Raw genomic sequence first — 57,671 nt, 5'->3', positions numbered from 1 at the left:
TTCTGCTGCATCAATTGTTGTTGTTCCGGACTGAGAATTTGGGCTTCTACACCTTTCTTTAATACAGAACCTAATAATTTTTGTTTTTCCTCATTGCTTAATTCAGAGGCATTAACCTTATCACCTACTGCTATAAGCATTGTCCCTTTATCTTCAGTAGAAAGGTTACTTTTTATTACAGCATCCGTAATACCTTCAATTGCCGTAGCTCTACTTGTATCATCTTTAAGACTTAAACCGACATCTACTGCCTTTTCTAACATTTGCTGTTTTTGCTTCGGTTCAAGATTCTCTGAATTTAAAGCTATAGCTACTGTAGCTTCAAGCATTTTTGATTTTTCTAGGTCTGGAGTATTCTGATCATTTTTTATGGTTTCTAATACCGCATTTACTCCAGCTACTTTTGTATCCGGTGTGAGATCGTTATTATTGACCGTATTTTCAGTTAAAGCAATGATATTAGCCTGCTTTTCAGCAATATCACTTTTCTCATTATTAAGAATTGCCGTGGCTGCTTCGTTAATTAAATCAATTTGTTTATTACCGTCTTTTTCTTTTGTTAAACCTGCATTTACATTATTTAATAAATCTTGCATACTGGTTGATAAAGCTGTATCTGCATTAAGGAGGTTTGGATTCACTTGTTGCGGCTGTGGCATTTGTGAAATCTCAGGTTGCAGTGGTTGATTTGGCGGTACTTGGGTAGTGGTAGGCGTTTCAATAGATGATTTTAATTCTTGATTCGGAGTTATTATTGGTTGCGGTGTTTCCTGAGTTCGACCTTGTACCTTTGTTAAATCTTCAGCTATAGTTTGTGATAAATCAACGCTCTGCCCTTGGTTTAGTTTTACCTCTTGCATCATTTCTTGATATTTACCGCGTGTTACCGCAAGTGTATAAATTTCTCCGCCATGCTCAATATAAGCTAACGCATCCGGTCCGTCTCCGGCAAATTTTAAAGGTTTCGGTGAGCTTATTTCTTTAAGTTGAGGTTTACCGTTTGGTCCCTCTTCATAGTGAGCGGTAAAATATACTGCTTTATCTTTAGAAGGCTTTGTACCATCGGCTTTTAATGCTACCATTGATAGATGCATTGACCCATCGGCTTTATCAAGTTTTATAGGAAAATCTATTTCTCTATATGAATTGATTTGAACCTGAGTACCGTCTTGTTTAGCTACAGTAAAAGACTTAGTTTTAACAGTTGTTTCATTTAAGGTACAGAGTTCATCGCCTTCATCATTTCTAACTACCGTGGCTCTAAGATCGCTTGCACTTATTTGGTTTTCCCACTGTACCGGCTTAAATCCACCCTGATATCCATTAGCGGCACTATATGTTGAGAGAACATTTTTATAGCCAGCTATTTCTATTGATTCTAATTTCTTTTTAAGTTCAGGATTTTCTAAAGCCTTATCAATAAATTCTCTATTAGCCGGATTACCGAAAAAAGCACTTAATGTTTTATCTTTCTCTTTTTCCTCTTCTATTTCTTTTCTTTTTTGTTCAGCTAAATCAAGGTCTGCAAGGGCTGCTAGGTCTTTTAATATTTGCTCTTCTATCTCATCTTTTTGTGGTTGTATAATTGTTTCTCTTACAGCCTTGGTTATTGGGTCTGATGTCTGACCGTCAGGGGAAATACTGCCCGATAAGCTACTGATTGAAGGAGTAGATTGAGTAGAAGATGCAGGAGTAAAGCTAAAACCATCATCAGCTTCTAGTTCTTGGGGTGTAGTTTGAGAAAAATACTCTTTTTGTTCTTGTTCTTCTGTATATTCCTTATTTGCTAAAGGATCAAACTTACTTGTATCGGGGTTACCGTCTTTATTTGCAGTACTACTAATAGGTTGAGCAGGAACAGCTTGCTCTTGTTTTTTTTCTTCGGTGTCTGACTCATATCCACTTTCATATCCAGGATTATCAATATCTTTACTCATAAAACCTCTAATTTAACCAAAAATTAATTAGCACAAATTTTTCGCTGTCACCCCGTGGCTTGACCACGGGGTCCAGCTTAAAATACTAGAATTAATTAGTATTTTAAACTGTTTTCTGGATCCCGTGGTCAAGCCACGGGATGACACATTAATTCACAGTTTGTGTTATACTGTCAAAGATAGTATATAGAGATTTTAGTAATATCAAGAAAAAACTGATATTATTATTGAGAAAATTTAATAGAATTTTTATATTCTTTATTGAGTTCTTTAGTTGCCCAAAGCCAAGTTAAGCAAGTAATTATAAATATAATCATTAAACAGATGGAAATAGATTGATAACTAGCGGAAGGTAATATTATAAATACTAATGATTGTAAAAATGCACTGCCTGATTTACCGAGTTTTGTACCTATCACGTCGGCAGCAGCTTTACCTTTTATTTTTATTTCCGGATCTAAAGGAACATATGCCATTTCTTTTGTTGAATCAAATAAGGTATATTTGCTTGATTTACTAAGCACATTTTGAATAGCACCTATTGTTATAGCAATTAAAGCAGGATCGGTTAGGATAAAGTTTGCCATTATTAAGCCGGCAAATCCTTCAAAGTTATTAACAGCAAAAAATAATATACCGGTAATAAAAACTATTAAAGGTGTTATAACAGCCGCCGTAAACCAGCCAAGTCTTCTAACTATATTTGAACCAAGTACGACAAATAAAATAGTAAATACCCCGGTGTGGCTCAAATAACTTCCTATAAAAGCTGCATATTCGGTTGGAGTTTTATAAATTTTAGTAGCTGCTGCTTTCCAAGGACATTCTACTAAATTAATGGCAATGCCATAGCAGATAAGCAAAGTTGCAATTAATCTAATATGTCTTGACGATAGAATCATTTGAAAACTTTCGGCAATAGTCATAGATTTTTTCTTTGCTTTAAATTTGAGTAACGCTATATGCTCTTTATCTAGTACTTTATGATTAAGCAGCCAAAAAGTTTTAATAGCTATTATGCCTAAAATTAGTACTATAGTTAGAATAATTTGTATAGAAAGTGTATGAAAAGACGATTGCAATGCAAATTTATTAGTTACGTAATCATTAATATTACTTAGATTTTCTAAAAACTGCCCTGCTAAATAAATACCTGTTTGACTAAGTAGACCGAATAACGGATAAAATCTTTTAGATTCTTCCACTGTAGTAATGTTATTAACAAACTGCCAAAAAAGTAATGCAAAAACTACGTTTGGCCATAATTCAGCAATTATATAAAATAGCGAAAAACTCCATTTTGATAAAAGCAATATAAACCATTTTAAATTAGGTAAATTTGCAGTTAAATTTTGAACGGTTACAGGGCTTAAATGCAGTATTTCATGATTTGGAAAAATAACATAAGCAAATAGTGCAAAGAATGCCAAAAAAATTGATATAATAAGATAAAATATATTCTCTGCTTTCATCCTATTAACAAGTTTTACATAGATAGCAGTCATTAAGAAAGCCGACGGCATCACTCCCCAAAACTTCAAAAATGAGATAGTCTCAGCACCTATCATAGTAGTAACAATACTATCTTTTAAAGCTCTGATTAGATTTTGGATAAATAAAATACAGAACATTAATAAAGTGATGAATAAAAATTTAGAAACTTCGTGGCGTTTTATAGGCCAGATATAATCTGTAAGTTTGGAAAAACGGCTATTGATTTTAGAAGGAGGATTTTCTATATTACTGGAGTTAATCGTCATTATTTGGTCTAACCTATATCTTGCTATTGGCTAGAATTATATATTAAAGATTTTCTAAACTTAAGTCAAGGATATACTCGTTTAATTTGAGGTATTAACTAAAAAGAGTTGATATCGTCATTGCGAGCGAACTTTAGTTCATGTGACAATCCAGAAAAATTAATAAAAAATGCTAAAATTAGCATTTTTTTACTGGATTGCTTCGTCAATTACTTCGTAATTCTTCTCGCAAGGCATTGTTGCATGGACTAGTAAAACCCACTGTGTCACCACGTGGCTTGACCACGGGATCCATAAAAATAATAAACAAATACTAATAATTTTAGTATTTTAACTGGATCCTGCGGTCAAGCCACGGGATGACAGAGGTGAAATTGATCCACGCGACAATGTCTTCTCGCAATGACGAAAAAGTTTCAACTTATCAACCCTTCATTTTATGGGAATATATTAATGAATAGTTATTGGTTAAATATTTATAAACCAATAGGTATAAGTTCTGCTAAACTGGTTAGCATGGTAAAAAAAATACTCGGTAAAGAAGTTAAGGTAGGACATGCCGGTACTTTAGATGTTGAAGCGGAAGGGATACTACCCCTTGCCGTAGGTGAAGCTACAAAGCTGATACAGCTGCTAATTGATGCTAGAAAAACCTATATTTTTACCGTAAAATTCGGAACGAAAACCGATAGCGGCGATTATGCCGGCACCGTAATAGCAACGAAAGATTATATCCCTTCTCAAGAAGAGGCTTATACCGTATGTTCTAAATTTATCGGTAACGTAACACAAATACCGCCGGCTTTTTCTGCTCTTAAAGTTAACGGTGTAAGAGCTTATAAATTGGCTAGAGAGGGGAAAGAAGTAGAATTAAAGCCAAGAAATATAACTATTTTTAATCTAAAATGTTTAAATTTTGATGAGAAAAATGCTACCGCTACATACTATACGAAATGCTCAAAAGGTACTTATATAAGGACTTTAGCAGAAGATTTGGCATTGTCCTTGCAAAGTTTAGGATTTGTGATAGAATTACGCCGTACTCAGGTTGGAATATTTAAAGAAGAAAATGCTATCCGAATTAAATCACCTGACGAAATTACCAAAAATTTCCTAGAGGAAAAAAGCATAAAGATAGAAGCAATACTGGACGACATCCTGGTTCTTGATGCAACTGACAGCCAAGCACAAAAAATCAGATATGGGCAGAAATGCCAATTTGATTATGAAGAAGACTTTAGACGTCTTTCCAAATTCGCTTATAGAGAGGAATTTGAAGGAAACACGGAACGCAGCACCGCAGCGTACACTTTAGTACGTGAGGATGCGAGTACCGGATTGACGTACAAATTACCTCTAGAAGTAGAGTTTGGGAAGATGTCTGTTAGTCTTTTATGGGTTCGCTATAAAGGCACTCTGCTTGCAATAGGTAGCTTAAACAAGAGTTGCTTTAATTCTTTACGAGTATTTAATTTATTATAACAATTTAAGGAGAAATTATCGATGTCGATTACTACAGAACGTAAACAACAATTAATTAAAGAATATGCTATAACGGAAAATGATACTGGTTCAAGTGCGGTGCAATGTGCTATCTTAACTGAAAGAATCAACAATTTAACCGAGCATTTTAAATCTAACCATAAAGATCATACTTCAAGACGTGGATTATTAATTTTAGTCGGACGCCGTCGTAGATTAATTAACTATATTAAAAAGAATAATGTTAGCGAATATTTAGATTTAATAAGTAAGCTAGGAATTAGAAAGATTAAGTAGCTAAATAACCGTCATAGCCATAGGCTGCGTGGCAATCTCGTCAAATATTCCTGAGATTGCTTCGCCTTTATTACTACGTAATTCTTCTCGCAATGACGGGATAGAATACAAAAAATATAAATTATGAAATGAGATAAATAGATGTTTAACGAAATAACTAAGAGTGTTACATGGAACGGGAAAGTTCTTGAGCTTAGTACAGGTAAGATAGCAAGGCAAGCTGACGGAGCAGTTACGGTAAAAATGGGTAATTCCGTTTTATTATGTACAGCAGTAGTAGCTAAAAAAGCAAAAGAAGGTATCGGCTTTTTTCCTTTAACGATTAATTATAGAGAAATGGCGTATGCTGCCGGTAAAATCCCCGGAGGATTTTTTAAACGTGAGGGAAAAGCATCAGATAGAGAAGTTTTAGTATCTCGTTTAATAGATAGACCTATTAGACCGTTATTTCATCCGGCTTTTGTGAATGAAACGCATGTAACTTGCAGTGTTCTTTCATATGATCCTGAAACTCCGGTAGATATACTTGCAGTTATTGGTGCATCGGCTGCCCTTAGCCTATCCCCTGCTCCTTATCTAGAAATAGTTGCTGCAAGTAAAGTCGGTTTAATCAATGGTGAATTTGTTTTAAATCCGACACTTGAATTATTAAAAACAAGTCAGCTTGATTTAGTAGTTGCAGGAACATCAGATTCAGTAATGATGGTTGAATCGGAAGCTCATTTACTCGCTGAAGAACAAATGTTAGAAGCCGTAAAATTTGGATTTGAAAGCTTCCAGCCGGTAATAAAGATAATTAAAGAACTAGCAGAAGAAGCTAAAAAACCAAAGCTTGAAATGCAAGATTTATATCCTGCCTCATTAAAGAAAGAAATTGAGAAGTTATTTGTAAAAGAAATTGAACAAGCTTTTGCGATTAAATCTAAACAGGAACGTAGTACTAATTTAGATTTAATACCTGAAAAAGTTTTTACACATTTTGTAAGCGATATAGAAAATAAAAAATATAGTAATTATCAAATCGAATCGGCTTTAAAATCTATTGAATCAGATATATTACGTAACGAGATTTTAGAAAAAAATAGACGTATAGATGGAAGAAGTACCACGGATATAAGACAAATTGCTTGTGAAATAGGTTTATTACCTTCCGCACACGGTTCAGCTTTATTTACTAGAGGCGAAACGCAAAGCTTAGTTAGCACTACATTCGGTACTAGTTTAGATGAGCAGATAGTTGACAGTTTAGAGGGTGAGTATAAAGAGCGTTTTATGCTTAATTATATCTTTCCGCCCTACTCTGTAAATGAAGCAATGCCGATGAAAGCACCTAGTCGTCGTGAAGTCGGACACGGTAAACTCGCATGGCGTGCTATTAATCCAATATTACCTAATAAAGTACAATTTCCTTATTCTATTAGAGTAGTTGCTGAAACTACAGAGTCTAACGGTTCTTCTTCAATGGCAACCGTATGCGGTAATTCTCTTGCTTTAATGTATGCCGGCGTACCGATAAAAGCACCGGTTGCAGGTATTGCTATGGGCCTTGTTAAGGAAGGCAAGAAATTTGCAGTATTATCCGACATTCTTGGAGATGAAGATTATTTCGGTGATATGGACTTTAAGGTTGCAGGAACTAGTGAAGGGATTACTGCATTACAAATGGATATCAAAATATCCGGAGTAGATTTTAAAATAATGACAGTAGCTTTAGAGCAAGCACGACTCGGTCGTTTGCATATACTTGAGCAAATGAATAAAGTTATTAGTAAACCAAATAGCGAACTAAGTAAAAATGCTCCTTCTACTACTACTATAAAAATAGATAAGGATAAAATTAGAGATATTATAGGACCGGGCGGTAAAGTAATAAAGGAAATTTGTGAAACTAGCGGTGCTAAAATAGATATAAGCGATGACGGCAGCGTTTCTGTTTATGCTTCAGATAGAGATAAGCTAAAAGTCGCTTTAGATAAAATTAAAGCTATTGCCGTTGAACCTGAAATCGGTGAAATATTTAACGGTACAGTAATGAAAGTCTTAGATTCCGGTGCTTTTATTAATTATTTAGGTAATAAAGACGGCTTTGTTCATATTAGTGAAATTTCAGAAGAAAGAATAGAAACGGTTAGCAGTGTTTTAAAACAAGGCGATATAGTAAAAGTTAAGCTGATAGGCTTTGATAATAAAGGCAAAGCAAAACTAACTATTAAAAATGCCGATAAGGATAAATCTTCAAATAATCCAAAGCCAAAAAATAATGTTAATAATGCTAAGGAAAATTCAGAACCTGAGCGACGTGATTCTAGTAAAAAACGAGCTTGGAATGAAGATTCTAACAATGATAAAGAAGAAGCAATTACGGAACGTAAGTATTTTAATTGATGTTGTCATAGTATATCCGGTGTCATACCGCGACTTGATCGCGGTATCTAATAATATTTAAATGGATACCGCGATCAAGTCGCGGTATGACAGTAAATAAATGAACCACACAAATAATTACCAAATCATCGCAAAGAGGGTTATTTCTAGTGAAGCAAGTGCTTTAGAAAAATTATCTGAAAATATCCCTGAAGACTTTAACAGAATTATAGAATTTTTACTATCTTTCAAAGGACGGATAATCCTAACCGGCATAGGCAAAAGCGGTTATATTGCAAGAAAAATAGCTGCTAGCTTTTCTTCAACCGGTATGCCTGCTTTTTATTTACATCCGGCAGAGGCAAGTCACGGCGATTTAGGTATGGTGACGAGAAATGATCTAGTAATTATGCTATCTAATTCCGGTGAAACTAAAGAGCTATTTAATATAATTGAATATTGTAAGAACTCTTCCATAAAAATTGCTGCAATGACAATGAATAAAAATTCCACTTTAGCTAAAAGAAGCGATTTTTTATTAATAGTACCTGAATATCCGGAAGCTTCTGTAATTGGAGCTCCTACTATATCATCTTTAATAATGTTATCACTCGGTGATGCTTTAATGACTGTTATACATGAAAAACGAGGCTTTACTAAAGATGATTTTAAAATTTATCATCCGGGAGGTACAATCGGTGCTAATTAACAAAAATTAAAAACCTAATGCGTGAGGGGAATGAAATACCTTTAGTATATGAAGATACTTCCTTTGCCGAAACTATAATTATTATGAATAAAAAACGTTTAGGTTGTACACTTGTCACGGATAAAAACCAAAATTTGATAGGGATTATAACTGATGGGGATTTACGTCGTCATATTAACGATCAAATTCACTTAAAAACAGCCTCAAGCATTATGACCAAAAATCCTATTCATATCTCATCGGAAATATTTGCAAAAGAGGCTTTAAATTTAATGAAAGCCAAGAATATCACTAATATACCGATTGTCGACGATAATGTTATTACGGGTATTATTCATATTCATGATTTACTACGCATCGGAGTTAGCTGAAATCTATGCCCTCTTCTTATAAACGGCGAAAAAAAATTTGGAAATCTGTATATCTTTTAATAATAGTTGGAATTTTGTATATAGGATATATATTAATTAAAAGCGGTTATATTAATGAAGAAAATGATATTAACGTTACAAAAAAAAGTTTAAAAGATACTAAAAATTTTGATTTAAAATATAATATTATATTGAAAGATTCAATTTTTGAAGGAGTAAATAAAAATTTAAATGCGTATAAAATTAAAACTGAGCGAACTATAAAAGAGTCGGATAAAAAATATAAACTAGATATAATAAATGCTATTTATAACGTAAATCAAGACCAAACTCTTATTATCAATGCGAAAGAAGGCTTTTTAGATGAAGAATCAAACATATTAGATTTAAAAAACGATGTAAAACTTTTTTTTGATGAGATCATATTTAACACTAACGATGCAAGGATTGATTTAGTAAATAAGAATATAACCGGCAACTCCTCTGCTAAATTACTTTATAAAAACTCTTCAATTACTTCAGATAGTTTTAATACGAAAGATAAAAATAATATTATAATTTTTAAAGGCAATGTCTCTACAATCATCGATTTATCGGATTATTAAACTTGTAGTATTTCTTACTGTTAGTATATCTATATATGCTAATGATAAAAATATTTCAAATTTACATATAACATCTGATACTTTAATTATTGATAGAATCAAACAAAAAGCAGAATATCTTGGAAATGTTGTTGTTTACTTCGATAATGCAATACTTAGAACAAAAGAATTATATATTTTTTATAAAACAATAGATGATAAACAAACTATTGATTATATAGTTATTCCGACCAAATTGACTGTAGAAAGAAAAATAAATAATGAATTATTACTTGCAGATAGTGCTAAATATTTTTTTGATGATAAACAACTTATTCTACTCGATAATGTAATATTACAGCGTGATGATAATGTCTTAAAAACTAATAAACTAATCTATTATGTAGATATTATTAAGAAATAGAGTTCTTTAGTACGTCATTGCGAGAAGAAACTGAAAGTTTCGACGAAGCAATCTCAGGATATTTGACGAAATTGCCACGCAGCCTACGGCTGCTCGCAATGACGTTGAGAATTAATCCACACAAAAAAACGCAAATAAAAAAGATGGACAGCTTACAAGTTAAAAATATATCAAAATCCTACAAAAAAAGGAATATATTAACTGATATATCTCTGAATATAAAACAAGGAGAGATAGTTGGTTTATTCGGTCCGAACGGAGCCGGTAAAACAACTTGTTTTAACATTATTATCGGTTTAATGAAACCGGACTCAGGGCAATTACTTTTAAACGATATAAATATTACTAACCTACCTATTTATTTACGAGCAAGGCTTGGAATCGGCTATCTTCTTCAAGAACCTTCAATTTTTCGAGGATTATCGGTTGAGGATAATATTAAGACTGTAGTTGAGATATCTGAAAATGATAAGGAAGTAATTGAACAAAAAACCCATAATTTACTAGAGAAATTTTCGATAGTTCATTTAAAAGATTTATCCGCTGCTAGCTTATCAGGCGGTGAAAGGCGTAGGCTTGAGATTGCACGTTCACTTGCAATAGAGCCTAAATTTATCATGCTTGATGAACCGCTTGCCGGTATTGACCCGCTTGCTATTTCCGATATTAAAAATCTAATTACTTATTTACGTGAATTTAATATAGGTATATTAATTACTGACCATAACGTGCGTGATACTCTAGATATAGTCGACCGTGCTTATGTTATTTTTGAAGGTAAAGTATTGCTAGAAGGAAAACCTAAGGAAATAGCAAGTAGCAAGAAAGTTAAGGAAGTGTATTTGGGAGAGAGCTTTAGTTTTTAGACTATGTATCATCCCGTGCTAGGTTGTCACCCTGTGGCTTGACCACGGGGTCCATAAAAACAGCTTATGATATTAATATTTTTAACTGGATCCCGCGATCAAGTCGCGGGATGACAAAGCAACGTACTAGATTCCCGCTTTTAGCTAGGAATGACATAAAGGGTTTTTTATGCAAATTAACAAAGAAATTTTTAGAGCTTATGACATACGAGGCAATAGCCTTAAGGATTTAACAGAAGAAGTAGCTTATAAAATCGGCTTTTGTTTTGCCAAGATGACTATAACAAAAGATAATAGCAAAATCTGTGTTGGTTTAGACGGTCGGCTCAGCTCCCCTACCCTTTGTAAAGCCTTAGAATTAGGATTAACTGAGGCAGGGGCTGAAATCATAAATATTGGTGTAGTTCCGACTCCCGCTCTATATTTTGCCGATAAACATTTTATGCCTGCCGGTAGTATTATGGTTACGGGATCGCATAACCCTCGTGACGATAACGGCTTTAAAATACTACAAAACGGTAAATCTTTTTTCGGTGATCAGATACAGGATTTACTAGTAAGGATTTTGGATAATCATGTCATTCCTGCAAAAGCAGGAATCCGGCTTACTACAAATGGAGACATGGATTCCCGCTTTCGCGGGAATGACATAGAGTATGGACATAATATAGAACATAAATACCTAAAAAATATTTTAGACGGAATAAGCATTAATCCTAAATTAAAAGTAGCTTGGGACTGCGGCAATGGAGTAACGGGCAATATTATTGAAGAGTTAAAAAAGCATTTAACTAATCACAACATAATTATAAATAGTAAGATTGACGGGAATTTTCCAAGTCATCATCCTGACCCTACCAACCCTGCTAATTTACAAGAACTAATTAAATTAGTTAAAGAACAAAATTATGACCTTGGTATAGCTTTTGACGGTGACGGTGATAGAATCGGTATTGTAAGCGGGAACGGTAAAATATTATTTGGTGATCAAATTTTATGTATATTTGCTGAGGATATTTTAAAAGAAAATCCAAACGCAACTATAATAGTTGATGTAAAAGCCAGTCAGTTAATAGTTGATAGAATTAGGTCATTTGGCGGGAATCCTATAATATGGCGAACAGGTCATCCTTTTATTAAAAGCAAAATGCTTGAGACAAAAGCTTTACTTGCCGGTGAAATGAGTGGGCATATATTCTTTGCCGATAAATATTTTGGCTTTGATGATGCAATTTATGCAGCCCTTAGATTTTTAGATTTACTGAGCAAATCGGATAAAACTCTAGATGAGATAATAGACGAGCTACCTAAAAGCTATAGTACACCGGAAATTAAAATTTCCGTTCCTTCACAACTAAAGCTAAAAATTATAGAAGAAATAAAGCAAAAATTACTTGATGATAAAATAGAATTTAATGATATTGACGGTGTGCGGGTAAATACTGAGCATGGCTGGTGGTTATTACGTAGCTCTAATACCGAATCTATTATAGTTGCAAGAGCTGAATCAGCAAGTAAAGAAGATTTAGAGGAAATAATGACTATAATTAATAAATATCTTGAGAAATACAGGTTATTAATTAATTTTTAAAAAATTATTGCTTTCTAAAATATTATTTTATATATTTTTCGTACCTTATTAATATAAGGAAAAATAATATGTCCAAACAAGCTCTTAACATTGGGTTTCCTATTGACATTAAACAACTTCAAATAAATTTAGCAACTGAACAAATGGCATTAGATAGATTACGTGCTATAGTTAGCAAGCATTCGGTAGGAACAGACGGAAATGGGAATCATATTATTAATGATAATTCTCAGTTTGAAGAAATTAAAAAGCTTACTGCTTTAGCTTTTAGTGTCGGTATATCAATACATAGTGAGACAAATATTATTTTTGACTCCGGTTTTAACCCAGGTGTAATAACATTTAGTGGACCAGTGGATGAGGCTCAGGCTTTAGGTGATGCCTAAGGCTGATGAAACTGAAAACGTTTAATTCCTGCGAGGTGTTGTCGCGTGGGGCGGTTTTTTTCGTCATTGCGAGAAGACGCCATAGGCGTCGACGAAGCAATCTCAGACAAAATTCCTGAGATTGCCACGCCAGCATAAATGCTGGCTCGCAATGACGATTTTGTGGGTAATGCTTTCTCGCAATGACGGAAAACCGCACCATGCAACACCCCAATAATTATAGGCTAAACTATATATCAGTGATAAAAAAAGAAATAGTAATATTATGTGGGCCGACTGCTAGCGGAAAGTCTTATTTAGGGCATGAATTTGCCAAAGCTTATAATGGAGAGATAGTAAACATTGATTCAATGCAGGTTTATAAAGAAATCTCTATTATTACCGCATCCCCTCCGAAAAGCTATACAGCTGAAGTTACTTACCATTTATATAATTTTCTATCAATTACAGAAGATTTTTCGGTAGTAAAATATCTAAAACTTGCTACGGAAAAAATAAAAGAAATAACTGCGAGAGGCAAGCTACCTATATTAATAGGTGGAACCGGATTATATATTAACTCGTTAGTTTTTGGCTATAATAATATCCCTGATATATCAGAAGATTTACGAGAACAAGTAAGAAACTTACATACTGAAATAGGTAATATAGAGCTATGGAGTAAATTAGAGGAGCTTGACCCGTTTGCTGCTTCTAAAATAAACCAAAATGATACTCAGCGTTTAATTAGAGCTTATGAAGTATTCTTGCAAACCGGTAAATCTATTTTTTCCTTTCAAACTTTACCAAAAGAACAAATCTTATCTGATTTTAATTTCAAAATTATTTTCTTAAATCCTGAACGAAAATTTTTGTATAAAACATGCGATGAGCGTTTAGATAAGATATTTAAAGAAGGGGCAATTGACGAAATTGCTTTGATAAAAAAACAATTCATACCACAAGATTATTCAAATTTAAAAGCAGTAGGAGTAAAAGAAATTTTAGCTTATTTAGACGGTAACCTTACTTTAGATGAGGCTTTAAGTGCAGCTCAAATACGAACCCGCCATTATGCTAAAAGACAAGTTACTTGGTTTAAAAATCAGATAGAAGATAAAACTACATTAGAATATTCTAACCAAGAAGAGTTTGCACAAATATTAAGAAACTTTCCTATATACTTCGAGTAAATGAAGAGTTGGTAGACGAAGCTCAATTTGGAAAAGAGCAAGGCGTTTTGAAGCTTTTAATCGCAGTGTACATACGAGTAACGTGAGGATTAAAAGCAAAAAACAACGAAGCCAATTTTTCAAATTCAGCTAGTATAGTTTATCTATTTATTTCTTCTTTCTTTTTATTATTAGAAATAGGAGTAATGGAAAGTGTATTTGTTTTAGATCCTACAATATTAATCTTACTATTTAAATTTGAGACGATGTTTTGTGCTTCTTTTAATACATCAGCCGGAACTTTATTTTCTAATTCTACAGGTACCTTATCAGATTTAAAATAACCAACTCCCGCTTTAACAACATTTGGTATTTGTTTAATAATATTCAGTGTTTGACCTTCTTTCCAAACTAAACTACCTATACTAGTAGCAACATTCATATACTTCTTATTTTCGACATTTTCTATGATTTGTACCAGCTTATCCGGTTGATTGAGCATAGGTGTTAGTATATTATATAATTCTTTCTTATCGAGCTTATTTATACCGGGTACATCTTTTAAAGTTTTATCTAAAATACTTGCAAATATTTCTTTATTATCGTTTAAGTATTTTTTGATTTCGGAATTATCTTTAGTTAACATTACCAATTCTTTAGCTAGTCCCGTATAATCACCTTTAACGAATCCATCAAAAACCTTTTTTAATGATTCAGGATTATCAAGTAATACAGGCATTACATTCGTAAGTTTTGTAACATCTTTTGTTTTTAGCCCATAATTTACAAGCTGTTGTTTTATAGTTTGGCTATTTTTTTCATCTTGTTCTAAAACCACTTTAATTAAATTATCGAATAAACCTTCTTTACTTTGCTCTACTAATATATCTTTTAACTTAAATGAAGGCTCGTTAAAAGCATTAATTACACGGCTTGTTACGTTCATATAATCGCCTTTATTTATATCTGTAATAATAGCATGTGCAATTTCCGGTTTTGACATAACTTCGCCTACTATACTAAGCATTTGTTTATCAAAATTATATTCTTTCGTCATGCTTTGTATATTCGGAGTATTTTCAATAATAGCTAAGGCAATATCTGGTAAGACTGTTTTATTATCAGCAAAAAAACTTTTTAATTTATCGTCGCCTGCTACCATTTCTAAAGATTTCTCAAGAGCTACCATTACTCCTTGATTTGGAGCATTAAGAGTATCAAAAATCTCTTTTGTTTCAGGCATTTTATTTAATAAAGTAGGGATAGTATCTACAATAAGCTTTCAAAATATTCTTTTAAAAAAGGTTTAGCTTGTTCTTTAGTTTCTATTAAGAAACCTTCTATAATTATTTGTTTTTCAGGAGATAATTTATTAAACCTTTTTAGAGCAGTAGGATTGTTTATATTTTCAGCCAACTCTTGTTTAAACTCAGGATGTTCATTAAATATTTTTATAACTTTTGCATATGTATCCTTACCCTGAGGTTTTTGTAATATATCATCAAAAGCTTTTATATAGTCGCTTGGAAGTATTTCTGTTGCTCCGGTACGTATATAATCTGCTATATCTTTTCCGTTTTCATTAAAAAATTTCTTGAAATTTTTATCGGTAGATAACATTTCTAATGTTTTAGAAGTCACTTTATTATAGTCGGGTACATCTTGCTTTAGCTCAATTGCAATTTCTTTAATGCTTTTAAGTACATTATCATTTTTAAAACATTCTTTTAATGTTGTAAGGCCCTTTTGATCTAGAAAACTACCTTCTTGAAATTCTCTAAACCCTGATTTTGCTAAGATTTGCCCTATTTTTGGTAAATCATCTGCATGTTTTTTTAGAAAATCCCATATTTCAGATTTTTCAAGAACGGATTTTTGAAAGTTTGAATCAAGATATATATCAGAGGAGCTTGCAAGTTTAACAAATCCCGTAAATAGTTATAATCTTGTTAAACTTGATTATAACTATTTACGGGATTTGTTAAAGCAAACTTTGCACCTTTTAATAATGCTCCTATGCTAACGGGTAATATTTTTTTCTTTGGAGATGCGAGGTCATAAATAAAGCTTGTAAATGCCTTGTCTGCATCAGGAGAAGATAATGTCCTTTTAACAGTTTTATTAAAATTCTTTAATTTAATATCTTTAATGGAATTTGTAACTGCCATAAAAATAATGAAATGTATTTAATTACATAAACATTAAATTATCTTAAAATTGATTCAAGGAAATAAATTAAGGACTACTTAAATATTTTAATTTTTATTGCATAATATGATAATTAAATCAATTTGATCTAAGATTTATGGAGTTATCTGGGTATTTTTTTTATTTTTTGTAGGTAATGATTCGTAAGTATGTGATTTATCGGGATTATCTACTATATGCACTTTACTATCTAAATTTGAAACTATATTTTTTGCTTCTTTTAAAACATTTAGTTTATTAATATTTTCAAACTCATTCTTAAAATTATCTTTTAACTGTTCATTGAAGATTTCTTTTGGTAAGTAAATTCCACCGGTAATAGTGCATGCCCAAGTATATTTAGATTTAGAATTTAAAGTAGAGGCAATATTACTTGCTAACTTTTCTAGATTTTTCGACTCTAAAAAATTATTTATATTATCAGGATTCTCTTTAGAATATTTAGAAACGATAGGTTTTAGCATCTGATTAATCATATAAAAATCTTCACCTCTATTATCACCTTTATCAAAAAGTTTTTGTGATATTTTCTCGGTTAAAATATTTGCAAATAAATTACTCTTAATATCTTGTTTATTTGCAATATTTTCATATAAAGGGTTCAATATTTGTAATGGAGAATTTACATGATTTGTAATATGTTTATATTGATTTGTTTTAGGAGTAGCTAGGTTAGTAATCATATTCATAGGTAGCGAGTTTAGTTTTTCTATAATATAGTCTTTAACAACTTGATTTTCTTCGCATAATATATTTACCTGTTGAGCAAATTCTTTTTTACTAAGTAAATTTCTTTTTTCTTCGGCTTGTATTTGTAAAAATACTTTATCAATTGCCTTATCAATTAATTTTGCTTGTTGTTCTTTAATTAGTTCAGGTGCTAAAGGAGGAATAGCCTTATCGAGATTGTAAGTATCAGTAAGTAGTATTAAATTATCAGGTAATTTAGTCTCTGCTAAATTAGTATTTTTAAAATTACAATCTTTTAAAGAAGTTACTTTAGTTAAATCTGCATTTTTTAATGATACGCCTGAGAAGTCAATATTAGATAAATTACCTACTAATATAGCTCCCTCTAAGCTGAATTTTCCATTTTGTATTTTATTTAAATTATTTCTAAGAGTAATTTCATCTATAGTTTTATCTTTAAAATCTTGTGATGGACTAAATACGTCTTTTACTTTTTCAGTAGCATAGCTAAAACCTGCTTTTATAATATTCGGCAATTGACCTTCAAAATAATTGGTTTTTTGAGCTAGATTATATATAGCACTAGCGGCCCCACGATAATTACTTTGTTCAACCTCTTCTATAACTTTAACTAATTCATCAGGATGGTTTAACATTGATGGAAGTACATTATATAATTCTTTCTTATCAATGTTATTTATGCCCGGCATATCTTTTAAAGTTTTATCTAAAATACTTGCAAATATTTCTCTATTATCGTTTAAATATCTCTTAATCTCAGGATTATCTTTAGTTAAAGCTATTAACTCTTTTGCCATTCCCGTATAATCACCTTTAATAAAATCTCGAAAAACCTTTTTTAATGACTCAGGTTTATCAAGTAATATAGGCATTATGCTCGTTAGCTTTGTAATATCACTCGCTTCCAGACCGTAATTTATAAGTTGTTGTTTTATAGTTTGGCTATTTTTTTCATCTTGTTCTAAAACTCCTATAATTAAATTATCAAATAGACCTTCTTTACTTTGCTCTACTAATATATCTTTTAATTTAAATGAATGATCATTAAGGGCAGAGATTATATTACCTGTTAAACTCATATAATCGCCTTTATTTAAGTCTGCAATAATCTCATGAGCAATTTCCGGTTTTGACATAACTTCGCCTACTATACTAAGCATTTGTTTATCAAAATTATATTCTTTTGTTATGCTTTGTACGCTAGGAGTATTTTCAATAATACCTAAAGCAATATTTGGTAAGATTGTTTTATTATTAGCAAAAAAACTTTTTAATTTATCATCACCCGCTACCATTTCTAAGGATTTTTCAAGAGATATCATTACACCTTGATTTGGAGCGTTAAGAGTATCAAAAATCTCTTTTGTCTCAGGAATTTTATTTAATAAAGTAGGAATAATATCTAAAATTTTAAGATCGATTTTGTAGCTTTCAAAATGTTCTTTTAAGAAAGGTTTAGCTTGTTCTTTTACTTCTGCTAAGAAATTTTCAATAATTATTTGTTTTTCAGACGATAGTTTTTTAAATCTTTTTAGAGAATGAGTATTATTTGTATTTTCAGCTAGTTCTTGTTTAAACTCAGGATGTTCATTAAATATTTTAATAACTAATGAATATAAATTTTTCTTTTCGGGTTTTTGTAATATATCATCAAAAGTTTTTATATAATCGCTTGGAAGTATTTCAGTTGCTCCGGTGCGTATATAATTCGTAATATCTTCGCTCTTTTCATTAAAGAATTTTTTGAAATTTTTATCGGTAACCAGCATATCTAAAGTTCTAGAAGTCACTTTATTCCAGTCCGGTAGCTCTTGCTTTACTTCAACTGCAATTTCTTGAAGTTTTTTAAGTACTTTTTCATTTTTAAAACATTCTTTTAGTATTTCGAGTCCCTTTTCATCTAAAACACTCTTATCTTGAAATTCTCTAAAGCCCGCATTTGCTAAGATTTGACCTATTTTAGGCAAATCATCTGAATGTTTTTTTAAAAATTCCCATATTGGAGATTTTTCAAGAAGTGATTTTTGAAATTCCGGATCAAGATATATATTAGAGGATTTAGCAAGCTTAACAAGATTATAACTATTTACAGGATTAGTTAAAACAAATTTTGCTCCGAGTAACATCGTTCTTAAACTTATACTCTTTGAAGACGATAAGTCCTTAATTGCACTCTTTAGTGCTTTATTAGCTTTAGAAGAAGATAAAACTTTTTCTACAACTTTTTGATAGTTTTTATTATTTGTAACAGCCATAAAATTACTCGAAATTTTTAAATATTCTAAATCTATTTTAAAAAACTTTTAAAAATAAAAATTAGGTATTTTTAATTTTTTTTATTCTTGTTGTTAATATGTATACTTCGACACAACATGTTCAGCATCCGAGGACTTACGAAGACATGGCTGCCAATTTTTCAAGTTCTACCTGAGTATATTATTTAGCCTCCGCTTTTGGTATCCATCTCAGTGAATACTTCTTCCCATGAACCGGTGGTCGCTGCTTTTGAATATTCAGTCGCTCTATTTTCAAAAAAGTTCGTATGCTCGACTCCGTTTAGCATTTCATCAAGCCAAGGAAGCGGGTTATGATTTACCAAATATACATCTTTGAGTCCTAGCTGCATTAAACGACGATCGGCAATATAACGAATATATTGTCTTACTTCATATGCCGTTAACCCCTCAATACCGCCGACTTCAAAAGCAAGTTCAATAAAGGCATCTTCAAAATGCACAATAGTCGTACAAGCTTCATAAATACGTTTACGTAAAGTTTCCGTCCAAACTTCAGGGTTCTCTCTTACAAAAGTCTTGAACAGAGTAATAATTGAATTAGTATGAAGTGTTTCATCACGCACTGACCAAGCAATAATCTGACCCATACCTTTCATTTTATTAAAACGAGGGAAATTAAGCATAATCGCAAAAGAAGCAAATAGCTGTAATCCTTCGGTAAAAGCTCCAAATACTGCGAGTGTAGTTGCTATATCTTCTTTGGTATCCACTCCAAATTGCTGCATATAATCATACTTGTCTTTCATTTCCTTATATTTAAGAAATGCTGAATATTCTACTTCCGGCATACCTACCGTATCAAGTAAATGTGAGTATGCCGCAATATGCACTGTTTCCATATTAGAAAACGCCGATAGCATCATCAATATTTCAGTCGGTTTAAATACTCGTGAATAATGCTTCATATAGCAATTATTCACTTCAATATCTGCCTGCGTGAAAAAACGAAATATTTGCGTTAATAGATGCTTTTCCCCTGGAGTTAAGTTATATTTCCAATCTTTAACATCGTCGGCAAGCGGTACTTCTTCCGGTAGCCAATGAATTTTCTGTTGAGTGTGCCAAGCTTCATATGCCCATGGATATGAAAACGGTTTATAAATTGGACTTGCATCAAGTAGTGACATAATTTTTTTCTTCTTAATTTTTCTATATTTTTAGCATTTTTTTAATTATTTTCTGGATTGCCACGCTCCTTTTAGTCGCTCGCAATGACGATTTAGTATCAATACAACAACACTTATACTTACTGACAAGCTAAGCATTCTTCGTAATTACCGGCTTCTGCTAACTTATCGTTTTGTTCCTCTAAATCTTTAAAATCTGCTTTTAGTACATCATGCGACACTTTATCGGCTCGCTGTATTGATGTCGATCTACAGTAATATAAACTTTTTACTCCTTTCTTCCAGGCTTTAAAATGAATATTATTTAAATATTTCTTACTAACGTTCCCTGGTAAAAAGATGTTTAAAGATTGTGCTTGCGTAATGTAAGGAGTACGATCGCTTGCCAGTTCAATTAGCCAATTCTGATCAATTTCGTAAGCGGTTTTGAAAACCTGTTTTTCTTCTTCTGATAAAAATGTTAAATGTTGTACTGATCCTTCATGCGTTGCAATCGAAGACCAAACTTGATCATTATTAAATCCTTTCTCTTCTAATAACTTTTCTAAATGTTTGTTACGCACGTTAAAAGAACCGGTTAAAGTCTTTTGTACAAAGCTATTAGCGGCAAACGGCTCTATTCCCGGTGAGGCATTACCTGCTATTACCGAAATTGAAGCGGTGGGTGCTATTGCAGTTTTATTGCTAAATCGTTCATTACTTCCTGCATCTAGAGCATCAGGACATGCTCCTTTTTCTTTACCGATTTCTATTGAGGCTTTATCAGCTTCAGCAGATATATATTCAAATATTTTTTTATTCCAAACTTTTGCCATAACTGATTCTATTGGTACTTTTTTCATTTGCAAAAACGAATGGAATCCCATCACACCAAGTCCAACGCTTCGCTCACGCATAGCCGAATATTTAGCTCTTGCCATAGTATCCGGTGCTTTATTAATAAAGTCTTCTAAAACATTATCAAGGAACAACATAATAGAATGGATAAATTCTTTATCATCTTTCCACTCTTCATAATACTCTAAATTTAAAGAAGAAAGGCAGCAAACGGCAGTTCTTGACTTTCCTAAATGGTCAATTCCCGTCGGCAATGTAATTTCGCTACAAAGATTGGACATTTTAACTTGAAGCCCTAATTTTTTATGATGCTCAGGGACAGATTTATTAACACTATCGATAAATAACAAGTAAGGCTCACCCGTTTCTATTCTAGTAGTTAATAATTTAACCCATAAATCTCTTGCTCTAACTTTATTTACAACTTTTTTGGTAGCAGGACTAACAAGGTCAAAATCCGTATTGTTTTCAACGGCTTTCATAAATTCATCGGTTATAGCTATACCGTGATGAATATTAAGAGCTTTTCGGTTAACATCCCCACCTGTCGGACGTCTTATATCAATAAATTCTTCAATTTCAGGGTGATTAATAGGCAAATATACAGCTGATGAACCTCGTCTAATAGAACCTTGCGAAATAGCAAGAGTCATAGAATCCATTACTTTAATAAACGGTATAATACCGGATGAATGACCTTTATCACGAATCCCTTCGTTAATAGAACGAACATTACCCCAATAACTTCCAATCCCGCCGCCGCGTGCAGCAAGCCAAACATTTTCCGTCCATAAATTTACTATATCATCTAAGCTGTCATCAGTCTCATTCAAGAAGCATGAAATAGGAAGTCCCCTATCCGTTCCGCCGTTACTTAAGATTGGTGTTGCCGGCATAAACCACATTTTACTCATATATTCATATAACTTCTGAGCATGCTGTTTATTGTCGGCATAATAACTAGAAACTCTTGCAAATAAATCTTGAAAATCCTCACCTTTCATAAGATATCGATCTCGCAGAATAGCTTTACCGAAAGGAGTAAGTAAATTGTTATGGTTGTTGTTTATAGTTATTTGAAATTTGTTTTTTTTAAGCGTGTTCATTATAGGTACTAATGGGGTTGTAGGCGTTATTTATAATGCTTATTTTGAAAAAATGACACCATATTTAGTGTATAGAATCTTCACCTAAGTAGACACGAGAATAATAATTTATTCAATATAAATATTTATTTTTTTTAGATTTTTGACTTGACACAAATCACTCTTGATTACTATTTATGCTTTCTTAAGGCACACGCAGGCTTATCATGCGGAAGGTAAGGCAACGTTGCGTGGATACCGCCCCGTCATTGCGAGCAGGCGTTGTTGTGTGGAACAACTTCACCTCTGGCATTCCGTGGCTTGACCGGTGTTGTTGCATGGCTCGGTTTTTCTCCTGTCATCCCGCGACTTGATTGCGGGATCCAGGAAAAATAGACAAATAATGTACACTACAAGTTATTTTTTGGATACTGTGGTCAAGTCACGGTATGACAAATTGAGCATTTTCGAGCCATGCAACAACGCCGGCTTGACCACGGGGTGACATAGTGGGTTTTATCGGTCTACGCAGGAATAACGTTAAAGGCATTCTCCATCATTCGTATTAAGACCTATCGGTGAAACCTCATCCTTATATTCAACAATAAATGATGAAACAAATTTACGTGGTGTGTCGGCTACTATCCAATCAACTTCTACAACATAATATCCTGGGTCTCTGTCCGGAAAAGCTACTTCAATCGTTTTAGAAGGAGCTAATGTATGATCCCAGTAAGGGAATTTATCAGAAAGTTCACTATAAATTTCTTCTAAATCGTCGTGTTTCAGTCTATTTTCAAAGGTAAACTCTGCCTTTGTCATTTGCACTATATAACCACGAGTTTTATGTGACGCAGTATAATCCCATTCTATTGTAAGTTTTTTTTCGCCCTCTAATGGTATAGCAAAGTTTATCCAATTAAATGTTGGATCTGTTAATTCTACTCTTATTTCTTCATTAGTAGCATTTACCAAATCTGTATCATCTGTACGCCCACCATTAAGGATATGCCCATCTAATGGTAGCGGTTCCCCTGCAACATCATTTCCAAAACGCTCATCACTTCCTTTCCCTGTTTCAAATCCGTTAAGTTTCCACTCTTCATTTATTAGTTTCTTATCTACACAAACTTTTCCCATTGTGTAAAGAGGGAATATTATTCGACCATTTTTGGAGCTGGTTGATTTTGTTGTTCTTCATTTTTCATAAATTCGATCTTTATTTGAGTTAAAAATATTGGTTCTGTGTACTTTTGCTTTTTTTGCAGAAATAGTTATTCATATTTCAAAAAAAACTTATAATTTGCAGCAAAAAATAACCATAATTAAACAGAGCCTAAGTAACTACAAAATATTAAATGTAGTTATAGCAATAACATTATTATAATTATTAATTTAAATTAATAATTATGTAATATAAAACTTAAATTGTTTTTGATGTTATAATAAAAATACAACTTTCTAATACCGGATAGTAATGTCCAGCACCCTGTGAATCAATTTATGCAAGAAGTCTATTATTGGGTTACGGTTACGGTAATAGTGTCTTGAAACGTCCCGGTAGCGGCAAGAGGTTGTGACGGCAGGCGTGCATATACTGTATAGTTTTTTGTTACCGGTCCAAGACCTAGTAAGTAGCTATGTAGAGGTCAAGATTTAATCTTACAGGCACTATAAAAATTATATCTGAATGTCTGATAAGTTATGACTGTCAGATGAGTATTCAAGATATAAGATTTCATTATTCTTTTCAACAGCTAACTTCTTACTATCCTTGAAGGTCTGCATAGGATTTTTACCATAACAATATTTCCCAGAATGAGGTCTTTCATTATTATAATGTTCTAACCAAATATCAAGGTCAAGTTGTAGATCATCAAGATCAGTATAAATCTTTTTACGCATAGCCATATCAAATAATTCTTGCTTCATAGTTTTATTAAAACGTTCACACATACCATTTGTTTGAGGAGAATATGCTTTAGTAGTGTTATGTTCAATGCCCTCAATGCTTAAGAACAATTCAAAAGCATGATGTTCTATATTTCCTTTATATTCACCACCTCTATCAGTTAGAATACGAAGCACTGGTATTTGCTGACTCTCATACCACGGCAGTACTCTATCATTAAGCATGTCAGCAGCGGTAAGAGCTGTTTTATCAGTATATAATTTAGCATCTGCGACCCTAGTATAGCTATCAATAAATACCTGAGAATATACCTTGCCTATACCTTTAAAATTACCTACATAATATGTATCTTGGCATCCTAGATAACCTGGATGCTGTGTATCAATCTCACCATGGGCTTCTTTTTCGCTACGCCGTTTCTCTAATACTTGTAACTGAGCTTCGGTAAGAACAATACCATCTTGAGCCATCTTTGCTTCTAATGCTTTAAGTCTTTTATTGATATTATTTAAATCATTACGTAGCCAAATCGATCTAACTCCTCCAGGTGATACAAGAATACCAGTCTTTTTAAGCTTATTTGATACTCTCATCTGACCATAAGGCTGGGTATTCTATTGCCATATCTAATACTGCTCTCTCTACTGCTGGTTCAACTCTATTTGCTATAATTGGCTTCTTCCTGCTAATCTCATATAACGCCTCTTCTCCACCAGTTTCATATAGCTCTTTGAACCTATAATAACTGTCCCTGCTGTATCCCATTGCTTTACAGGCGGACGATATACTACCAAGACTCTTAGCTAATTCTAGTAATCCTATTTTTGGCTTTATTATTTTTTGATTTAGATTCATCTCTAATCCTCCATTTAATATTTATCTTATTTTACTAAATGTAAGATTAAATCTCAATTATTGCAATTATAGCATTTTTTTATTATTTTTCCTAGATTGCCACGCTCCTTTTAGTCGCTTAGCTCATGACGACATCAACTTTTTCTAGGCAATGCCTATAAATATACTCACATAACAATTGATTATTTCCTCAATATCCAATAAAATCCTTTTTAAAATTTAAATATAAAAAGTAATGTATAATACTGATGTTGTAATAATAGGTGCCGGTCCGGTTGGATTATTTGCAGTTTTTCAAGCTGGAATGCTTGGCATGAAATGTCATGTTATTGATGCACAAGAAGTTATTGGTGGTCAGTGTATTACCTTATATCCCCAAAAATCTATTTACGATATACCGGCTTATCCTAAAATTGCAGCAGAAGAGCTAATAAAACACTTAGAGCTTCAAGCAGCTCCTTTTAAGCCTGTATATCACTTAAATCAGCAAGCTATAGAGCTAAATAAACAAGATGATTTTTTTGAAATTAAAACCTCAAAAAATACTCTTATTAAAAGCAAAGTTATTATTATTGCAGCAGGAGCAGGTTCATTCGGTCCAAATAAACCGCCCCTTGCGAATATTGAAGATTTTGAAAGCAAGTCGGTTTTTTATTTCATTAATGATAAAAGTAAATTTGCTGGTAAAAATATAGTTATAGCAGGCGGCGGGGATTCGGCTGTTGACTGGGCTATTTCTCTTTCGGAGATTGCAAATAAAATATGTTTAGTACATAGGCGGGATAAATTTACGGCAGCTCCTGAAAGCGTAAGGCAATTAAGGCATATTGCAGAAACCGGTAAAATCGAGTTAGTAACCGGTTATCAATTAAATGCTTTAGATGGTAATAATAGTGAACTTCAATCGGTTATAGTTAAAGATCTACAAAATAATACTCGCAAATTAGATGCCAATATATTACTACCGTTTTTTGGTTTAAAACAAGATTTAGGTAGCTTAGCAAATTGGGGTTTAAATGTTAAGCTTCACCATATTGAGGTAGATAATTCCTATTATCAAACTAATATAGAAGGTATTTACGCCATTGGCGATATTGCTCATTATGCCGGTAAACTTAAGCTGATTCTTACCGGTTTTGCCGAAGCAGCAAGTAGCCTTCATCATGCTTATAGTAAAGTATTTGACGGCAAGGCTCTACATTTTGAGTATTCTACCACTAAGTATGGGGAAAGGAAGTAGGGGGACGTCACTAAATAAAGAGATCGTCATTGCAAGGAAATTACGTAGTAATTGTACGTCCGCAATCTCAGGATATTTGATGAGATTGCCACGTCGCTTCGCTCATCGCAATGACGTTAAAACTGAATGGAGACAAAAATAATAGTGAATAATATAATTGACGGTAAAGCGTTAGCAAATGAGATACTAGCAGACTTAAAGCTAGAAATTCAAGAACTTAAAAGTCAAACCAACGCTTCACCAAAGCTTGCTATAGTACTAGTAGGCGATAATCCGGCAAGCATTATTTATGTAAAAAATAAAATAAAAAATGCACATAAAATAGGAATTGATACTTTATTAGTAAATCTATCTACTACTATTCATACTGATGATTTAATATCGAAAATCAATGTATTAAACCTTGATAACGAGATTTCGGGAATTATAGTTCAGCTTCCTTTACCAAGCTCCATAGATAAAAATAAAATTTTATCGGCAGTATCACCTTCTAAAGATATCGATGGTTTTCATCCTTTAAATGTCGGTTACTTACATAGCGGGATTAGTCAAGGTTTTATACCCTGCACTGCCCTTGGTTGCCTTGCGGTTATAAAAAAATACGAACCTAATTTAACCGGTAAAAACGTTGTAATTATTGGACGCTCGAATATAGTAGGTAAACCTTTAAGTGCATTACTGTTAAAAGAAGATTGCAGTGTTACTATTTGCCATTCCAAATCGCAAAATCTAAGCTCTATCACTTCTAAAGCCGATATAGTTGTTGCGGCTATTGGGTCACCTTTAAAATTCACTACCGAATATTTTAATCCTGAATCTATAGTAATTGATGTAGGAATTAATAGAATTAGCGGCAATAAGATTATTGGTGATGTTGATTTTGAAAATGTTAAATCTAAGGTAAAATATATTACTCCTGTCCCGGGTGGTATCGGACCGATGACTATTGCATTTTTACTTAAAAATACGGTTAAGGCATTTAAGAATTCTTATAGTACAGTATCCTGCCTTTAGCGACTTTGTTGCATGATTCTTATGTCATTCCTGCGAAAGCAGGAATCCAAAAAAAGTATAAATACAGCAGATTTTTGAAATTAAAAGCTCGATTTATCTCGCTTTATGTGCAATAATTGAGATTTAATCTTACATTTAGTAAAATAAGATAAATATTAAATGGAGGATTAGAGATGAATCTAAATCAAAAAATAATAAAGCCAAAAATAGGATTACTAGAATTAGCTAAGAGTCTTGGTAGTATATCGTCCGCCTGTAAAGCAATGGGATACAGCAGGGACAGTTATTATAGGTTCAAAGAGCTATATGAAACTGGTGGAGAAGAAGAGGCGTTATATGAGATTAGCAGGAAGAAGCCAATTATAGCGAATAGAGTTGAACCAGCAGTAGAGAGAGCAGTATTAGATATGGCAATAGAATACCCAGCCTTATGGTCAGATGAGAGTATCAAATAAGCTTAAAAAGACTGGTATTCTTGTATCACCTGGAGGAGTTAGATCGATTTGGCTACATAATGATTTAAATAATATCAATAAAAGACTTAAAGCATTAGAAGCAAAGATGGCTCAAGATGGTATTGTTCTTACCGAAGCTCAGTTACAAGTATTAGAGAAACGGCGTAGCGAAAAAGAAGCCCATGGTGAGATTGATACACAGCATCCAGGTTATCTAGGATGCCAAGATACATATTATGTAGGTAATTTTAAAGGTATAGGCAAGGTATATTCTCAGGTATTTATTGATAGCTATAATAGGTCGCAGATGCTAAATTATATACTGATAAAACAGCTCTTACCGCTGCTGACATGCTTAATGATAGAGTACTGCCGTGGTATGGAGAGTCAGCAAATACCAGTGCTTCGTATTCTAACTGATAGAGGTGGTGAATATAAAGGAAATATAGAACATCATGCTTTTGAATTGTTCTTAAGCATTGAGGGCATTGAACATAACACTACTAAAGCATATTCTCCTCAAACAAATGGTATGTGTGAACGTTTTAATAAAACTATGAAGCAAGAATTATTTGATATGGCTATGCATAAAAAGATTTATACTGATCTTGATGATCTACAACTTGACCTTGATATTTGGTTAGAACATTATAATAATGAAAGACCTCATTCTGGGAAATATTGTTATGGTAAAAATCCTATGCAGACCTTCAAGGATAGTAAGAAGTTAGCTGTTGAAAAGAATAATGAAATCTTATATCTTGAATACTCATCTGACAGTCATAACTTATCAGACATTCAGATATAATTTTTATAGTGCCTGTAAGATTAAATCTTGACTTCTACACTTTATGCTGGATTCCCGTCTACGCGGGAATGACATTAAATCTTATAAACATTTGCAAGTTCTACATAATTTCTTACGTTATCTTGCATATATTCTAAATCTTGATCAGTTAAATATCTCACAAATTTTGCAGGGGAACCCATCCATAATTCTTTAGATTTAATTATCTTCTTTGGTGGGATAAGACTTCCTGCAGCAATAAAAGCATATTCTTCTATTACTGCATAATCCATTATCGTAGTACTCATTAGTATTATTTCCTATTTTTATTGATTCAACGTTGCCTCTAAGAACCGTATTAAACCAAATACTTGAATTACTACCTATTTCAACATCTCCTATTAAAGAGCTGCTTTCGGCAATATATGCAGTTTTATTGATTCTTGGCGTAACTCCTTTATAAGGGATAATAATCATTAATTATAATCTACCCAAGAAATATTACCGTCTTTACGATAATAAACTATATTGATACGATCATTATTGATATTTTTAAATACTACCGCAGGTAAATCTTCTAAATCCATTTTCATTACCGCTTCTTTTACTGATAATTTTAATATTTCTACAGGCTTTTCAGCGATAATTGCCGGATTATCATTATCTTCGGAGTTAGAGGTATCACTATCAGATTGCGGATTAATAATATATTTGGTGCCTTCGTAAGCAATTTCTGATATTTTTACTTTACCTGCATGATGATTTTTGAATTTTGATTTATATTTTCTAAGCTGTTTTTCTAGTTTTGACATAGCTTTATCAAAAGCTACATATATATCGCTACAACTATCATTACTTTTGACTATACTATGTTTACCTGATCCATATTTTACTATAATATCACATTTAAAGTTAATTCCTTCTTTTGAAAAATGTATATCTATATTTATTATATCGGTAAAATATTTTTTAACGACTTGCGTAGCCCTCTCTTTGGAATATTCTTGTAAGCTATTACCGATCGAAATATGTTGAGCTGAAACTGAAATAATCATAAATAACCTTTATAATCTGAAATAATTAATATATAGGCGTTACTAAGTAACACCTATACAATTAATTTATATTTAGAGTAATTTCAAGTTTTATTACAAATTAATTTAATTTGAACTTTAGCAGTAGAGTTTAGGACGCTTATCCTTATTTTGTTGTGACTTAATTAGTTTTTAGCAGTCTTTCTTACATAATTAGGCTCAATGCCCATTTCTAAGCAGGTAGCATTAAAATTTTCATTATTTTCAAAAAGCCATTTTTTTAGCGTTATATTCTGCTTTTGTTGCCTCTTTCTTGGTAGAAGTATTAGTTGCATCTATTATTGCCTGCATAATAATAGCACTTCTAAGAGCAATATCGGGTATAGGATTATAAAGTTTAATACGCTCAAAAGGAGTAGTTAATTTAATGACATATGGTTTAGTCATATAAAACCTCTAATAATTATTAATAAAATAAGATTTTGTTAATGTAAATGTAACCAATAGGTTTTTCTTTTTTAACAAAATCCTTAAAAATTATAATAATTTTCAAGGCTTCAACTAATAGTGACTAATTTGGATTAATAATGATAAGCAGTAATATTTAGAGGTTTAGGTGCTGTATATTTTTTGATAAAATAAGATATTTTACTCTTGCAGAAATAGAAGAATTGTTATATATATTGTTATCTCTTATGTATAAGGGGGTGTAGCTCAGTTTGTTAGAGCGTCTGCCTGTCACGCAGAAGGTCGCGGGTTCGAGTCCCGTCACTCTCGCCAAGTCCTTTCAGAGTTTCTCTTCGTTTTCTAAAAAATCCATATGCTCCTTTTATTTGCCTTTTGTTCTAATTTTTGTATTAAATCTCTTTTAAATATCCTCAAAAAAACTAACTTTGTATATTTCTTAAAGCAACCTCAATTCATTTATTCATACTTTTAGTTAAATTTCTATTGCATTCTTAAAACTCTTTACTATGATTCTATCTATAAGCTTATTTTAACAAAATATTAAAATTTATAGAATTTAATAAGGATATAATTATGTTTACAGGATGGTTTCAGACTTCATACGATAAATTAATAGAAGCAATAAAAGCAGAAAGTGAAATAGAAGCACAGAACTTAATTGCCAAAATGGATATTGCTGAATTAAACAAAGTTGATAACGGCGAAACTGCTTTAACTTTGGCGGCCAGTAAAGGATTAGACAAAGTTTGTGAGATGCTTATTCCTAAAATGTCAGAGCAAACTATTAATTATATTTATAAAGACGGCTATACGGCTTTAACTTGGGCTGCTGCTAACGGCTATGAAAGAGTTTGTAAAATACTCATACCTAAAATGTCCAATGAAGCTATTAATCAGATTACTAATAATGGCGAAACAGTTTTAAGTATAGCTAAGAATAAAGACATAAAAGTCATATATATATGTTTTTCAAAAGTTGGCTGATAAAATTAACTACAAGGTAACTAATAACACTGCAATAAATACTAAAGATAAAGCTATAGTAAAAGATACTATAGAAAGTATGGTAAATAATATTAAAGCCCTTAATAATATAACCGATATAGATAAAATAACTGCTAGTATGCAAAATCTTATAGTTAATAAATCTACACAATTAGAAATTATAACTATAGAAAATCAGCTTCACGAAATAATTTATAATCAAAATACAAATAATGATGTTAGCATGTTAGGTGATGATAATAATTTTGTACCTGCGGCCGGTTAATAAAAAAATACAGGGGCAGCTTGCCTCTAACCTTTAAATTCTTAAAACACCGACAACGAATTGACATTGTTGCGTGGAACAATGTTACCTCTGTCATACCGTATAAAGGTTACGTAATTCGTTGACAAAAATTTAAGAAAGCAAGAGGAGATTGTCCGTTTAAAGATTGATGGTTACGTATTTCATTATAATAAATTGCAATAATTGAGATTTAATCTTACATTTAGTAAAATAAGATAAATATTAAATGGAGGATTAGAGATGAATCTAAATCAAAAAATAATAAAGCCAAAAATAGGATTACTAGAATTAGCTAAGAGTCTTGGTAGTATATCGTCCGCCTGTAAAGCAATGGGATACAGCAGTGACAGTTATTATAGGTTCAAAGAGCTATATGAAACTGGTGGAGAAGAGGCGTTATATGAGATCAGCAGGAAGAAGCCAATTATAGCGAATAGAGTTGAACCAGCAGTAGAGAGAGCAGTATTAGATATGGCAATAGAATAACCAGCTTATGGTCAGATGAGAGTATCAAATAAGCTTAAAAAAGACTGGTATTCTTGTATCACCTGGAGGAGTTAGATCGATTTGGCTACGTAATGATTTAAATAATATCAATAAAAGACTTAAAGCATTAGAAGCAAAGATGGCTCAAGATGGTATTGTTCTTACCGAAGCTCAGTTACAAGTATTAGAGAAATGGCGTAGCGAAAAAGAAGCCCATGGTGAGATTGATACACAGCATCCAGGTTATCTAGGATGCCAAGATACATATTATGTAGGTAATTTTTTAAAGGTATAGGCAAGGTATATTCTCAGGTATTTATTGATAGCTATACTAGGGTCGCAGATGCTAAATTATATACTGATAAAACAGCTCTTACCGCTGCTGACATGCTTAATGATAGAGTACTGACGTGGTATGGAGAGTCAGCAAATACCAGTGCTTCGTATTCTAACTGATAGAGGTGGTGAATATAAAGGAAATATAGAACATCATGCTTTTGAATTGTTCTTAAGCATTGAGGGCATTGAACATAACACTACTAAAGCATATTCTCCTCAAACAAATGGTATGTGTGAACGTTTTAATAAAACTATGAAGCAAGAATTATTTGATACGGCTATGCGTAAAAAGATTTATACTGATCTTGATGATCTACAACTTGACCTTGATATTTGGTTAGAACATTATAATAATGAAAGACCTCATTCTGGGAAATATTGTTATGGTAAAAATCCTATGCAGACCTTCAAGGATAGTAAGAAGTTAGCTGTTGAAAAGAATAATGAAATCTTATATCTTGAATACTCATCTGACAGTCATAACTTATCAGACATTCAGATATAATTTTTATAGTGCCTGTAAGATTAAATCTTGACCTCTACAAATAAATTAAATATTCAAACAATCTATCTTTGAACTCTTTTATATCCTTAAAACCCTAGCTTTCTAATAAATCGTCCTTTATAGTTCGCCAAAACCTTTCTACTTTCCCATTTGTCTGCGGTCTATAAGGTCTTGTATAGTTATGCTTCACTCCAATCTCTAACAACATCCTTTCAAATGGATGGCTATTCTTATTCTTAGGTGACGCAAACTCTGCTCCATTATCACTTAGTATACTTGCAAACTCTATATTGTAATTCTTCTTTATTACATTAAATATTCTCATTGTTGCAAACATTATACTCAGGCTCTTTATATATTCTAATACTTCTGCCCATGCTATACGACTGCAACTATCTATTACGCATACTAAATAATATTGCTTCTTTATGTCACTTCCTATAAGACCTTTACTTATATAGTGACAATCTATATGTCCTAGTTCTCCAGGATTCTCTTTTATTATCTTCCTTTTTATCTCTTTCTCTTTTTTTCTCTAAGTACGTTCATGCCATTCCTCTTCGATATCTTATATACTCCAGATGGGCTTACTACTCTACCTCCGTGACGACTACTTAAAATATCACATATCTCATACTTATTTAATCCTTTTCTCCTCTCTTCTATTACTTCTTTTTCTATCTTTATATCTATTCTTCTACTGCTCCATTTCGGTCCTCTATGCTGCGGTAATAAATCTTCTTCTTTCCCGCTATCTTTATATCTGTTATATATTTTATTAAATAATTGACGACTTATTCCATGTACTTTAAAAAATTCCTCTACAAACCGGTATCTTGTATGAACTCTTGCCTTTATTTCTTCATACTCTCTTATTAAACTCTTCCATTTCTTTTGATAGTTCCTCTCTAACGTCTTATCTTCACTATAGTACGTTAACTCAAGTTATAATACTATAACTTTTGTCAACAAATTACGTAACCTTTACAATACCGTGGCTTGACCTATAGTACCGGACAGTTTTTGAAAAGACCTCGATGTCATCCCCGCGAAAGTGGGGATTTAGTACTGCCTATCCCCGTTATTGCGAGGAGGCATTTATGCCGACGAAGTAATCTCATGAAATTTAAGAGAGATTGCCACGTCGCTTCGCTCCTCGCAATGACGGTTCAGGTATCCACGCAGCAATGCCTCCTCGCAATGACAAGTATAAATATTTTTTTCTTGCTTCCTGCTTTCGCAGGAATGACATCGAGGGTTCTTTAAAAATTATCCAGTACTATCGTATGCCTGATCTCTATTTATTTAACGGGGTTTCTACCAAAGCATGCTTAAGTACTTGGTCGATATTTGACACAGATATAATTTCTAGGCTTTCTTTTATATTCGGCGGTATATCTTTTAAGTCTTTAACATTCTCCTCAGGAATTAATACGGTTTTAATCCCTCCCCTACTCGCAGCAAGTAACTTCTCTTTAAGACCACCGATAGGTAAAACATTTCCTCTTAAAGTAATTTCACCGGTCATTGCTACAGTGCGGTGTACGGGTATTTTAGTCATTAACGAAACAATAGTAGTAAACAAAGCACAGCCGGCAGACGGTCCATCTTTTGGAATAGCTCCGGCCGGTACATGAATGTGAATATCAAAATCTTTATAATTATCGTATTTTAATCCAAAATTTGTTGCTCTGCTTCTAAAACAACTATAGGCAGCCATTGCCGATTCTTTCATAACATCACCGAGTTTTCCGGTGGTCTTTATTTCACCTTTCCCTGGAAATGCTAAAGCTTCTATAGTTAAAAGCTCTCCTCCTACTTCAGTATAAGCAAGTCCTGTGGTACTACCTATTTGGTCTTCTTTTTCAGCAAGCCCGAAATTATATTTTTTAGCCCCTAAAAATTCTTCAAGATTACTACTATCTATGGCAATATGCTTAACTGTTTTATCTGCTAAAATTTGCTTTAATGCTTTTCTTGTTAACGCTCCTATTTCACGCTCTAAAGCTCTTACACCTGATTCCTTGGTATAATATCTAATTAAATCCAAAATTGCCGCTTCGGATATAGTAATTTCGTCTTTCTTAATTTTATGTACTTTAAATTGTTTTGGAACTAAATAATTTTTGGCGATTTGGAGTTTTTCTTCCTCTACATAACCGGATATATATATTTTTTCCATTCTATCGCTTAAAGCTCTTGGTAAATCATGAGAATTAGCAGTAGCAATAAATATTACGTTTGATAGATCATATTCTACTTCTAGATAATGATCAACAAAGTGACTATTCTGCTCAGGGTCCAATACCTCAAGTAAAGCGGATGCCGGATCACCTCTAAAATCAGAACTCATTTTATCGATTTCATCAAGCAGCATTACTGGATTACTAGTCTTAACTTTCTTAAGTTGACCTAAAATTTTACCGGGCATTGATCCAAGGTAAGTTTTTCTATGCCCTTTGATTTCTGCTTCGTCTCTAACACCGCCAAGAGCAAATTTAGTGTATTTTCTGCCCATTCCTTCGGCAATAGATTTTACAAGTGAAGTTTTACCGACCCCCGGCGGACCTATCAAACATAATATAGGTCCTCTAATTTTACTTGAACGCTGTAATACCGCTAAATATTCTATAATTCGTTCTTTAACTTTTTCGAGTCCAAAATGGTCGCGATTTAAAATTTTCTCCGCTTGGTTAATATCTATTTTGCTATTATCATACTTACCCCAAGGCAAACTTAGCAAAGTTTCAAGATAATTACGCGTCACTCCCGACTCTGCCGACATTTGATTCATACTACGGAGTTTTTTAAGCTCTGATTCTGCTTTCTCTTTAGCTTCTTTAGATAATTTTAAACTTTTAATTTTTTTCTCGATATCGGCAAGTTCCGATTTATCTTCATCAAGCTCCTTTTGAATAGCTTTCATTTGTTCGTGCAGATAATAATCACGCTGCGTTTTTTCGATTTGCTTTCTTACTCTTTGCTGCAATGCCTGCTCGGTTTCTGAATTTACTATATTGGAAGTAAGCGTACTAATAACCGTAGTGATACGCTTAAAAGGACTAGTTTCTTCTAATAAATGCTGCTTTGCCTCAAGTGAAGTTATCAGATGTGAAGCTAATATATTTATAATATTTATAAAATTAGTGCTATTACTTATTTCTTTATTGATAGTTTCAATAATTTCCGCATTAACTTTCTTATCATTAATCGCATATTTACTAAATAATTGTACTGCATTATCCACTAATGAACGCATGTTATTAACGTCAAATATTTCTTCATCCGGAATAATTTCATAATTTGCTTCAAAAGCATCGTTGCCTTTGATATTGCTTAGCTTTACTCTTGCTACTGCTTCTATTAAGATTTTTGCCGTATTATTAGGCAACTTCACTATTTGGATAATCTTGGCAAGTATAGCTGTGTTATAAAGTTCATGTTTACTAGGGTTTTCTTGATCAAATTTTTTCTGTAAAGTTACTAAAATATATTTACTATTATCTTCCTCAGAAACGGTAGTATGAGATAACGCTTGCAGCGATTTTTGTCTACCCACGAAAATAGGAGCAATTACTCCCGGGAATACTACCATATCTCGTAATGCCATAAGCGGCAGGGATTTTTTATTCATCAATTAAAACCTTTTAAAATTTCTAATTATTAACTATATAATATAGTATAAATACGATTTCAAGCCATCTTTATTAATTATATTTATGAATTTATTACTACAATCTTCTCAAAATGTAGCTACTGCACATAATAGAATAAAACAATATCTACATTTAACTCCAATCGTTCACTCTGAAAGCTTAAATGAGATGCTCGGTCATGAGATTTTTTTTAAGGTTGAATCATTACAAAAAACCGGTGCATTCAAAGTTAGAGGAGTATTAAATCATTTATTGGAATTAAAAGAGCAAGAAAAATTACCTGATAAAATAGTCGGTTATAGTACGGGTAACCATGGGATTGGTCTTGCTTATGCAAGTAAATTATTCGGTATTAAAACAAGAATTTATTTACCGTTAAATACTTCAAAAGTAAAACAGCAAGCAGCTCTTTATTACGGCGGTGAAGTTATATATACAGATACTCGACAAGAAGCGGAAGAACAAGCAAAAGAAGATGAAAAGCAAGGATTTTACTATATACATCCTTCCGATAGTGATTTTACAATAGCAGGTGCCGGCACATTATGCTATGAAGCATTACAGCAGCTAGGCTTTAGTCCTGATGCTATTTTTGCCTCTTGCGGCGGCGGCGGTTTAATTTCCGGCTCATATCTTGCAAAGGAATTAATATCACCGACAAGCTTGTTAATAGGTTCAGAACCACTTAAGGCAAATGATGCTTATTTATCGGTTAAAAATAATAAGATATACAGATTTGATGACGCACCGACTACCATAGCAGACGGTCTTAAAACCTTGAGTCTATCAGCTCGTACATTTGAATATCTGAAAAAACTTGATCATTTTTATTTAGCAGAAGAATATGAAATATATTATTGGACAGCGTGGCTTACTCATTTACTTAAAGTTATATGCGAGCCGTCAAGTAGTATAAATATGGTTTCAGTGGTAAATTGGTTAAAAACACAATCCAAACCTCAAAAATTACTAGTACTAATCTCAGGGGGTAATATTGACCCTATTCTTTATAACGAGCTATGGAAAGAGGAGTATTTAACTGTTCCACCAAGCGTTACTCACTAAAGGTAAATATTGTTATCGCAAAAGGCTTTGAGTGTTGTTGCATGGCTCGAAAAACATACTGGGTGTCATACCGTGGCTTGTCCACGGAATCCAGTAAAACAACTAAAAATACTAATATTATTAGTATTTTTAACTGGATTCCGTGAATAAATCACGGGATGACAACACAAAAACCGAGCCATGCAACAACGCCCCGCTTTTGCGAGGATGACATGTAACGCATATTAAAATTTAACCCTTACTTCTTACTGCTTCTTGATTTTTAGTAGAAGTACCAGGAGTAGTTGGAGGTTTTATATTAGAACTTCTTAGTTTTATTGAATCTTCAAATATGGTTTTATCAAATGCTATTGGATTGATTTTTCTGAGTTCCGCTAAATTAAAATTATTAACTTGTTGCTGTTGAACTATAATAGGCTCACCCGTACTAGGAATTAAATTTTTAAATTCAGGATTAGTTGCTACTTTATCTTTATTTCCATTCAAAAATTTTGTTAGACCTTCAGCAATTTCAGGATTTGTTAAAGCGTTTGAAAAGATTTTATTATTAATTTCTTTTACTACATACTCATCACTTTTAATCATATATTCATTGACAAGTTTTTCTAATCTTTGTCCTAAATAATCTTTCCCTGTAAAAATTGATTTAAATTTTTCCCATAAAGAAGTACCTCTATCATTAATATCTTTTAATTCAGTGGCTATTTTAGTACTATTTTCAGTTAGATAAGTAGAATCTAACTTATTAAATTCCCTTATTATTACTTCAGGATTCTTTATACCTGATGAGTTAGTAAGTATAATAGTTTCTTCTAATTGCTTACTAATTTTATTATTTTTTTCTAATCTACTACTAATCTGCTGTACCGTATAAGTGGCTGCCTTTTGTAATTCCTTAAATTCTGCTTGAGATAATTGATTTACTCTTGGGATAAACTGCTTACTATCTTCATTAAATTTCTGATTTTTATCTCCTTGAATAATAAATTTTTCATATTTTTCAAGTTTTTCCGGAGTGTTTTTAGGATCTTGTTTTAAGATTTCTATAGCTTTATCTTTTACAGCCTGTGCATATTGCTCTTTAGGTATAGAATTTCCACTTACGGCTATTAATGCTTCTTTAGTTGCTCTTATAGGACCAGCAAAAATTTCTTCTTCATCTTCTATACCCATAAATGATAATTCATCAAAAGGTCCTCCTTTATTTAGAGGAAGTACAAAACCCTTAAGTGCTGCTTCAGCCCTTGCGACATCAAACTTTAACTTATCTGCTGCACTAGGTATTAGTTTTGTATCTTGTCCTAAATTGATATGCAAATTATCTACTAATTTTTGTATATCTTTATTTTCTACGACTTCACTAATAATTTTACTGGCAAGTACTTCAAGCGTACTAGTGATATATTCTTCAGATTGTAAATATTGTTGAATAGGGTCTAGAGTAACAATATTTTTATTCAAAGTATCTAATCTACTATCTACGTTTTTTATATCAACTATTTTACCTTTTACTGCAGCCGATATCTCAGTTACTTCATCGTTTTTTTTAATTTTTTCAACAGTATCATTTATATTAGTTATAATCTCTGCCATATAATACTCATTATTAAGTTATTTTATATAATGTAACAGTTATCAAACTTCTTAAAAATTCGCAACTATATTATCATATAAATCATTATTTACTATGCCCTGACTGTTGCCCACTCTCTTTACTTTTATTAAGCTTATCAACATGAGATATAGAGGTTGATATAGAAGACTTATAGCTTTGGGGTATTGTTTTATTTTGCTCTTTACCTTGCTCTTTTTTTGCTGTTACGATATTGATTTCTTTATTTGGTGCTTGTTTTTCTTGTTGTAGTTCTTCCGATAAATTTTTCATATCTATATATGAACTATTACTTTTTTCAAAGTTAGCGACTGCTTTATCTATATTTTTTTGAGCATAATCCGTACCGGTAAAAACTGCTACTATTCTTTGCCATAGCTTAGGTTTGGCTACTCTTTGTAATTCTAATGCTATACTTTCTCCCTATCCGTGTTCAGTTAAATATCCAGGATTTAGCTCTGATAATATTTTTTTAGTACCGTTAACAAGTGCAGGATTATTGCTCTCAAGTAATGGGGCAAAATTCTTGATAATTTCTCTACCTTGCTCTGTCATTTTTTCAGGCGGTAGTTTACTTATTGCCGGTAGTAATGAATCTATTATTTCACTTTTATTTACCCCTGCTCCTTGAATTATATCTATTCCTTGTTTTATGTTTTTATTTGTTTCAATATTTTTTTCAAGAAACTTGCATAATTTATCTATTGTACTTTTAAAAGCATTTTGAACCTCAACTCGTTCTGAAGTTAATGGAGTTTGTTGTAAATCTATATTCTTATTAGCTTTCTTAATTAATTTTTCAGCCTCTGATATTGTTTCTTCAGAAATTTCAACTGTTTCTTTTGTTACTTCATCATAAAAAGGTTTATCTAATTTTTCTTTAACTCTTTTTAAGAGTTCTTCTCCATATTTTTTACGAGGTATTTGTTCATCACCTACACTCATTTCTATTAAAGCACTTTCAACAGCGTTTTTATAAGCTTTTGCTTGTACTTTATCAGGTATATGATCTGCTACTCCATCAAATGATATTGGAAAGCCTTTAATTATAGCTTCATTTTTAGCTATTAATTTTTCATATATATCTTTTTCTTTAGGCAATAAATTTATAGTATATTTTTTATTTTCTTTCAATAAATCAGCTAATTTTTGTATTTCAGTATCATTAAGATATTGATTTGCTACTTCTCAGGAGAATACAAAGTTATAGCTGCTCATACAGCTTGTAAATGCAGGTCTTGCCTTTTGATTAGAGAAGGCTCTTTTAAAGCCAGTGTTACTTTTTCCTCTAGTTTTCTTATTATCCCTGCTGCACTATCAACTTGATATTCAAAAGCAGTTTTAAGTTTCTCTTGTGGTCTATCAGGTATTAGCTCCTTGGCCATATCTTTTCCTCTATTAATTATTATTAATTAAATTAGATAATAATTAGTTAAAGAATGCAAACCAATTTAAAATTTATGAATGAAAATTAATTAAAACTTATAAAAAGAATTGTATTTTTTCATAGAAGAGGTCCTAATCGTAATTTCATCAGGGATTTCGGTTATGAACCTTGAGGGGTAAGAACGGACTATTTCATAAAATATTTTTCTGCTTTCGGCGTGGGTAATGTAGAGGTCTTTTTTGGCTCTCGTAATGCCGACATAAGCAATGCGGCGTTCTTCTTCTAAGCCTTTTTCGCCTTCTTCGTCTAGAGACCTTTGAGACGGAAATACCCCCTCTTCCCAGCCCGGTAAAAACACCACGTCAAACTCAAGCCCTTTAGCTGCGTGCAGGGTCATTATAGTAACAGAACCACCGTAATTAGTTTCAAGCACTTCGTTTTCCATAACTAAGCTTGAATGTTCGATAAAATCATGAATATCGTTAAATTCGGCAATAGCTCTAAGCATTTCGTTAATATTTTCGATTCTACCGAATGCTTCTTCAGTCTTTTCTTCTTGAAGCATTTCAAGATAACCGGAATCATCAAGTATTGCTTTAACCACGTTTATTGGAGCATCTATACTAAATCTTTCGTACCAATTATCAATTTTAGTAACCAAATCTTTTAGAGTTTCATATGGTTTTGCTTTAATCTCGCCCATTTCCAACATTTCTTTAATGGCTGCAAAATTAGAAATATTTCGCTCAAGTGCATAGACTCTAATTTTATTTAAGCTAGCTGCACCTATTGCCCTTTTCGGCACATTTATAATACGCTCAAGTGCTAGATTGTCATTTTGATTTAAAGATATACGGATATAAGCAAGCACGTCTCTTATTTCCATACGTTCATAGAACCGCAAACCTCCTATAATTTTATAAGGCATAGCACTATTTATAAACGCTTCCTCAAAACTTCTTGTTTGAAATCCGGCTCGTACTAATATTGCAATATTGCCGGCATTATATCGGTCTTCTCTCACTAATTTATCTATTTCGCCGGCTATATATCTTGCTTCTTCTTTATCACTCCAACAAGAGATAATTTTTATCTTTTCACCGCTTTCCCTATCCGTCCATAACGTTTTACCGTGACGGTTTTTATTATTATTAATAACATTGGAAGCAGCAGCAAGTATAGGCAAAGTTGATCTATAATTCTGCTCTAATTTAATAATCGTTGCACCTGCAAAATCTTTTTCAAAGCGTAATATATTACCGACTTCCGCTCCTCGCCAACCATAGATAGATTGATCATCATCCCCTACACAGCAAATATTTTTATATAAACTTGCGAGCATTCTTGCCCATAAATACTGGACAACGTTAGTGTCTTGATATTCATCGATTAAAATATATCGATATTTTTCCTGGTAATATCTTAGTATTTCAGGATTTTTAATAAAAAGCTCATTATTATAAAGTAGCAAATCTCCAAAATCTAAAACATTAGAAATAAGTAAATTTTTCTGATATTCTTCGTATACAAGTTTTGCCACCCTCTGCAACGGTAAATTAGTATCTGATGCTGATAGTTTAATTGGTAATAATCCTTGATCTTTCCATCTCGAAATTATGATATGTATTAATTTAGGAGCATATTTTTTGGTATCAATATCTTTTAGTTTTACTATATCTTTAACTAGTTTTAATTGATCATCATGACTAATAATAGTAAATCTATTATTTAAACCAAGATTTAAATGCTCAATTTGGTCACGTAATATCCTAGCTGCCATTGAGTGGAAAGTGCCTATATTAAGACCGTAGCAATTAATTAGACTGTTAACTCTTTCAGCCATTTCTTTAGCAGCTTTATTAGTAAAAGTAACGGCTAGAATATTTTGAGGTGACGCTAAATTTTGGTGAACAATATTAGCTATTCGTGAGGTAAGTACTTTGGTTTTACCTGTCCCTGCACCTGCAAGCAATAAAAGCGGTCCTTCAGTATGAAGAACTGCTTTTTGCTGTTGTGGATTTAATGTATGTATGAAATCTTGATTTTGCATTGTATCTGTCATACCGTGGCTTGACCACGGTATCCACAAAATAATTAATATTAGCTACTTTAGGTTTTTTACTAGATACCGTGGTCAAGCCACGGTATGACACTATTCTAAAGCATTATCTAATTCTTTTCAGATTTTTAATAATATAAGAAATAGTAATTATCGGACTACAAATAATTATTTTAAATAACCTAAAATAAGAGCTTAAATTTCTATCTTCAATAAACCAATTATATAAATCATTTATAGGTTTAATCTCAGCAGGAATAATATATTTATCTTTGAATAATTCTTTTAAAGCTCTTTTGGCCTGTTTTGCTTCTATTTTACGCTCTATTGTTAAGCTTTGATCATGTGCTCGGTAGAAATATAAAGATTCCGGTATATGAGCAAATTTTGTAACAAGTCCAAAACGAAGCCAATATTCATAATCATCCACCAACTGCATATTTTCATTATATCCCCCTATTTGTCTTGCTAAATCGGCTCTATATAAGAAACATGCACCGACACAATCTCTAATCGGTAAAAACTCAGGCGGTTCTTGATAAAGTCTTGCACCTATACTACCTTGCTCATCGATTAAAGTATAATCAGTATATACAAGCCCTATCTCAGGTGAATTATCAAGTGTCTTAACCATTTTTTCTAAAGCATTTTCATGGAAAAGATTATCATCTGAAGTCCAAGTAAAATACTCCCCCTTGGCCTCTTTAAAAGCAACATTCAAACTTGCCGGTAATTTTTTATTGGTCTCGTTTACTATTACCTTAATACGTGAATCCTGCTCTGCATATTTCCTAGCTACTATAACGCTACTATCTTTTGAGCAATCATCAATAATAATAAGCTCAAAGTCTTTAAAGCTTTGATTAAGGCAGCTCTCAATAGCAAAAGGTAATAGCTTCTCCCTATTATAAACCGGTAAAACTATTGAGATTTTTAGAGTGTTAGTACACATCCACCCCTAGAATATCAAGTTTTTCTATATATTGAATTACGGTTTCTTGTAATTCGTCGGAATAATAATTATGCTCAAAGTTTAATAATGTATTACATAAAGCATTATTAAGCTCTTGAGGTATTATAATTTCAATCTTATTAAATTGTTCAATTAGTCGTACTATAGGATCAAAATATTCAATTGAAAGCGGTATCTCTTTATCTAACAATTCAGCAAGGTTATTAGATGTTATGTGTAAGTGGTGATTTACTTTTTCTTTACCTATTATTAAGCAAAGCGGTTCATAATTATCAAGTATAAGGCTAATTTTTTCAATTTTTCTTTCAATATCATTTATAGGAACAGGCATAATTTTTATTTCATTGTCATACCGTGGTCAAGCTAGCGTTATTGCATGGACCAGTAAAACCAACTGTGTCACCCCGTGGCTTGCTAACTAGGTCCATAAAAACAATAAAAAATACTAATAATTTTAGTATTTTTAACTGGATACCGTGGTCAAGCCACGGGATGACAGAGGTGACGCAACAATACCTCGCAGGAATGACATAAAAGAAACCATGCGGGCATTCTTAATTCTGTAAATTTATATATTTCGTATTTAGATATTCAAATATCCCTTCAAATGAGCCTTCAACTCCAAAGCCTGAAGCTTTACGCCCTGCAAAAGGTGCTTTTGCATTTCCGGGCAATGGGTTATTAATTAAAACCATACCGAAATCAAGCCTAGTTGCTATCATTTGTGCCACAGATATATTATTTGAATATACATATCCTTGCAAGCCGTATTCGGTATTATTTGCACGTTCTATTACTTCATCCAAATCTTTAAATTTATAGCACGCAACCACCGGACCGAATATTTCTGTTCTAAAGATATCCATATTATCCAAACAGTCAATAATAATAGTAGGCTCAATAAAATTATCAACAGCTTTACCGCCGCAAATTAATTTAGCTCCTTTATTTTGTGCATCAGCGAGTAGCTTTTGTATTTTTTCTATGGCAGCAGAGTTAATTAACGGACCTATAGCTGATGCTTTATCAAATCCGTCACCGGCTTTAAGCTTAGTAAATTTAGCCTTTAGAATTTCTATAAATTTTTCATATATAGATTCTTCTATAAATATCCTATTGGGTGAAGTACAAGACTGCCCGCTATTTCTAGTTTTAGCGATTACTAAATCACTTGCTACTTTCTCTAAATTATTATCTGCCGTTATAATGAAAGGAGCATTGCCGCCAAGTTCCAAAGATAAGCGTTTTAGAGTATTTGCGGCATTTTGATATAGAATTTTACCGACATTTGTAGAACCGGTAAATGATAATTTCCTAAGCCTAAAATCTTCGCAAAAAGCCTTACCTATAATATCTGAACTACCTGTAATCACGTTAAATACTCCGGCTGGCAAACCGGCATCGCTTGCAAATTTCGCAAGTATTAAAGCTGATAGAGGCGTAAGGCTTGACGGTTTTAATATAACGCTGCAGCCTGCAGCTATTGCAGGCACTACCTTACGAGTAATCATTGCATTTGGAAAATTCCAAGGAGTTATAGCCGCAGACGGTCCAACCGACTCATATTGCGTAACAATTTTATGAGCTTTACTACTGCCCGGTTTAATGGTCCCGTGAATATTATGTATAACATATGTATACCAATCAATAAAAGATGCTCCGTATAGAATTTCTTTTTTGGATTCAGAGAGTACCTTACCCTGCTCTAGAGTTAATATATGACTTAGCTCATCAATATTTTCGATTACTAAATTATACCATTTTCTAAGAATCGCTATTCTTTCTTCAAACGAACTTTGTGACCATGAAGAAAAAGTTTGCACCGTATTATTAATCGCTGAATTAATCTCAGATAATCCTAAATTCGGAACTGTAGCAATTTCTTTTAAGGTTGAAGGATTAATAACGGATATTTGCTTCCCGAACTCTATAAATTCACCGTTTATATAATTCTTTCCCGTAATATTTTTAAGTAAGCTCATAAATTTCCTATTGATATTATTGTGCGGATACTAAAATTGTCATTGCAAGCGAACATTGGTATTACCCGCATGGCTCGGCTTCGCCCTTGTCATCCCACGATTTGATCGCGGGATCCAGCTTAAAATACTAAAATTAGCAGTACTCTAAGTTATATTTTTGGATCCCGCTACAAGCTCGCGGAATGATACCCAGCAGGTTTTTTGAGCCATACAACAACCCCTTTAGTCGCTCGTAATGACAGAAAAACTGTTACAAATTTATCTTAAAATTATCCGCTAATACTAGCAAGAGAAATATAATAATTAAGCTACTTCATCGTAACAACTTCTTACTACACCGGCAATATTTGTATCAAACTCCTCTACTCCAATCGTAAATTGTTGACCGTCTTTAGAGAATATAATTTCTTTATCGGTATCTACTTTATCTCCAATAAAAACATCACCTTCTTGTACTCGTGTTATCAAATTTAATTGTTCTCCTAATATTTTCCAAATAACCACCTTTTGCTCAATATTGTCAATATATTGTTCAAGCTGTTTCATACCACTCGGATCTCTTAAACTAATATGAGTAAATCCTCCACGCATTGCAATTTCTTCAAAAAATTCTTTATTGTAGTTCTCACCAAATCCTACCGCATACATATTAAACTGAGGGTTTTGTATTACCGAAGTTGCAGAATCTATAACCTCTTGTTATGTTGTATTACAGTCAGTTCCTTCGTTCTTTCCATCAGTAAATACTATAATAGTAGAATGTATATCTATTTTTTCTTTCAATAATTCTAAAGCATCTTTGACGGTACCTTATAATCTTGTATATCCATCAGCATTTAAATTTTCTACATATTTCTTAATATCTTCAAGAGAGTTTTCCTTATCAGAAAAAGATTCCATGCTAGATTGATCATTAAATGAAACTATATTAATTTTCCAATTAGGGATCTCAACTAATTTAGCTAGTATCTTTTGTATATTACTTTTATAATCACTAAAAGTATATTTCATACTACCGCTAATATCTATTAATAAAGTAATTTCATGATTATTATTAGTATTTAGATATTCTGGGTCTTTAGAAGAAAACATAATAGGAAATTTACCGTCTTCCTGCCAGACAAAACCGTTAAATATCGGAAATAAATATTTTAATAAATACTGCTTATCAAGGATAAATCCGCCTTCTAAATTAGAAGCGATAATAGGTGGTTTACCGTCAACTTTATAAGCTTGAACGGCTTGCATTGCTGCACCGTTATTTAGAGTAAAGGTTAAGCTATTATTTTCTTTATGAGAAATAATTTGGGATATTAATTTAGAAAACTCAGTAGGTGGATAGGTATAATCTGTAGCCGGTGTTGCTTCACCTGTTAAAATTTTTGATAATTTATTTTCATCACTTATAACGGCTTGTAGTGTCTCGAGTTTGGATTCATCCATTTTATGTTTTATTGGATTTCCACAAGAGAGTTGAATCTCGGCAGTTAATAATTCTTTATTAAATTCAGCTTCTAATCTTATTGTTTCTAAAATTTTAGACAAACCCATACTCTGTTATAAGATCACCGTCTACTAGCTTATAAAATAACTCTCCTATTTCTACATCTGAAGTATCCGCATTATATAGTTCAGATTCTATTGTATTCTCCTTATTATCCTTAAATAAAGCATGTATCACATTCTTCTTTAATTCATCCGGGGATGCTAATAATGTACGAAAATGTTCTAAGTCATTAGAAGTTGTTTTAAAAATAACTTTATTATCAGTTACCTTTGTAACTCCTATTTCTGCTCCTATAGCTTTTAAAAAAATTTCCCATTTTTTCTCTGAAGTTAAGTGCTGTGTAGGCATAATTCCTCTCTATTTTATAAAATTAGAAAGAAAGATTATATTGCTATAATTTTTAATACAAGAATTTATTAAAAAAAATTAATGAATTTTTATATGATTATGTCTTTTTTTAGGAATTTTATTATTTATTCAAAAATTTCTCTGCTTCGAGTGCAGCCATGCAGCCTGTTCCTGCAGCAGTTACTGCTTGTCTATAAATTTTATCCTGAACGTCACCGGCAGCAAAAACCCCTTCTACGCTAGTTTTAGTTGTACCTGACTTCGTGATTATATAATTATCGTCATCCATTGCAATTTGTCCGGTAAATAGCCCCGTATTCGGTGCATGCCCGATAGCTATAAATACACCGCTACAATTCACTAAACTAACCTCTTTGGTGTGGACATTTTTAATTTTAACTCCGGTAACGGATTTTGGTTTATCGCTACCTACAATCTCATCTACTACATGATCCCAAATTACCGATATTTTAGGGTTTTTAAATAATCGATCCTGTAATATTTTCTCAGCTCTAAAACTATCTCTTCTATGTATTATAGTAACTTTGCTAGCATGATTGGTTAAGTATAAAGCTTCTTCTACTGCACTATTTCCTCCCCCTACTACAACTATTTCTTGATTCTTAAAAAAGAAACCATCGCAAGTAGCACATGCCGAAACACCAAAACCACGAAATTCCTGCTCTGAAGCTATACCAAGCCATTTTGCTTCCGCACCGGTACAGATGATTATACTTTCTGCTTCATACTCATTCCCAGCTCCGGTAAATACTTTAAAAGGTCTTTTTGATAAATCCACTTTTTCCACGTAATCACTAATAATTTCTGTACCGACATTTTTAGCTTGCATAGACATTTGTTCCATAAGCCAAGGTCCTTGCACCGTTTCCGCAAATCCGGGATAATTCTCAACATCGGTGGTAATTGTAAGCTGCCCGCCTGGCTGCATACCATTAATTAATATTGGTTTTAGAGCGGCTCTAGCCGTATAAATAGCGGCACTTAGACCCGCAGGACCTGAACCTATTATTAGTACTTTAGTAGTAATTTTCATGATTATTATTTGTTAATTAATTTAAATGATTCCTGTGTCATTCCTGCGAAAGCAGGAATCCAAATTTTTTGCTGTCATCCCGTGGTCAAGCCCGGCTTGTTGCATGGCTCGATTTTCCTCCTGTCATCCCGTGATTTATTCACGGGATCCAGTTAAAAATATCAATATTATTGATATTTTTAGTTGTTTTTCTGGATACCATGGTCAAGCCATGGGATGACAGAGGTGAAATTAATCCACGCAAAAATGACATCAAGACTTCTTCTCTAACCAAGATTTGATATAGTTAATTTCTTCAGGATTCATTAGGGAAGGAGCATGACCAGCATATTTTATTTCATAAAGATCAAAAGTTTTTGTTTCTTTCATCTTCTTAACAGTAGATTTTGTTAAAATTTGAGATTTCATCCCATGAATTACTAATATTTTACATTTTATTTTATTCCATACGGACCATAGTTTAACATCTTCTTGGTTACTAGCATTTTTCATTCCTTTTGTTATAGCAGGATCATAATTCATTTTATATTTTCCGCCAAATGTAAAAATTACGCTATATTTTGTTAAATAATCCCAATCTTCTTCATCTTTAATACCTATTTGGGCATAAATAAGTTTTAAATGTTCTTTTGCACTAGCCAAATCATCTAAGAGTACCGTTTTTTTAGCATAACCTCCAATTTTAATTAAAGGAGCAGCATCAATAAATGCCCCTATATCATTTAATATTAAGGCTTTAAAAATATTTTTATATTTACTGGCAAGTATCATACCTATAATACCGCCCATTGAAGTACCGAGCCAAATAGGTTTTTCAATATTTAGTCTTTTAAAAAAGAATAACGTATCTTTAATATAGGTAGTATAATTATAATGATTAGCTTTTTTAAAATTTTCGCTATCACTGCGACCAGGATAATTTATTGAAATTACTCTATAATTTTTACTTAACTCTTTAGCTATTTTATCAAAATCATGAGCATTTCTAGTTAAGCCGTGAGCACATACTATTATATTTTTATTTTTAGGATCACCGAATTCCACATAAGAAATTTTATGTTTTGGTATATATTGAAGAGGTAATAAATTAATATAGGGACCAATTTTTATTGAATTAGTTTTCATATGAACCTATTAATACCAATTTAGAATAAATTTAAAAAAAATCATTGTAATCATGTTATTAATTTAAGTCACTTAAAAATATACTGACCATTGTCGGCATATATATAACTACAAAAAGCAAAGATAAAAACACGGTAGCTGCAACTTTCTCAGGATAAAATTTCTGTAAATTCGCTATAACTATAGTATTTGCTGCGAGTGGTGCCGTAGAAAGTAGTTTTAGAGCATTATAGTAATCATTGTTATACCATTTTGTTACAAAATGATCAAACATGATAAATAACGCTACTCCCAAAGGATAGAATAAAAATTTAGCAGCAAACGTCGCTAGAGTAAATTTTATATCGACTTCAAATTTTTGTAGAGATGAAAGAGCAAGACCCACCATCACCATACCAAGTATCGAAAAAGAGCCTTTCATATTATATATAAAATCATCTAAAAAATCCGGTAAAGTAAAACCGCAAAAACTAAATAAACATCCCAAGAAAAAAGCATTTAAAATCGGTAATTTTACTACTTTTAATATACTATCGGTGGTATTTGCAAAACTTCGCATACAAATATAAAAGCCGACGGAACATTCATAAATATTAACTCCTATAACAGCCATCATGTAAATACTTAATGTATAATCATCGAAAAGTGCTGCAGCTATAGGCAACATAAAATATCCGCCATTTGCCGTACCTGCAGACAAAGCTATAATATTACGTGTATGATCTTGCCAAAATTTACCAAAAAAATAATAAGAAAAAAGCGATAAGAGTGTTGCAATTACAAATGTTACGACCGTAACGCTTAATGCCGAAAGTGTTAAGGTTGTACTAGCAGGTATCGTAAAAAATACTATAGGTGATATAAAATAGAATAGTAACGAAGAGATACTATCTCTTTCAACATTTGAATATTTACCTGCTAAGAATCCTATTACTACACTTAATAATACCGAAACGGTTTTAAAAAAAACTATACTAAAGATTATCATGTAATGAGCTAAAGATATAATTACTTATAATATATGAGGTTTTATTTTTTTTCACTAAATTTTGTAAAGATTTTTATTTTATTAACTTTTTATTGAAATAATATAAATATTATGGTATTTAAGATTTGTTGTTTAATATTATATATTTATGCAAAATCTATTACCCTTATTAATTATATTTTTTTGTTTAAATACCTATTCTAATCCTATGCCGCTTGGTCTTGAATTAAATAAAACTACCAATATAGATTTAACAAAAAAATACAAAATCATCAATAAAGAACCTAATTATTGGCAAGGATATAATTATTATATAGAACCAAATGAAAAAGCTATATCTAAAGCTTTAGTAATATGTAATGATTTTAATGTAATAGAAGCCGTTATCTTAACTATAGATAAAAATAAGTTTGAAGAGTTTTATAACATTTTAAAAGATAAATATAGTTTAGAAGAAGAAAATGATAAGGTGGTTACTTTCAAGAATGGTGAATGTTTAATCATACTTGAATCTTCGGAATTAAATACCAAAATGGAACTTGTATATATAACAAACGGTTTTTATAAAGAATTTTTAAATAAACTAGATAAAGAAGAAAAATTAGAGCAGGAACAGATGAAGAGAATGTTGTAGCTACAGTCGTCGTCATTGCGAGAAGAATTACGTAGTAATTCGACGAAGCAATCTCGTGCTATAGTTCTAAGATTGCCGCGCTCCCTACGGTCGCTCGCAATGACGAAAAAACCAATCCACACAAACACCTATTCAGGAATGACATAGTTAGCCACTTCGGAAATTATAGGCATTCGTAAATTATATTTTTTTATCAAATCTAAAACTAATTTTAATGCTTCTCTTCCCTCTACTAGCTGTTTATATTCCTGTAAAAATTTCTTTTTATCGCTACTAATTCCAAGCTCATAACCGAATTTTGTATTGCGTGAGCCTAACGAATAACAAGTGAGTACTAAATCACCTACTACTCCCGCCTCTAATAGTATACTCGTTGAACTTGAAAAATTGGCTACGTCGTCTTTGTAAGACCTCGGATGCTCACATACTTCTGTACGCTCCGCTCCTCGGCGTGCAAACTCCTTGCTCTTTTCCAAGTTGAACTTCGTATCCCAATCCTTCATTTCATAGGAGTATATGTCTGAAAGTTCTTGCATACCACCTAAAGCTTTCGATAAAATAGCAATTTCTTTTAAGGCAGCTACTATAAGCGTTGCTCTTGCATTCTCGCCCTGCTCTCTTGCTAAATCAATGCCGCTTTTAATAGCAAAGATATTTTTCAACGCTCCTGCTACCTGTAATGTCACAATATCGCTTGTCACATTAGTAGTAAAATTTTTTGAACCTAGATTATAAGCTATCTTATTTGCTATATCTAAACTTGCAATACTTGCCGAAGCAGGTAAATTCTTAGCGAGTTCTTTTGCTAGATTCGGACCTACAAAAAACGCTGTAGAGCTATGCGGTAATAGAGTTTTTAACCTATCAGAAAATAGTTCATTAGGATTACGGGCAAAGCCTTTTGTTGCGATTAGAAGAGTATTGCCTTTAGAAATGCCGTGAGTTTTTAATAATTTTATTGAGTCATCAAAAGCATAAGACGGCACTGCAATAATAATTAGTTCAAAATCCTTAATTACACTTAAGTTTGTAGTAGCCTGTAAATGAGCAGGTAATTTAATATCCCCTAAATATTTTATATTAGTTTTGTTATGTAAAATTTCTTTTGCTATTTCCTCGTCACGTAAAAATAAAGTAACGTTATTAAAGTTTTGTGCTGCTAAAGAAGCAAGACTAGTACCAAAACTCCCTCCTCCATAAATCGCAATATTTTTAAATTTATTCATTCAATGCTCCAAGTAAATGAAGAGTATGTAGACGAAGTTTAATTTGGAAAAGAGCAAGGAGTCTGTAAGCGAGGAGCGGAGCGTATACTAAATACGTGAGCATCCGAGGACTTACAAAGACGACGTAGCCAATTTTTCAAATTAAACGAGTATACTTTCCTCAAGATTTACTATTATTACAGGGGATTTATTTATTTCCTGTTTCAAGGTTTTACGGATTGTTCCTTTTATTGCTTCGATTACTTGTTCATCCGACAATGCTTTTTTAGCCTGTTTATTTTGAATGGTAACAAGTTCTTTAATATCATTTTTAATGAGGTTAACTAATGCCATATCCTCTTTCGGATCAAGCAGACCAGGCATAGACAACATTGGGTTTGCAGCAAGCAGCCCTTTTTTATTAATTACTACTGATGCTACCACGATACCCGACTCACGCATACGTCTTCTAGCTTTGAAAATCGGAGATTCGACGGGCAGTAAATAATTACCGTCTACAGCTAAATAACCGTTTTCAACCTTTGAAATTACTTTCGCATTATTAGGTTCAAGCAATACTACACTACCGTTTTCAACCTCTACTACCTGTTTTATGCCATTTTTCTTAGCAAGCTTAACATGTTCATGAATATGTACAGGCTCACCGTGAACAGGTATACAAATATTCGGTCTAATTAGAGAATACATTTTTTGCAGCTCGTCAATCGATGGATGTCCTGAAACATGCACAAAATGGTCACGTTCGGTAATAACTTCTACACCGGCTTTAACAAATATATTAAATAGCCTGAATATTTTCTTTTCATTACCCGGAATAATTTTTGAAGAAAAAATCATTGTATCCTTAGGAGCAAGTCTTATTGACGGATGAGCATTACTAGCTAATTTTGCGGTTGCTGCCATAGGTTCGCCTTGACAACCGGTAGCAATTACTAATAATTCTTCTCTTCTAAATCTACTAACATCACGTTCACTAATTAGAGGAGCAATATCTTTGAAATAGCCGCTTTCTTGAGCAGCAAGCATCATACGATGCAAACTTCTACCTGTTAAGACTACTTTTCTACCTGCAAGCCCTGCTGCATGAATTATTGTATCAAGTCTAGCTAAATTAGATGCAAAGGTTGAAACTACTACCATTTGAGGGCAGCCGGCTATGATATCTACTAAACTTTTTCTAACATCTCCCTCAGAACCTGAACTTCCTTTATTAAATACGTTAGTTGAATCACAAACAAGTGCAAGAACCCCTTCATCTCCATAAGATTTTAGAAGCTCCTCATCGGCTTTTTTACCGAGTACCGGGTCATTATCAAATTTCCAATCTCCCGTATGTAAAATATTACCTGCATCCGTACGAATCATAATTGCTTGCATTTCAGGAGCCGAGTGAGTCAGGGGCACCATCTCTAAGGAAAAAGGATCTAGATTTATTTTACTACCGGGTTTTACTTCGTGAATTTTTATATTTTTAGCAAAGTCATATTCATTTAAACGAATCTTTAAAAAATTTGCTGTGAAAGTAGTAGTATAAATAGGACATTTAAGGCTATTCCATAAATATTGGACACCACCTAAATGATCCTCGTGAGCATGAGTTAAAATCAGACCTACTATATCTTTTTTATATTTCTCTATAAAGCTACTATCGGCAATTATCATATCAACACCAGGTAAGTAGTCATCGGCAAAACCGCTACCGCAATCAATCATTAACCATTTACCTTTATAATGGTAAAGATTAAGATTCATACCTATTTCATTAGATCCTCCTAGCGGTACAAATAGCAGATCATTTTTATGATTTTTGATGTTGAATGATGACATAATTTAATTTAAATATTTATTTTATTACTTTATTCTTATAACTTATTATTAGTTAAGCGTCTATACATTAAAAAAGAAATTCATATAATGAATATAAATAAAATAGCATTAATTTATAACCAAAATTCCAAACATCTAGATATTATAGAGGAAATAAAAAAACTCTATAATTATTGTAAAATAGAGGAAGCAGAAGCAATTATCGTAATAGGCGGCGATGGAGAATTACTACATAATATTCACCGCTATATGAATCTTAATATCCCTTTTTATGGAGTTAATTTAGGAAGTCTCGGCTTTTTAATGAATCCTTTAGATACCAAGAATTTATTACAAAATATACATGAAAGTACAGTTTCTATTCTAAATCCTCTTCTTATGCAAGCTGAAGATATAAGCGGTCAAATATATACCGCACTTGCTATTAACGAAGTATCGATATTTCGTAAAACTAATCAAGCTGCTAAATTTAGAATAGACGTAAACGGAATAGAGAGAATGAGCGAATTAGTAGCAGACGGAGCTTTAGTTGCAACGCCTGCCGGAAGTAGTGCTTACAATTTATCTGCCGGCGGTCCTATTTTACCGCTTGATTCAAACATGTTATGCCTAACCCCTATCTGCTCTTTTAGACCGCGTAGATGGCACGGTGCTTTACTGCTTTCATCTGCTACAATTAAATTTGAAATACTTAATACAAATAAACGACCGGTAAATGCTACTGCCGACTTTCAGGAGTTTAATAATATCACGAATGTTACAGTTAAATCTACTAAGGATAAACCTATCAAACTACTCTTTAATAAAAACCATACGCTGGAAGATAGAATTATTAAAGAGCAATTCGGTGGATAGGCATTGCTAACTAAAGAGAGATAATAATAAAAAGCTCTATGTCATCCCGTGATTTATTCACGGGATCCAGTTAAAAATATCAATAATATTGATATTTTTAGTTGTTTTTCTGGATACCGTGGACAAGCCACGGTATGACACACCTCTATTTAGTTAGCAATGCTGGAGGATAATTATTAAAAAATATTAATAATTTTTTGACTAAGAATTAAATTAATGTATGATGCCTTGTTAAAAATAACTAGGCATTATATATGAAATCAAAAAAGTCTTCTATTAACTTTTCTGAAAATAACCATATTTTATGGTTACCGCTTGTTGGTGATATTATGTTACAAGGGACAACAACATATATCGAAGATAAAGTTAAAAAGTTTAAAATAGAAAATTATTTAGAAACTATAGAGAACGTAAAGGATTTAAAATTAGCTTTAGAAACAGCAAATATAGCAAGTAATAGACATAAAAAATTATAATTATGAAGACCTTAAAAGCCATAAATTATTTGAAGATTATACCATAAATCAAGATAAAACGGCTATAATTCACAAAAGCTATAAATCAGAAATTGAGTTTAAATTTGAACCTATATCATTTCAAAATCCTTTAGATCGTATTACTTATAAGTATAATGCACAAAAAAATATTTTCTTTATAGCAGTAGTAGAAAAAAATATTCAAAGATCTACTTAATACTGCCCCTGTAGTTTCAAAATTACTAAAAACTACAATAGATTATCCACAATATCTTCAATTCTTAGAACATATTGTAACATTTATAAAACCTGAAAAGCAACTTGAAGTTATAAAAAATTTAATAAATACAATAACTATAAATCTTATGAACTTAGCTCATTTTTCAGGAATATTAAGTAATGCTAAAGAATATGAAGCAGTAATAATAATACTTGAGTCTACACTACTTAATCCTCAGTTACCAACTTTAGTAAGTGACGGTGAAGAAAAAGAAGCTTTATATCGTTGTCGGACTAATCTGTGGTCAGCATATGTTAATACAAGAAATTTAGCATCAGCTGAAGAGCAATTATTGCTCATGTTAAAAGACAAACCAAATAATAGTAACTTCTATAATTTGTTTACGATTATAGGCTCAATGGAAAATTTACAGAAGCAGAGAATTTAATACAAAATGCTTCTAATGATATAAAAACTTTAGCAAAAATGATTTTGAATTCTAACGAAATTTCTCAATCTAACTTAAATTCAATTAATCAAAATAATTTACCTGATAATTGTAAAGGCATGTTACGCATCTTTCAATATATGGCTAAATATAATAAATATTCTACTTCTGAGAAAATTTTAAATAAAGAAAACCTAAGAGATGAGCTAATTAAAATTAGTAAGAGTGTTAATGAACCGTATACATTAGCTCAAATTGCATTAAAGACTAAACAATACGAACTAGCACAGCAGTTTTTAGAAAAAGTACCTCAAATAACTCTCTATCTAGATACACAAGTAAATAATACTTTTAAGGAATTAGAATTTTTACTAAACCCTGAAAAACATAGCAACCAAATCCATATAGAAAATCTTACCAATAAACTTCATTTTTCATCAGACCAAGCTATAAAAATAGTTGATAAGGTTAGCATCAGTTTGATTGCAGATAAGAAGTATAATCTAGCTTTAGAAAAAATTGATGAAGTTCTAAACCATGAGCCTCAAAATCAAGAAGTGCTTGAAAGAGGTTTAGAGGTTGCTTCATTAATTAACAATCAAGAAAAGATACACCCATATTCTAATCTCTTACCTAAAGATGATAACTATGAGATACCCAAAGAGTTATAGAAATCCATAAATATTATCAGTTAAGAAAAGAACAGGATTTATTTCATACTATACAACAAATTAATCGTCAGCAAGAAATTATTCCTAATAGTATATGGCATATTGCAAAAGAGCATGATATTACTACTAACGACGTTATTCCACTTGGTAAATATAGAGGTTTAGATTGTTACGGAAAAATTAGTGAAAAATTACAAGAAAAACTAGATAAGAATCAATATAATAAATTTATAGATGCCTTAACGAAAGGTATAATATATAGACAACAAGGGGCTAACGGCGTTAAATTTATCGGTAAAAAAGCAGTTGAAATTAAAATTGACGGTGACCAGCGTTTATTTACAAATATATTACATTCAAACGAACAAGGTGAATTACTGATAAATTTTGATCATCAAGGGAATCATAATGATGTAATAAAATTCGCCGGTGAACATCATCTAGAATTTCACCAAGATTTGTTATAGCTTTAATTGCTCTTTAATAATTCAATATTAAAGAGCAATTTGGCGAATGATTATTAAGATATAATATTTAATTATATTATATCCCCAACTAGTTCTTCCCCTAATAATTTTGATAATTCATATTCACTTGCTTCAGTCCAAGTTACAGGCGGCTCTTCATTCGGTAAACCGGTATCGTAACGATCATTAAATACTCTGACGGCTTGTTGAGTAATTTTATCAAAAGTACTTGTAGATTCTACTCCATAACCATATGCTTTTAACTTTGTTTGTAAAGTATCAACTTGTTCTCCAGTACTATCAGGACTTAATAATACTTTACTCTTTTGATCTTGCGTAGTCTCAAAATATCTACCAAAACCAGCTTCAGCTAATTCTTTCCAAGGAAATTTTGATCCAGGAGCTATATGAGCATTTCCTTCACGGTTTACAGTTACTTCACCAAGACCGACTAAATCATGTTTTAAATCTAAATCCGGATATCTTGTTGCTATATCTGCAAGAAAGCTTTTTAATTT

At 32.2% G+C, this 57,671-nt stretch carries 48 protein-coding genes, 1 tRNA gene and 8 pseudogenes (2 of these 57 only partly in view); 24 read left to right on the top strand and 33 right to left on the bottom strand.

Annotated elements, in window-relative coordinates; all coding sequences use genetic code 11:
* On the bottom strand, nucleotides 1-1,937 hold the 5' portion of the coding sequence (locus ACE38Q_RS02460) for a Sca4 family spreading effector (RefSeq protein WP_500189971.1). Its footprint begins 1,231 nt before the window's first position; only the first 1,937 of its 3,168 coding nucleotides appear in the window; its start codon is at nucleotides 1,935-1,937; its stop codon lies off the left edge, out of view.
* A gap of 224 nt (nucleotides 1,938-2,161) precedes the next feature.
* The gene (gene tlc4 / locus ACE38Q_RS02455) at nucleotides 2,162-3,697 is read right to left on the bottom strand and encodes an NTP/NDP exchange transporter Tlc4 (protein WP_500189970.1); all 1,536 of its coding nucleotides are present in this window, start codon (nucleotides 3,695-3,697) and stop codon (nucleotides 2,162-2,164) included.
* Between the two features lie 453 nt (nucleotides 3,698-4,150).
* Here tlc4 and truB point away from each other — a divergent pair, with 453 nt between their 5' ends.
* The 10 genes and pseudogenes from truB (at nucleotide 4,151) to miaA (ending at nucleotide 13,943) form a co-directional block, all read left to right on the top strand.
* Nucleotides 4,151-5,179 carry a tRNA pseudouridine(55) synthase TruB gene (gene truB / locus ACE38Q_RS02450; protein ID WP_500191220.1) on the top strand — a complete coding sequence of 343 codons (1,029 nt, stop codon included), beginning with the start codon at nucleotides 4,151-4,153 and terminating at the stop codon, nucleotides 5,177-5,179.
* A 21-nt stretch (nucleotides 5,180-5,200) separates the two neighbouring features.
* Nucleotides 5,201-5,476 carry a 30S ribosomal protein S15 gene (gene rpsO / locus ACE38Q_RS02445; RefSeq protein WP_500189969.1) on the top strand — a complete coding sequence of 92 codons (276 nt, stop codon included), beginning with the start codon at nucleotides 5,201-5,203 and terminating at the stop codon, nucleotides 5,474-5,476.
* Nucleotides 5,477-5,617: 141 nt separating this feature from the next.
* Nucleotides 5,618-7,861 (top strand): polyribonucleotide nucleotidyltransferase, encoded by a 2,244-nt coding sequence (gene pnp, locus ACE38Q_RS02440; protein WP_500189968.1) that lies wholly within the window; start codon nucleotides 5,618-5,620, stop codon nucleotides 7,859-7,861.
* Nucleotides 7,862-7,961: 100 nt separating this feature from the next.
* Nucleotides 7,962-8,920: pseudogene (locus ACE38Q_RS02435) on the top strand (KpsF/GutQ family sugar-phosphate isomerase).
* A 5-nt stretch (nucleotides 8,921-8,925) separates the two neighbouring features.
* The gene (gene lptC, locus ACE38Q_RS02430; protein ID WP_500189967.1) at nucleotides 8,926-9,525 is read left to right on the top strand and encodes an LPS export ABC transporter periplasmic protein LptC; all 600 of its coding nucleotides are present in this window, start codon (nucleotides 8,926-8,928) and stop codon (nucleotides 9,523-9,525) included.
* Nucleotides 9,491-9,928 (top strand): LptA/OstA family protein, encoded by a 438-nt coding sequence (locus ACE38Q_RS02425; RefSeq protein ID WP_500189966.1) that lies wholly within the window; start codon nucleotides 9,491-9,493, stop codon nucleotides 9,926-9,928. Before lptC ends, ACE38Q_RS02425 begins: the two co-directional genes overlap by 35 nt.
* 143 nt (nucleotides 9,929-10,071) lie before the next feature.
* The gene (gene lptB, locus ACE38Q_RS02420; RefSeq protein ID WP_500191218.1) at nucleotides 10,072-10,794 is read left to right on the top strand and encodes an LPS export ABC transporter ATP-binding protein; all 723 of its coding nucleotides are present in this window, start codon (nucleotides 10,072-10,074) and stop codon (nucleotides 10,792-10,794) included.
* A 169-nt stretch (nucleotides 10,795-10,963) separates the two neighbouring features.
* Nucleotides 10,964-12,385: a phosphomannomutase/phosphoglucomutase gene (locus ACE38Q_RS02415; protein ID WP_500189965.1), complete on the top strand. Its 1,422-nt coding sequence runs from the start codon at nucleotides 10,964-10,966 to the stop codon at nucleotides 12,383-12,385.
* A 68-nt stretch (nucleotides 12,386-12,453) separates the two neighbouring features.
* Nucleotides 12,454-12,771 carry a hypothetical protein gene (locus ACE38Q_RS02410; protein WP_500189964.1) on the top strand — a complete coding sequence of 106 codons (318 nt, stop codon included), beginning with the start codon at nucleotides 12,454-12,456 and terminating at the stop codon, nucleotides 12,769-12,771.
* A 200-nt stretch (nucleotides 12,772-12,971) separates the two neighbouring features.
* Nucleotides 12,972-13,943: a tRNA (adenosine(37)-N6)-dimethylallyltransferase MiaA gene (gene miaA / locus ACE38Q_RS02405; RefSeq protein WP_500189963.1), complete on the top strand. Its 972-nt coding sequence runs from the start codon at nucleotides 12,972-12,974 to the stop codon at nucleotides 13,941-13,943.
* A gap of 139 nt (nucleotides 13,944-14,082) precedes the next feature.
* Here miaA and ACE38Q_RS02400 read toward each other — a convergent pair whose 3' ends face one another.
* From ACE38Q_RS02400 to ACE38Q_RS02360, 9 genes and pseudogenes are all read right to left on the bottom strand, one after another.
* The gene (locus tag ACE38Q_RS02400; protein ID WP_500191216.1) at nucleotides 14,083-14,568 is read right to left on the bottom strand and encodes a hypothetical protein; all 486 of its coding nucleotides are present in this window, start codon (nucleotides 14,566-14,568) and stop codon (nucleotides 14,083-14,085) included.
* 623 nt (nucleotides 14,569-15,191) lie between these two features.
* On the bottom strand, nucleotides 15,192-15,563 hold the full coding sequence (locus tag ACE38Q_RS02395; protein WP_500189962.1) for a hypothetical protein: 372 nt from the start codon (nucleotides 15,561-15,563) through the stop codon (nucleotides 15,192-15,194).
* A gap of 308 nt (nucleotides 15,564-15,871) precedes the next feature.
* Nucleotides 15,872-16,090 (bottom strand): hypothetical protein, encoded by a 219-nt coding sequence (locus tag ACE38Q_RS02390; protein ID WP_500189961.1) that lies wholly within the window; start codon nucleotides 16,088-16,090, stop codon nucleotides 15,872-15,874.
* Between the two features lie 135 nt (nucleotides 16,091-16,225).
* On the bottom strand, nucleotides 16,226-19,096 hold the full coding sequence (locus ACE38Q_RS02385; RefSeq protein WP_500189960.1) for a pentapeptide repeat-containing protein: 2,871 nt from the start codon (nucleotides 19,094-19,096) through the stop codon (nucleotides 16,226-16,228).
* A 185-nt stretch (nucleotides 19,097-19,281) separates the two neighbouring features.
* Nucleotides 19,282-20,265: a ribonucleotide-diphosphate reductase subunit beta gene (locus ACE38Q_RS02380; protein WP_500189959.1), complete on the bottom strand. Its 984-nt coding sequence runs from the start codon at nucleotides 20,263-20,265 to the stop codon at nucleotides 19,282-19,284.
* A gap of 119 nt (nucleotides 20,266-20,384) precedes the next feature.
* Complete coding sequence (locus tag ACE38Q_RS02375; protein ID WP_500189958.1) at nucleotides 20,385-22,208, bottom strand: ribonucleoside-diphosphate reductase subunit alpha; 1,824 nt, start codon at nucleotides 22,206-22,208, stop codon at nucleotides 20,385-20,387.
* Between the two features lie 519 nt (nucleotides 22,209-22,727).
* Nucleotides 22,728-23,327: a lytic polysaccharide monooxygenase gene (locus tag ACE38Q_RS02370; RefSeq protein WP_500189957.1), complete on the bottom strand. Its 600-nt coding sequence runs from the start codon at nucleotides 23,325-23,327 to the stop codon at nucleotides 22,728-22,730.
* 377 nt (nucleotides 23,328-23,704) lie between these two features.
* Nucleotides 23,705-23,827 (bottom strand): annotated as a pseudogene (locus ACE38Q_RS02365) (spore coat protein U domain-containing protein); the annotation flags it as partial.
* A gap of 40 nt (nucleotides 23,828-23,867) precedes the next feature.
* Nucleotides 23,868-24,954, bottom strand: a pseudogene (locus tag ACE38Q_RS02360) (IS481 family transposase).
* A 235-nt stretch (nucleotides 24,955-25,189) separates the two neighbouring features.
* Here ACE38Q_RS02360 and ACE38Q_RS02355 point away from each other — a divergent pair.
* From ACE38Q_RS02355 to ACE38Q_RS02345, 3 genes and pseudogenes are all read left to right on the top strand, one after another.
* Nucleotides 25,190-26,194 carry an NAD(P)/FAD-dependent oxidoreductase gene (locus ACE38Q_RS02355; protein WP_500189956.1) on the top strand — a complete coding sequence of 335 codons (1,005 nt, stop codon included), beginning with the start codon at nucleotides 25,190-25,192 and terminating at the stop codon, nucleotides 26,192-26,194.
* A gap of 144 nt (nucleotides 26,195-26,338) precedes the next feature.
* Complete coding sequence (folD, locus tag ACE38Q_RS02350; RefSeq protein ID WP_500191215.1) at nucleotides 26,339-27,208, top strand: bifunctional methylenetetrahydrofolate dehydrogenase/methenyltetrahydrofolate cyclohydrolase FolD; 870 nt, start codon at nucleotides 26,339-26,341, stop codon at nucleotides 27,206-27,208.
* A 173-nt stretch (nucleotides 27,209-27,381) separates the two neighbouring features.
* Nucleotides 27,382-28,471: pseudogene (locus ACE38Q_RS02345) on the top strand (IS481 family transposase).
* Nucleotides 28,472-28,545: 74 nt separating this feature from the next.
* On the opposite strand, the pseudogene ACE38Q_RS02340 reads toward ACE38Q_RS02345, so the two are convergent.
* The 3 genes and pseudogenes from ACE38Q_RS02340 to ACE38Q_RS02330 form a co-directional block, all read right to left on the bottom strand.
* Nucleotides 28,546-28,927: pseudogene (locus ACE38Q_RS02340) on the bottom strand (gamma carbonic anhydrase family protein).
* Nucleotides 28,927-29,505 carry a ribosome hibernation-promoting factor, HPF/YfiA family gene (hpf, locus tag ACE38Q_RS02335; protein WP_011271027.1) on the bottom strand — a complete coding sequence of 193 codons (579 nt, stop codon included), beginning with the start codon at nucleotides 29,503-29,505 and terminating at the stop codon, nucleotides 28,927-28,929. The pseudogene ACE38Q_RS02340 and the gene hpf overlap by 1 nt, the downstream one beginning before the upstream one ends.
* Nucleotides 29,506-29,622: 117 nt before the next feature.
* Nucleotides 29,623-29,931: pseudogene (locus ACE38Q_RS02330) on the bottom strand (hypothetical protein).
* Nucleotides 29,932-30,187: 256 nt separating this feature from the next.
* On the opposite strand from ACE38Q_RS02330, the gene ACE38Q_RS02325 reads away from it, so the two are divergent.
* The 4 genes and pseudogenes from ACE38Q_RS02325 to ACE38Q_RS02310 all read left to right on the top strand — a co-directional run bounded on the left by ACE38Q_RS02325 (nucleotide 30,188) and on the right by ACE38Q_RS02310 (nucleotide 32,573).
* Nucleotides 30,188-30,264, top strand: a tRNA-Asp gene (locus ACE38Q_RS02325).
* A 261-nt stretch (nucleotides 30,265-30,525) separates the two neighbouring features.
* The gene (locus ACE38Q_RS02320) at nucleotides 30,526-30,936 is read left to right on the top strand and encodes an ankyrin repeat domain-containing protein (RefSeq protein ID WP_500189955.1); all 411 of its coding nucleotides are present in this window, start codon (nucleotides 30,526-30,528) and stop codon (nucleotides 30,934-30,936) included.
* A complete protein-coding gene (locus ACE38Q_RS02315) occupies nucleotides 30,929-31,222 on the top strand; it encodes a hypothetical protein (RefSeq protein WP_500189954.1) in 294 nt (97 codons plus the stop codon). Before ACE38Q_RS02320 ends, ACE38Q_RS02315 begins: the two co-directional genes overlap by 8 nt.
* Nucleotides 31,223-31,483: 261 nt before the next feature.
* A pseudogene (locus tag ACE38Q_RS02310) lies at nucleotides 31,484-32,573 on the top strand (IS481 family transposase).
* A 94-nt stretch (nucleotides 32,574-32,667) separates the two neighbouring features.
* Here ACE38Q_RS02310 and ACE38Q_RS02305 read toward each other — a convergent pair.
* Nucleotides 32,668-33,003 carry an integrase core domain-containing protein gene (locus ACE38Q_RS02305; RefSeq protein ID WP_500191212.1) on the bottom strand — a complete coding sequence of 112 codons (336 nt, stop codon included), beginning with the start codon at nucleotides 33,001-33,003 and terminating at the stop codon, nucleotides 32,668-32,670.
* Nucleotides 33,004-33,870: 867 nt separating this feature from the next.
* Nucleotides 33,871-36,207, bottom strand: a complete 2,337-nt coding sequence (lon, locus tag ACE38Q_RS02300) for an endopeptidase La (RefSeq protein WP_500189953.1) — start codon at nucleotides 36,205-36,207, stop codon at nucleotides 33,871-33,873.
* An 85-nt stretch (nucleotides 36,208-36,292) separates the two neighbouring features.
* On the opposite strand from lon, the gene ACE38Q_RS02295 reads away from it, so the two are divergent.
* Entirely contained in the window at nucleotides 36,293-37,294 is a 1,002-nt protein-coding gene (locus ACE38Q_RS02295; RefSeq protein WP_500189952.1) for a serine/threonine dehydratase, read from the top strand.
* 231 nt (nucleotides 37,295-37,525) lie between these two features.
* Here ACE38Q_RS02295 and ACE38Q_RS02290 read toward each other — a convergent pair whose 3' ends face one another.
* The 14 genes from ACE38Q_RS02290 to ACE38Q_RS02225 all read right to left on the bottom strand — a co-directional run bounded on the left by ACE38Q_RS02290 (nucleotide 37,526) and on the right by ACE38Q_RS02225 (nucleotide 50,329).
* Nucleotides 37,526-38,887, bottom strand: coding sequence for a hypothetical protein (locus ACE38Q_RS02290; protein WP_500189951.1), 1,362 nt, complete (start codon nucleotides 38,885-38,887; stop codon nucleotides 37,526-37,528).
* Between the two features lie 85 nt (nucleotides 38,888-38,972).
* Nucleotides 38,973-39,179: a hypothetical protein gene (locus ACE38Q_RS02285; RefSeq protein WP_500189950.1), complete on the bottom strand. Its 207-nt coding sequence runs from the start codon at nucleotides 39,177-39,179 to the stop codon at nucleotides 38,973-38,975.
* A 150-nt stretch (nucleotides 39,180-39,329) separates the two neighbouring features.
* Entirely contained in the window at nucleotides 39,330-40,040 is a 711-nt protein-coding gene (locus ACE38Q_RS02280) for a hypothetical protein (protein ID WP_500189949.1), read from the bottom strand.
* An 80-nt stretch (nucleotides 40,041-40,120) separates the two neighbouring features.
* Nucleotides 40,121-40,291 (bottom strand): hypothetical protein, encoded by a 171-nt coding sequence (locus tag ACE38Q_RS02275; RefSeq protein ID WP_500189948.1) that lies wholly within the window; start codon nucleotides 40,289-40,291, stop codon nucleotides 40,121-40,123.
* A gap of 90 nt (nucleotides 40,292-40,381) precedes the next feature.
* The gene (pcrA, locus tag ACE38Q_RS02270; RefSeq protein ID WP_500189947.1) at nucleotides 40,382-42,355 is read right to left on the bottom strand and encodes a DNA helicase PcrA; all 1,974 of its coding nucleotides are present in this window, start codon (nucleotides 42,353-42,355) and stop codon (nucleotides 40,382-40,384) included.
* A gap of 103 nt (nucleotides 42,356-42,458) precedes the next feature.
* A complete protein-coding gene (locus tag ACE38Q_RS02265; protein WP_500189946.1) occupies nucleotides 42,459-43,304 on the bottom strand; it encodes a glycosyltransferase in 846 nt (281 codons plus the stop codon).
* Nucleotides 43,294-43,656: a hypothetical protein gene (locus ACE38Q_RS02260; RefSeq protein ID WP_500189945.1), complete on the bottom strand. Its 363-nt coding sequence runs from the start codon at nucleotides 43,654-43,656 to the stop codon at nucleotides 43,294-43,296. Before ACE38Q_RS02260 ends, ACE38Q_RS02265 begins: the two co-directional genes overlap by 11 nt.
* Nucleotides 43,657-43,879: 223 nt before the next feature.
* Nucleotides 43,880-45,307 carry an NAD-dependent succinate-semialdehyde dehydrogenase gene (locus ACE38Q_RS02255; protein WP_500189944.1) on the bottom strand — a complete coding sequence of 476 codons (1,428 nt, stop codon included), beginning with the start codon at nucleotides 45,305-45,307 and terminating at the stop codon, nucleotides 43,880-43,882.
* A 303-nt stretch (nucleotides 45,308-45,610) separates the two neighbouring features.
* Entirely contained in the window at nucleotides 45,611-45,955 is a 345-nt protein-coding gene (locus ACE38Q_RS02250) for a hypothetical protein (RefSeq protein WP_500189943.1), read from the bottom strand.
* Nucleotides 45,956-46,117: 162 nt separating this feature from the next.
* A complete protein-coding gene (locus ACE38Q_RS02245) occupies nucleotides 46,118-46,852 on the bottom strand; it encodes a VWA domain-containing protein (protein WP_500189942.1) in 735 nt (244 codons plus the stop codon).
* On the bottom strand, nucleotides 46,845-47,162 hold the full coding sequence (locus tag ACE38Q_RS02240; protein ID WP_500189941.1) for a hypothetical protein: 318 nt from the start codon (nucleotides 47,160-47,162) through the stop codon (nucleotides 46,845-46,847). The genes ACE38Q_RS02245 and ACE38Q_RS02240 overlap by 8 nt, the downstream gene beginning before the upstream one ends.
* A 121-nt stretch (nucleotides 47,163-47,283) precedes the next feature.
* Complete coding sequence (gene trxB, locus ACE38Q_RS02235) at nucleotides 47,284-48,216, bottom strand: thioredoxin-disulfide reductase (protein ID WP_500189940.1); 933 nt, start codon at nucleotides 48,214-48,216, stop codon at nucleotides 47,284-47,286.
* 252 nt (nucleotides 48,217-48,468) lie between these two features.
* Nucleotides 48,469-49,341: an alpha/beta fold hydrolase gene (locus ACE38Q_RS02230; RefSeq protein WP_500189939.1), complete on the bottom strand. Its 873-nt coding sequence runs from the start codon at nucleotides 49,339-49,341 to the stop codon at nucleotides 48,469-48,471.
* Between the two features lie 58 nt (nucleotides 49,342-49,399).
* Nucleotides 49,400-50,329 (bottom strand): AEC family transporter, encoded by a 930-nt coding sequence (locus ACE38Q_RS02225; protein WP_500189938.1) that lies wholly within the window; start codon nucleotides 50,327-50,329, stop codon nucleotides 49,400-49,402.
* Nucleotides 50,330-50,477: 148 nt separating this feature from the next.
* Here ACE38Q_RS02225 and ACE38Q_RS02220 point away from each other — a divergent pair, with 148 nt between their 5' ends.
* Nucleotides 50,478-50,963 carry a hypothetical protein gene (locus ACE38Q_RS02220; protein WP_500189937.1) on the top strand — a complete coding sequence of 162 codons (486 nt, stop codon included), beginning with the start codon at nucleotides 50,478-50,480 and terminating at the stop codon, nucleotides 50,961-50,963.
* A gap of 128 nt (nucleotides 50,964-51,091) precedes the next feature.
* Here the strand turns inward: ACE38Q_RS02220 and ACE38Q_RS02215 are convergent, their stop codons facing one another.
* Nucleotides 51,092-52,189 (bottom strand): NAD(P)H-dependent glycerol-3-phosphate dehydrogenase, encoded by a 1,098-nt coding sequence (locus ACE38Q_RS02215; RefSeq protein ID WP_500189936.1) that lies wholly within the window; start codon nucleotides 52,187-52,189, stop codon nucleotides 51,092-51,094.
* Between the two features lie 43 nt (nucleotides 52,190-52,232).
* On the opposite strand from ACE38Q_RS02215, the pseudogene ACE38Q_RS02210 reads away from it, so the two are divergent.
* Nucleotides 52,233-52,334, top strand: a pseudogene (locus tag ACE38Q_RS02210) (palindromic element RPE5 domain-containing protein).
* Here ACE38Q_RS02210 and ACE38Q_RS02205 read toward each other — a convergent pair.
* Nucleotides 52,331-54,016 carry a ribonuclease J gene (locus ACE38Q_RS02205; protein WP_500189935.1) on the bottom strand — a complete coding sequence of 562 codons (1,686 nt, stop codon included), beginning with the start codon at nucleotides 54,014-54,016 and terminating at the stop codon, nucleotides 52,331-52,333. The pseudogene ACE38Q_RS02210 and the gene ACE38Q_RS02205 overlap by 4 nt on opposite strands.
* 87 nt (nucleotides 54,017-54,103) lie before the next feature.
* On the opposite strand from ACE38Q_RS02205, the gene ACE38Q_RS02200 reads away from it, so the two are divergent.
* The 4 genes from ACE38Q_RS02200 (at nucleotide 54,104) to ACE38Q_RS02185 (ending at nucleotide 56,686) form a co-directional block, all read left to right on the top strand.
* Nucleotides 54,104-54,871: an NAD kinase gene (locus ACE38Q_RS02200; protein WP_500189934.1), complete on the top strand. Its 768-nt coding sequence runs from the start codon at nucleotides 54,104-54,106 to the stop codon at nucleotides 54,869-54,871.
* 254 nt (nucleotides 54,872-55,125) lie between these two features.
* A complete protein-coding gene (locus ACE38Q_RS02195) occupies nucleotides 55,126-55,347 on the top strand; it encodes a hypothetical protein (protein ID WP_500189933.1) in 222 nt (73 codons plus the stop codon).
* A gap of 365 nt (nucleotides 55,348-55,712) precedes the next feature.
* Nucleotides 55,713-56,015 carry a hypothetical protein gene (locus tag ACE38Q_RS02190; protein ID WP_500189932.1) on the top strand — a complete coding sequence of 101 codons (303 nt, stop codon included), beginning with the start codon at nucleotides 55,713-55,715 and terminating at the stop codon, nucleotides 56,013-56,015.
* Nucleotides 56,016-56,053: 38 nt separating this feature from the next.
* Nucleotides 56,054-56,686 carry a hypothetical protein gene (locus tag ACE38Q_RS02185; RefSeq protein ID WP_500189931.1) on the top strand — a complete coding sequence of 211 codons (633 nt, stop codon included), beginning with the start codon at nucleotides 56,054-56,056 and terminating at the stop codon, nucleotides 56,684-56,686.
* 538 nt (nucleotides 56,687-57,224) lie between these two features.
* On the opposite strand, the gene ACE38Q_RS02180 is transcribed toward ACE38Q_RS02185, so the two are convergent.
* Nucleotides 57,225-57,671 carry the 3' portion of an N-acetylmuramoyl-L-alanine amidase gene (locus ACE38Q_RS02180; RefSeq protein ID WP_500189930.1) on the bottom strand. 342 nt of this gene lie beyond the right edge of the window, so 447 of the gene's 789 nt are visible here — the last part of the coding sequence; its start codon lies off the right edge, out of view — the gene reads right to left on this strand; it ends in the stop codon at nucleotides 57,225-57,227.

This window comes from Rickettsia endosymbiont of Thecocarcelia acutangulata, assembly GCF_964263195.1.
Lineage (GTDB): Bacteria > Pseudomonadota > Alphaproteobacteria > Rickettsiales > Rickettsiaceae > Rickettsia > Rickettsia felis.
Note: the sequence above shows the minus strand (reverse complement) of the source record. Positions and strands in the feature narration are given on the sequence as shown.

Excerpts from the sequence above, each read along its gene's own strand:
- ACE38Q_RS02390 (WP_500189961.1), bottom strand. The coding sequence starts at position 16,090 with ATGGCAGTTACAAATTCCATTAAAGATATTAAATTAAAGAATTTTAAT.
- ACE38Q_RS02260 (WP_500189945.1), bottom strand. The coding sequence starts at position 43,656 with ATGCCTGTTCCTATAAATGATATTGAAAGAAAAATTGAAAAAATTAGC.
- ACE38Q_RS02200 (WP_500189934.1), top strand. The coding sequence starts at position 54,104 with ATGAATATAAATAAAATAGCATTAATTTATAACCAAAATTCCAAACAT.
- ACE38Q_RS02425 (WP_500189966.1), top strand. The coding sequence starts at position 9,491 with ATGTCTCTACAATCATCGATTTATCGGATTATTAAACTTGTAGTATTT.
- ACE38Q_RS02190 (WP_500189932.1), top strand. The coding sequence starts at position 55,713 with ATGAACTTAGCTCATTTTTCAGGAATATTAAGTAATGCTAAAGAATAT.
- ACE38Q_RS02265 (WP_500189946.1), bottom strand. The coding sequence starts at position 43,304 with ATGTGTACTAACACTCTAAAAATCTCAATAGTTTTACCGGTTTATAAT.
- ACE38Q_RS02370 (WP_500189957.1), bottom strand. The coding sequence starts at position 23,327 with ATGGGAAAAGTTTGTGTAGATAAGAAACTAATAAATGAAGAGTGGAAA.
- lon (WP_500189953.1), bottom strand. The coding sequence starts at position 36,207 with ATGAATAAAAAATCCCTGCCGCTTATGGCATTACGAGATATGGTAGTA.
- ACE38Q_RS02410 (WP_500189964.1), top strand. The coding sequence starts at position 12,454 with ATGTCCAAACAAGCTCTTAACATTGGGTTTCCTATTGACATTAAACAA.
- ACE38Q_RS02275 (WP_500189948.1), bottom strand. The coding sequence starts at position 40,291 with ATGGCCAAGGAGCTAATACCTGATAGACCACAAGAGAAACTTAAAACT.
- ACE38Q_RS02255 (WP_500189944.1), bottom strand. The coding sequence starts at position 45,307 with ATGAGCTTACTTAAAAATATTACGGGAAAGAATTATATAAACGGTGAA.
- hpf (WP_011271027.1), bottom strand. The coding sequence starts at position 29,505 with ATGATTATTTCAGTTTCAGCTCAACATATTTCGATCGGTAATAGCTTA.
- ACE38Q_RS02320 (WP_500189955.1), top strand. The coding sequence starts at position 30,526 with ATGTTTACAGGATGGTTTCAGACTTCATACGATAAATTAATAGAAGCA.
- ACE38Q_RS02355 (WP_500189956.1), top strand. The coding sequence starts at position 25,190 with ATGTATAATACTGATGTTGTAATAATAGGTGCCGGTCCGGTTGGATTA.
- miaA (WP_500189963.1), top strand. The coding sequence starts at position 12,972 with ATGCAACACCCCAATAATTATAGGCTAAACTATATATCAGTGATAAAA.
- truB (WP_500191220.1), top strand. The coding sequence starts at position 4,151 with ATGAATAGTTATTGGTTAAATATTTATAAACCAATAGGTATAAGTTCT.
- ACE38Q_RS02285 (WP_500189950.1), bottom strand. The coding sequence starts at position 39,179 with ATGAAAAATTTATCGGAAGAACTACAACAAGAAAAACAAGCACCAAAT.
- ACE38Q_RS02205 (WP_500189935.1), bottom strand. The coding sequence starts at position 54,016 with ATGTCATCATTCAACATCAAAAATCATAAAAATGATCTGCTATTTGTA.
- ACE38Q_RS02295 (WP_500189952.1), top strand. The coding sequence starts at position 36,293 with ATGAATTTATTACTACAATCTTCTCAAAATGTAGCTACTGCACATAAT.
- lptB (WP_500191218.1), top strand. The coding sequence starts at position 10,072 with ATGGACAGCTTACAAGTTAAAAATATATCAAAATCCTACAAAAAAAGG.
- trxB (WP_500189940.1), bottom strand. The coding sequence starts at position 48,216 with ATGAAAATTACTACTAAAGTACTAATAATAGGTTCAGGTCCTGCGGGT.
- ACE38Q_RS02225 (WP_500189938.1), bottom strand. The coding sequence starts at position 50,329 with ATGATAATCTTTAGTATAGTTTTTTTTAAAACCGTTTCGGTATTATTA.
- rpsO (WP_500189969.1), top strand. The coding sequence starts at position 5,201 with ATGTCGATTACTACAGAACGTAAACAACAATTAATTAAAGAATATGCT.
- ACE38Q_RS02290 (WP_500189951.1), bottom strand. The coding sequence starts at position 38,887 with ATGGCAGAGATTATAACTAATATAAATGATACTGTTGAAAAAATTAAA.
- ACE38Q_RS02215 (WP_500189936.1), bottom strand. The coding sequence starts at position 52,189 with ATGAATAAATTTAAAAATATTGCGATTTATGGAGGAGGGAGTTTTGGT.
- pnp (WP_500189968.1), top strand. The coding sequence starts at position 5,618 with ATGTTTAACGAAATAACTAAGAGTGTTACATGGAACGGGAAAGTTCTT.
- ACE38Q_RS02220 (WP_500189937.1), top strand. The coding sequence starts at position 50,478 with ATGCAAAATCTATTACCCTTATTAATTATATTTTTTTGTTTAAATACC.
- ACE38Q_RS02380 (WP_500189959.1), bottom strand. The coding sequence starts at position 20,265 with ATGTCACTACTTGATGCAAGTCCAATTTATAAACCGTTTTCATATCCA.
- lptC (WP_500189967.1), top strand. The coding sequence starts at position 8,926 with ATGCCCTCTTCTTATAAACGGCGAAAAAAAATTTGGAAATCTGTATAT.
- pcrA (WP_500189947.1), bottom strand. The coding sequence starts at position 42,355 with ATGACAGATACAATGCAAAATCAAGATTTCATACATACATTAAATCCA.
- ACE38Q_RS02400 (WP_500191216.1), bottom strand. The coding sequence starts at position 14,568 with ATGTTAACTAAAGATAATTCCGAAATCAAAAAATACTTAAACGATAAT.
- ACE38Q_RS02415 (WP_500189965.1), top strand. The coding sequence starts at position 10,964 with ATGCAAATTAACAAAGAAATTTTTAGAGCTTATGACATACGAGGCAAT.
- ACE38Q_RS02385 (WP_500189960.1), bottom strand. The coding sequence starts at position 19,096 with ATGGCTGTTACAAATAATAAAAACTATCAAAAAGTTGTAGAAAAAGTT.
- tlc4 (WP_500189970.1), bottom strand. The coding sequence starts at position 3,697 with ATGACGATTAACTCCAGTAATATAGAAAATCCTCCTTCTAAAATCAAT.
- ACE38Q_RS02250 (WP_500189943.1), bottom strand. The coding sequence starts at position 45,955 with ATGTATGCGGTAGGATTTGGTGAGAACTACAATAAAGAATTTTTTGAA.
- ACE38Q_RS02195 (WP_500189933.1), top strand. The coding sequence starts at position 55,126 with ATGAAATCAAAAAAGTCTTCTATTAACTTTTCTGAAAATAACCATATT.
- ACE38Q_RS02230 (WP_500189939.1), bottom strand. The coding sequence starts at position 49,341 with ATGAAAACTAATTCAATAAAAATTGGTCCCTATATTAATTTATTACCT.
- ACE38Q_RS02240 (WP_500189941.1), bottom strand. The coding sequence starts at position 47,162 with ATGCCTACACAGCACTTAACTTCAGAGAAAAAATGGGAAATTTTTTTA.
- ACE38Q_RS02185 (WP_500189931.1), top strand. The coding sequence starts at position 56,054 with ATGATTTTGAATTCTAACGAAATTTCTCAATCTAACTTAAATTCAATT.
- ACE38Q_RS02375 (WP_500189958.1), bottom strand. The coding sequence starts at position 22,208 with ATGAACACGCTTAAAAAAAACAAATTTCAAATAACTATAAACAACAAC.